The following is a 57671-nucleotide window of genomic DNA, read 5'->3' as shown; positions in this document are numbered from 1 at the left end:
CACCATCCGCGCCCGCTGGACATCGATCGCGGCAACGAAGCGGTCTTCTTCGGCTTCGGCGATCTGTTGCACCGCGGACTGAATCGCATCGTCAAACGATCCGGCGGGTCGACGGGTGACGAGTGTGGATTCAAAGACGATCAACTCCCCTGCGGCGACCGCCTTGCGAACTTCACAACAATCGCGTTCGATCAACCGGCCGAAGCAGGTTTCGACCAGCCAGACGCCGACGAAACAGTGCTCGTGTTTCATCACGATGACCGGATGAAGCCCGACGGCCTCGAGCGCCGACGCGAACAACAGCGAACTGTCCAAACAGGTTGCCAAACCGTCGCGCAGGATCGTCGCGGGCGGGCGCGTCTTTTGCCCGCGCGATTCAAAACTCTTGGGCGGGTTGGCGTAGGTCAGTTGTTTGGCCACGACGGCCGACCAGATCGCCGAGGCCAGCAGGTGCGCCCGTTTGGGATCGCGACTTTGGTAGCCATCCATCGAAGGCGAGAATCCGTTTCCGGCCAGAATTTCACCGGCCTGTTTCAACAACCCCGAAACCGCCGGATCGTTGGGCATCACGAACGCCGACAGCAGTTCTCCCATCGAAGACACACCGCCCCACTCGTCGCGCGAGAGCACGCGCAGGTCCGCATCGCGTTGACAGACAATCGCGTCGGAATCGCGCAAGACGAATCGGACGTCACCGCGCTGGGCTTCATTCAGCCGGTCCAGATAACCGGCATCCAGGTGAACGTCGTTGTCATCGATCGTGATCGTTGAATCGGGATCGATGCGGTCGATCACCCAGGTTTTCGATTTGAGGAAACCGGGCTCGGACGTCAGTTCCAACCGCAGGTCGATCAGTGGGTCCTGGGACCGGTTGCGCACGCAAAGTCGACGCAAAACTGGGATCGAGTTTTGGTAGCTGGCAAAATTGACGCTGCTGGACAGTTCGAATTCGATCGACGCTGCGCTGGCCGTGTGGGGTAAATCATCATCACTGACATCCAGCGAAGACGCTGGGTCGGTCGAAGAAGGAGTCATCGAAAACGCCCGTGCGAGGGTCCAGAATCAATTGATTCGCGGCAGAAAGTCGATTTACCGCAGCCGAATTCTACGCCCTTGCGCCGTGCGGACGAGGATCCGGCAACGAGGATCCAATGCGTTTTCTCCGCCGGTTCGGGTTTTGTGGATTAAGGAGACTACGCGGCTGGGCCGGGGCGCCGCCTGCTCGTACAGCAGTGACCGCCGGGGACCGTGTCCGGTTAGCGGCCTGTTGATTTAATCGCAACTGAACCAGTAGTGAGCCGATGGCGCTAGCCACGGGCCTCGAAGCGCGATGCTGGCACCGCTAGGCCCGCGGCTAGCGCCGTCGGCTCACTAAATCGACAGCCCGTTAGGAAGTGCTTTGACCCGCGGATGGCAAAGCGTACCCACGGATCCCCAATTGAATAACATCCGTGGGTTCGCGCTGCCATCCGTGGGCACAGACCGTCCTTGTCGTTCGGGCGACCGGGGAGGGTTCGCTGTGGCTCGATAGCACTCAGCGACAACGAATCGCCCCTCCCCTCGCTTCGCTCGACCCTCCCTTCCAGGGAGGGTTAGTCGGCGCTAATCCAGCGGTTCGGTTTCGAAATCGTCCGGATTGACCCAGCCGGCGGGCAGTTTTTCACCGGACATGTACCGTTCGTAGAAACCTGCGGTCGCCGGCGACGTGTACTCGTAGCGGTCAAAGATGTCCCCGTTGCCGAACATCCGCGGATCGCCTTGTGCCTTGAGTTCGTCTTCCATCTGCTGTCGAAGTTCGGCGAGTTGGTCTGCCAGTCCCGAATTATTCGCCAGGTTGTTGATGCAATCGGGATCGTCCGCGACGTTGTAAAGTTCTTCGGCCGGCCGTTTGCCGAAACACAGTTTCCAAAACGTGGTCGCAGCACCGCTGCGGCGCATTTGCAGCACTTCCGTTTTCGTGGCCCCGCCATCGCAATTCAAGTAGCCCGTTTCCGGGTTGCCGCCGGGCCAACGGTCGGTGGCATAGTTGTGCAGGTACAACAGGTCGCCTTTGCGGATGCCGCGGATCGGGTAACCGCCGCGGTTGGGGCGACCGATGTCGTGGCGTTCCTTTCCGACCAGCACATGATCGCGGTCGGCAATCGGACCGTCGGCTTGAAACACGTCAAACAGGTCACGCCCGCTGGTGGGTTGCATGATCGGACCGAGCTGTGTGATCCCGGCGGCCTTCAAAAACGTGGGTGCCAGTCCAGCGAAATCGACGAAGTCATCGACGACGCGTCCGGGTGATTCGATCCCGGCGGACCAACGAATCGCCATCGGGATATGGTTCGATTCGTCATACGCTTGGCCCTTGGCGCGGGGGAACGGCATGCCGTGATCACTGGTGGCGACGATCAAGGTATTGTCCAGTTGGTCGGCGGCTTGGAGCGCATCGAGGATGCGACCGAGATGGTGGTCGTAATGTTCGACTTCGACGGCGTAGTCCAGCATGTCGTTGCGGACGGTTTCATTATCGGGCCAGTATCCTGGGACGGCATCAATGTCGGACGTCTTCTTGCCCATCCGCACACCCGAACCGTATTCGTACGCGCGGTGCGGTTCGGTGGTCCCGTACCAAAACACCCAAGGCGCACCGTCGGGGACGTCGTTCAAGAAGTCTTCAAAGTTTGCGGCGTAGTCATTGTTTGAGATTTTGGAGGTCGGCGGCTTGGCTTTCTTTTTCGAATAGGCCTTTCCGGTGATCGCGCGTCGGTTTCCGTCGGCGTCATTGGCGATCCCCGGCCCCCAGCCTTTTCCGGTGAATCCGGCAAAGTAGCCATCGGCGGCCAAACGTTCGACATAGCCACCAAATTTGGCCGGGAAGTAACACATGTGGTTGCCGGCTTCTTCCAGCTGCCAGGAATAGCGGCCGGTCAAGATGATGGCCCGCGACGGGGCGCACTTGGCATTGGGCGTGTACGCGTTTTGGAACAACAGGCCTTCACGGGCGACGCGATCAAAACTGGGGGTCTGGACCCACGGGCATCCGTAGGCGCTGGCGTGCCCGTAGGACCAATCGTCCGCAATCGCGAGCAAGATGTTCGGACGGGTGGGGGATTCGCAGCGAGCGAAATCGACCGAACCGAGCCAGTAGACGAACAGGAGGAGGACAACGAGACGCATAGAGAATCCGAATTCAATTGGAGTTAGAGAGGGAACTGTTTGTCTGCCAATGCCAGATCAACAAACGAAAGGATCTCTTGGCCGCCGTTTTCCCAGACCATGTTTCCAAGCTGTTCGAGCACGTGGCGATCAATACCATCACCGCGATACTTGACCATTTTTCGAAAATCAGCTGAGTCTTGGGTTTTGCGTTCGAACTGACGATACGGAGCCACCATCGCTGCATACTTGCGCGCCAAGGCTGCTTCCAACGTTGGGATCCGGTGACCAGAACTCGGTTCGTCGAACAGATGCTGATCGAGAATCTGTTCGTGCAGTTTTCCCCAAGGCAGCATCAGGTCGATCACGACTTTGGGTTGTCCGGCATCGTCCAAATCGCCGGGATCTTTGAATCGGACCACGAACTCCAATTCGCTGACGACCAGGGTCGGCCAGCGCTGCTGCAGCGCTTTGACGGCTTTCTTTTTTTGGCTGTAGGGCACCAGCACGTCGACGTCCTGGGTCGCTCGCGGGTCGCTCATGTAGCCGACGTATCCGTGCAGCCCCATCAGCATCCAGTTCTTGACGCCGGACTGCTCGAGCGCCGCACAGACTTCGCTGGGTTTGACATCGACGGAACCGGGCCGATGAAGTTCGCGGTAATCGGACGTGATCTTCTCGCTGACCCGGAGCGCGTCGGCAAAGGACGGCGGCCGCCACGGCGGGGCGTCCGGCGGCGCCGGCGAGGCCCGCATCGCGGCTTCGCGGGCGGCCAGAAACGCCGGGTCGGTGAAGTCAGAGGGGGCCGGATCGGCCATGAATGCGACTCGTTTCGGGGCTTAAAAAGCGAGGTCTTATTCTACCAGATTGGCGGGGATTGAGCGTCGTGATTGGGCGGCGAAACGGTCGTGAAGTCCGGACGAAATTCGCGACAGGGGAAAAGGTTAACCACAGAGGACACGGAGGAACACAGAGAGGAATCACGGCGCGGATCTCTGTGTTCCTCCGTGTCCTCTGTGGTGAATCTTCCAATCGGTCCGCCGCAGATTGGGCCCGTCGGCTTGCGTCGAACTGCGGCTGTCCATTTGAGATCAGCAGGATCGCGATTGCGTCGGCGTCGGTGTCGCCGTCACTCGATCGTCGAATCCCCGTCGCCTTTGCTTTTTCGGTCGCGGCGTTTTTGCACGATCGTCTTGATCTTCGCTTCCCGCTCACGCAGTTTTTTGACGCGGGCTTCGTATTTTTCTTCGCGTTTTTTGAGCGCCCGATAGCGACGTTTGACGCGGGCGGCGGCGGCCCGGATCTTGTCCCGTTTTTCCTTCAGCCGCGCCCGTTCGCTGGCCGACAGATCGGGGTTTTGCAGCTGCTCGTTCAGCTCCCGCTCGGCCTCCTCCTGTTCGGCCGCTTCGGCTTCGGCCGCATCGACATCGGCGTCGTCGTGTTCGATCAGCGCCGCCGCCTCATCGTCCAGTTGGCGTTGCTCTTTGCTTTGGAACAACCGCGGCGACAAGAAGATCCCGTTGGCGATGATCATCATCGACCCGAACGTGATCATGCCCAGGAACGCCCCGATCGACGCGTGAACGCCCAGCGCGACCGCCAAGACGAACGGGCGTGTCACCCGCGGCCAGATCAACGCACAGTAAAAGACTTCCCAAAACAACGTCGCGTTGGAAAGCGCGGAGATGATCGCGGGGTAGCGAGCCATCCAGGTCATGTCCAACGACTGGTATTCATAGTTGGACACGGCGTACCAGACGGCCGTTCCGTTCCACCAGGTTTCGCCTCGGGCTTTGGACAAACCGCCGAACAGATAGATCACGCACAGATGCAATTGCAGCAAGCGTGTCCCCACGTTGGCCGCGACGCTGGGCGAATCATCGGGAAGCATGAATCGCCAAAACGCGGAGGATTCGCATTTACCGATCAGCCGTGGTCGGATCCAGGCATCGATCGAATACCGACTGCCACACGGGGTCAGCGCCAGGTACATCGTCGTGTAGGTGACGATCTGGTCGAGCCCGAACAGCGCGCCGGTCAAACGGTGCAAGTACATCAACTGCAGGAACAATGCCAGCGGGATGGTGATCCGAGTCCCAAGTCCGATCATGTACATCGCGGTCACCGCGATGGTGAAACCGTGATGCAGCCAAATCACCGTGGGACTTTCCAGGTACCAGAGGTAGCTGCGTGCCCAATCGCTGACGCCGAATGCCCCGTCGTGTAATTGACGCGCCATGTCGTTGCTCATCCACGCGTCGGGGCCGACGAAAGCGAGCAGATCGCTGGCCAACACGAGGTGACAGTACAGCAACATCGCTCCGGTCAGGATGCGAATCACGCACAGCGTGTGGGGGCGTGTGGGTGTGAACCAAAACCGGTCCCATGCCTCGGCCCATCGGGACAGTGCTTCGCCGAAAGATTCCCCGCTTGAACTTGCCGATGCCGACGTGCCGCTCATGACTGGGGCCCCACGTCGTCGGTTTCTTGATCGGACGGTCCAGACGGATCTGTCGACGGGGCTTCGTCACTGACCTCCGGTGCCGGGATGACTTCGGTGGTCACCGGGGCGGGCGCGATTTCGTCGCTGAAAATCGGTTGATCGAGCAACACGTTGTACAGCCGAGGGTCATCAAGCGCGATCGGCTGTTCCGTAAATTCTTGCAGCCCCGGCAATCCGTGTTCGATGCGACGGATCGCCACTTCACGGCCTTCGTTGACGCTCTTCAAATGATCGACCATCGATTGGCGGATGTATTCGTAGCGTCCACGTCGCTGTTGCCAAAGCTCGGCGGCCGGGCGATCCGACTGGAACATCTCATCGGGCGGCCCGGGCGGCCAATAGGATTCATTCAGAAACTCGGCCAGCATAAAATGTCGGTGGTACAACAACCGCGGCCATTGATCCTCGCGGTCGGGATACATCCGCTCGGCCAGCGTACCATCGGCATTGGTCGACGCCGCCTGGATCAGGTGACTCGGTCCCGGGTCGGGGGCAAAGAACGCGTAGCCGCGATCCATATGAAAGAATTGGCCGTATCCGGCGAAGGGCCGGATCAGCGTCCCGACCAGTGGCGAGGGGCCATCCAGGCTGAACGTTTGAAACGCCAGCGGCGGCAATGCGACGGCCAACAGATGAAAAAGCAGGAGTGCGCTGGCGATGATCTTCCATCGCCGCAACGAAGCACGGTCCGATAAAGAGTCGGTTGATGCCGCTGAATCGCCGTCATCGTCGGCCATCTCAAATCCCGGTGAATCGTCTCGTTGAGTGCGGCTGATCGCGCTGCGTCGCTCGGACGTTCGGATCAGGAAAACTGGGGAAAACAACTTACAGATTAACCGCGCGGCGGCCAATGTGTAGGGAGGCCAGCGGTGCCGGGGAGAGTAATCCAAATAAAAAACGCCTGACCGGAGCGATCCGATCAGGCGTCGTCAAAACGATTGGTCGGTGTTTACCGAAGCCGTCTAGCGGCTGGCCACCGTGTTGCTGTCGAAATCAAACGTCAGCTCGTTCGTGCTTCCGGCGACGACATCAATCGTCCGCTGGCGGGACAGCGATTGGCCGTTGACCTGGGCGGTCACACGCACGGTGTAGTTGTCCCAACGCTCACCCGATTTCAGCTGAGTCGTACGGAACGTGCGGACCATGCCTTTGCCGTTGGTGTCGTTGCCGGCCAAGTTGACTTTGGCGCCCGAGGGCACGTGCAGCTTGACAACGGTGACCATGGTTCGTTCGACCGGAGCGGTGCTTGCGCTCAAGTCGTCCGCGGCAGGTTGATCGACGGCCGGCGGCTCAAACACGACGCGTTCGTTGTCACCGGGGCGAAGTTTCACTTCGCGGCTTTCCGTTTTCGTCTCGCCATCGTGGTCATAGGTGACCTGGACGACGTAGGTGTAAAGGTAGCCTTCTTTCAGACCACGCGACATGAATTGTCGCACCATACCATCGCTGGTCGTCTTGTGTCCGTTGACCAAAACGCTCGCCGCATCGTTGGGCACGGCGACGGTCAGCAAGGCTGCGTCGTCATCCAGAGCCGGTTTGGCGGATGCGTATTGATCGCTCTCGGCAGCCGCCGCTTCGGCGGTGCTGTCAGAATTGCTGTCAGCGACCGAGCTTTTCAATGGGGTGTACTGCCGGTACGAGGATTCGATCGACGACGATTCGTAACCAGCCATGGCGACCGAGCTGGAGCGGAAGCGGGTCAGGGGAACGGAGTACCCGACTGCCGGAGACGCGTAGGCGACGCCACCGCTGCTGCCGCCGGAGGATCCACCGCTGCTGCCGCCGCTGCTGCCACCGGAGGATCCACCGCTGCTGCCACCGGACGAACCGCCGCTGCTGCCGCCGGAGGATCCACCGCTGCTGGCCGCTGCACGTCGTGCTTCACGGTTGGCGTGGATTTTGGCTGCCAATCGTCGCAGCGGTCCGACGTAGCCGCCGGACGATCCGCCACTGCTGGCATAGCCGCCGGACGAACCGTAACTGCCTCCGGAAGATGCAGCACCGTACAGGGCCACTTGCCCGCCGCTGCTGCCACCGGAGCTTGCGTAACCTCCCGAAGAACCTCCGGAAGATCCGCCCGCAGCGGCAAGTTCAGAAAAGCCCGCCGCAGCGATCAACACTGCCAAACAGACCGAAAATCGAAAACGCGTCATAGTTGTAAATACCCTCCGATCCCGCTGATATGAGTACGCCGGACACTCCGGACGACACGTCATAAAATAGCGGTACAAATGGGGCAATCAAGCAGCTAAGGCAAAATTTGACGTCTGCGGGGTTTTTGACGAATCCGCACACCTGGGGCACGCCAGACCACACCATGGAAGTCAACCGGAACGCGCGTCCACTAATGAATCCGACGGCGAAAAATTACAGGCCCTTCTTCAAAGGAATCACCCAATCGAACACAATCCTGCCGACGTAGCGCCCCCGTGCTTTGATAACCCACCGTATCTTTCTGGCGGATTCTTTTCGATGACCGAAGTTGTGACCACCAAACGCGTGCTCTCGGGCATTCAGCCCACCGGGCGTCCACACTGGGGCAACTATTTCGGTGCCATCCGTCAATACATCGCGTTGCAGGAACAGAACGACGGGTTTTATTTCATCGCCGACTTGCACGCGCTGACGTCGGTCCGCGACGCAGCCCAACTGCGACAAAATGTGCTGGACATCGCACTGGATCTGTTGGCATTGGGGCTGGATCCGAAGAAAGCGACGCTGTTCGTGCAGTCGCATGTGCCCGAAGTCAGCCAGTTGTGCTGGATCCTGCTGGCCGGCACCCCGATGGGTTTGCTGCAACGTTGTGTCGCGTACAAGGAGAAGGTCGACAAGGGGATCCCGGCCGACGCGGGATTGTTCACCTATCCGGTGCTGCAAGCGGCCGACATCCTGGCCTTTGACAGCCAGCTGGTTCCCGTCGGTGCCGACCAGGTGCAGCACATCGAGGTCTGTCGCGACATCGCCGGCCGGTTCAATCACCATTACGGCGAGACGTTTGTGATGCCCAAGGCCAACGTCTTGGACGACAGCGCCAAGGTGCCGGGAACCGACGGCGAAAAGATGAGCAAGAGCTACGACAACACGTTGCCGTTGTTCGGTGAAGTCAAACCGATCCGCAAGCAGATCATGCGGATCACGACCGACAGCCGTCCGATGGAAGATCCCAAGGAACCGGTCGGCGACCACCTGTTTGAACTGTACAGTTTGTTCGCCGACCAGCAACAACGGGACGAGATGGCAGCGATGTATCGCCGCGGCGGATTCGGATACGGCGAGGTCAAGAAGGCGATTGCCGAGGCGAGCGAAGTCTATTTTGCCGACGCGCGGGCGCGGCGGGCGGATCTGGAAAAGAACCTGGATTACGTCCACGAGGTGCTACAAGCCGGTGCGGCGCGGGCCCGAGCGGTGGCCGCGGAGGTCTTGTTGCGCGCCCAGCGGGCGTCCGGGCTGAAGTAAACTGAAGGGACGTCCACTCCGAGTCGGAGTTTTGTCGGGACGTCCCTTTGTCGCCTGGATAACCATCACTATGTCGATCGTCGCCACCGGCACCGAAATCGTTGAAACGGTTCGGATCGCAAAGATGATTGAAACACACGGTGAACAGTTTCTCGAACGCGTCTACACCGCCGATGAGATTGAATACTGTGTCCAAACCGCCGACGCACCGGGACACTTCGCAACACGCTGGGCAGCCAAAGAAGCAGTCATGAAGGCACTGCATTGCCGCCGCCGCGGTGTTCGCTGGAATGAGATCGAAGTCGTCGTGCGTCCCGGTGCCGGTCACGAGATCGTGCTGAGCGGAAACGCGCTGCAATGCGCCAGCGAAAATGACATCGCGCTGTTGCACCTGAGCGTGTCCGCCTGCCGCACCCACGCCGTCGCCCACGTCATCGCCGAATCGTGAGGTAGGATCACAGGACAGCGTCACGTCACTGCCGTAACAGTTGTTGATACTTTTCGATCTGCTGATGCAGGTGCCACTGGTCGGGTTCGTCCAACAGGCAGGCTGATTCGATCGCCAACGCCTCCTCAGTTCGGCCCAGCAGGTGCAAAACCTCGGCCAAGGTGTCGCGAAAAATCACGCTGTCGGGTTCCAGCATGACGGCGCGCTCGGATAACCGGAGGGCTTCGTCGAGTCTTCGCTGGTTCATCGCCGCGGTCCATGCCAGGTTGTTCAGCGCCGTGGCGTCGCCTGGGAAATGGCCGACATGCTCGAGCCCCCGATCGATCAGTCGGTCGAAGGCCGAATCGGCGAGCGCCGCCAGGCCGGCCTTCCTGAGTTCGGGCAGCATCCGCTCGCCGTAATCGATGTTCAACGGATCGAACGATTCGATTTCCGCGATCGCTTCGCGGGCCAGCGACTCGTCGCCGGTCTCGATGGCCCGTTGCAAGAACGTCTTCCGCACACTCAGCGGGACGCTGATGAATGCGGTGTCGTGGTACATCGTCGTCTTTAAGATTCCCAGCACCGCCAGATCACTCCATTTGACCGCTTCGTCGGCAGGAATCTGCAACGCGTCCAGGGCGTCCGGGTCGGTTTCTTTTAGGTCATCGATTACGCCGACATAGGTGACCGCGACGCGGAAGAAGTCTGGCGAATCGTCGCCGCCGAAACTGGCCAGCACGATCAGATCACGCAAGACTTCGGCGGCAAGTTCGTGTTGCCCGACTTCGCGCAAATGATCTGCCAGTTCTTTGCGAAACCCCATCGACGGGCTGGTCAGCATCAATCGCAGTCGGCTTTCGAGCCGGTCGGCGATCTGTCGATGCCCGGCACGTTTGGCCAGGATCCAGCTGCCGACGACGGACTTGGCATAGGACAAGCCATGATCGACGGTGATCAGCGCGTTGGCCGCGGTGTACTGTGCCGATCGATCGGCGACGCGTTGCCAAAGCCGCGTCGCCGCGTTGTGGTCCCCCTGCTGCGTTTTCGTATCCGCGGCGGTGATCAACGCGTCCAAGTCATCGGCGCGCGTCAACACCTCCAGCCCTTGCTCGGCAAGATCGACTTGTCCCTGACGGATCAGCATGTCGATGATGTCCAGATCCAGCGAGACCTGTTCGACCTGATAGGTCCGCCCGCCGCTGCGTTTGATTTGTTCATCATGCAGCAACGAATCCAGCAACGCTTGAAAGTCCTGGGCATCGGCGAACTGTTCGTGTTGTTTGCCGCGGAACAATTGAAAGGTGATGCGAAATCGTTCGCGGAAATCGCTGCCCGGGCGGACCAGTTTGATCCGATCGAGCACCTTGCGGAAGGCCTCGAATTCCGTGTTCAGCGCCCGCGCGATGATCGCTTGCGTTCGCTGGGTGACCGCGTTTTCGCCCGGCGCGGCGGCGGCGTCCAGCATCCAATCAAAGCGATTGATCAGATCCAGCTCGACGAGCGTTTGCTCGCGCAGCGACGCCCCGTAGGGAGACACAATGACCTGACGCGGCGTCAATCGTTGATAGATCTGCCAAGCATGTTGCGTGTCGCCGACGTTGACCAACAATCTTGCCAAGGCGTACAGGCGTTCCATCGACGGAGCGATCGAACCGGTCGGCAAGTTCGCTTGATCGGTGTAGGCGTCACTGATCCATTCGTCCAGATCGCTGTCGATCCGTTCGAGTGGAAACCCGCAAAGTTGTTCGGCGCGTCGAAACCTGGACGCGGCGCAGGCGACCTTCGCCGCGGCGGCTGGGTCGACGCCGGCCATCACGTCGATGGCCTGATCGATGCTGCCGTGCATGGCCAACGCCCGCCAGCGGATGTTCCAGACCATCTCCGACTCGCCGGGCTCGGGCGCCATCAATCGCGATTGCGCCGAATCGAAGCGGGCTTGATCACCGGTGCGCGACGTTGCGGCCAAGCCCCAGGCATCCGCTTCGATCCGTTCTTCGTGCGTGGCCGCGGTGTCCGCCAGCTCAAACGCCTCGTCGGCGATCTCTTGCCACCGATCGCCCAGCATTCGCGCGATCCGCAACAACACGGGATCGCCGGTTTGTCTCGCGTGTGCGATCGAGGCGTCGACGTCGCCACGCAGCATCGCAAACAGCGCCAAACAAATCTCGCGCTCCGAAGGGCTCCAAAGCGACGCCGCCGAGGGCAGCGGATCGGCACCGCGAGGTGCCCCAACCGATGTGTCGTCGGGGTCGATGCCCAGGTAGCGTTTCAAGTCACGACAGGCAGTCGCAACGTTGCGGTCGATGGCGACGGCGTCGAGTAACTTTAACAGGTCCGCTTCGGTTCCCTCGGCATGTGCCTTGTCACAGTAATATGGGTAGCGTTGCGAGAGCAGCGTGACGACGCGTTGCTTGATCTGATCAAACTCGATCGTCCCCGCAGATTCTTCCACGGCGACCAACACGGCATCAAACGCCCCCTGTTCGAGCACCGAGGCCAGGGCCGACGGGCTGCCGCGATCGAGCAGGAGTTCCGCGGGTCCCTTGGCGACACCGGGCAGCGAGGCGCTGCGCCACTGTTTGAGGATCCAGGCGGCGCGCTCGGCGACTTCGGGGTCGGCGTTGCGCGCCGCATCCTGCACGGCCTGGCGCGATTGTGTTCGCAACCGCCACATCTGCAGCGTCGCACGTTGACGATCGACGTAACGATCCCGCGCCAGGTTTGCCGGTTGGTCGAGATTCTGGATCGGATCTGACACCCCTGGTTGCATGCCGTCGGCGTCGGTGCGAGAGCGGGCCGGCGATTTATCGGCCAGTGGCGTTTCGGCCGGCAACGTTTGCCCTTGGACCGTCGCGAGCCCCAGGACGGTCACGGAGAGAACGGCGGCCGACAGGGTCCGCGTGCAGGTGGCGACGCGTCCCGGTCGGAGAAACCGATTCGAATTCCGCAAACGCTGGTGTTCCATGTCGACCATTGTTCTCAGTTGAAAGTGAATGAGCCGCGTCGTATGCAGGCCGTTCCGATCCACCGCGGGCGCGGGGTTGCTCTGGTATGATTTGTTCGCATCCATCATAACAGATGGACCCCCGATCTCTCAGGAGATCCTTCCCACCCCGTGTCCGCTTTCTATCGCTGCTAGAGGAATCCCACCATGCGGTCGTTTCGAATCGCGTTTGTTTTGTTTGCCACCGCGACCGTGTCGCTGGACGCCCCTTCCATCGCGACGGCCGACGATCCCGTTTCGTGGCCGCAATGGCGTGGGGGCATGCAAAATGGCGTCGCCGCCGGAGAATCGTATCCGACCAAGTGGGGTGAGAAGTCGGGGATCGCTTGGAAGGCTGATCTGTCGGGACTGGGCGGCAGCACCCCGGTCATCGCCGGTTCCAAGGCCTTTTTGACGGCAGGGACGGACGGCCAAAACACGCTGTTTGCGATCGATGTCCAAAGCGGCCAGACGCTCTGGGGCACGGCCTTGGGCACCGATCGTGGCAACAAGCACCGCAAGGGCGGCGGCAGCAATCCTTCGGCGGTCACCGACGGCAATGCCGTGTACGCCTATTTTCGCAGCGGCGATTTGGCCTGCGTCGACATGGACGGAAACGTGCGTTGGCAGGTCAATTTGCAGGACGAATTCGGCGAAGACACCCTGTGGTGGGACCTGGGTTCCAGCCCCACGTTGATCAACGATTTGGTCGTCGTCGCGGTCATGCAGACCGGCCCCAGTTATCTGGTCGCGTACGACCGCTCGACCGGCGACTTGGCCTGGAAGGTCGATCGCCAGCTTGGAGCCCCAGAGGAGGCGGCACAAAGTTACGCGACTCCGATCGCCATGGAAGACCGCAATCTGATCGCGGTGATGGGCGCCGACCATTTGACGATTCACTCGGCCAGCGACGGTCGCGAACTCGGGCGGGTCGGCGGATTTAATCCCGACCAAGAGAAATTCTTTCGATCGATCGCATCCCCCGCGGTCCAAGGGGACCTGATCGTTTGCCCCTACTCGCGCGGCGCGAGCGTGACGACCTGCCGGATCAGCGACGTGATTGACGGCAAGGGACGCGACAGCATCGTGTGGCACCGCGACGACCTCGGCAGCGACGTGCCGACGCCGGCGATCGATGGCGACCGCGTCTACTTTGCCGGCGACGGCAAGGCGTCCAAGGGCACCGTGTCAGCGGTCGAGCTGGAAACCGGAAAGACCTTGTGGACCGTGCAGCTGCCCAAATCTCGCATCGGGTTTAGCAGTTCACCCTTGGTCGCCGGAAATCACTTGTACGTCACCGGCGAAGATGCAACGACCTACGTGATCGGACCGCTGGATTCCGACACCCCCGACGTCGTCCAAACCAACCGGGTGGCAGACGAGGAGCCCTACACCGTTGCCAGCCCCGTGCCGGTCGACGGCGGGCTGCTGCAACGCACCCGCCACGCGCTGTACCGCATCGGCGAGTGATCGCGGCGCCGGAGTACGACGTCCTTTCGAGGTCGTCGCGCAGTGTCCCACGGGCGACGGCCCGGAAGGGCCATCGTACAAATAGCCCCATGAGCGACAGCCCGGAAGGGCTGTCGTACAAATCGAAGCCTATCCCACGGTCGCCTCGCGTTGGCGGGCGGCTTCATAGAGAAACACGGCGGCGGAGACCGAGGCGTTCAGGCTGTCGACGTCCCCCGCCATCGGGATCCGAATCGCATCGATGGCCGTCTGCGGGTCGCTCTGCCAGTGAGCCCCAAGCCCGAACGCTTCGCTGCCGATGACGATCGCCACGGGCCCGGTCAAATCCGCTTGCCACAACGGACGCGAGGATTCGACGCGGGCGGCACAGATCCCGTAGCCGTGCCGGACCAACCATGACCTGGCATCCGCTTCGTCGGCCGCAGCCGAAGGCACCGAAAAGACCGCGCCCAAACTGTTGCGAATCGCATTGGGATTGAAGCGGTCGGCCGCGGCCGGGCACAGGATCACGGCGTCGGCACCGGCGGCATCGGCACATCGAAACGCGGCACCGATGTTGCCCGGTTTTTCGATCTGGTCGAGCACCAGGATCAATCCGGATTCGGGCACGCGTAATTCCGACAGACCCCACGGCGGCGCCGCGAACTCGGCAACCACGCCACGCTCGGATTGGCCGTAAGCGATTTTCTGCATCACCGCAGCGCTGACGTCGACCAAGGACTGTCCCGCCGCGTCGATGACGAATCGCCGGGCGTCGGACTGCGGACCGATGGAGCGACCAGTATCCCCAGTGTCCTCGGCTGCGGTCGCATCACCGCTGTCGGCAACCGCGTAAATCCCCAGTGGATCCAGCCCCGCCTGGATCGCCCGCTGCGTCTCACGCCAACCATCGACCAGGATGTGGCCGGTTTTTCGCCGGGCGCGATTGTCACGCATTTTGACCAGACGTTTGACGGTCGGATTACGAAGGCTGGTCAGCAAGGGTCACGCTCGGGGGCGGTGGGGCAGAGGGGGAACAAAGAAACACGGCCTGTATCGGGCGAAACAGCCTGAATCGAACGAATTGACGCGGGCATCCGGGTGTGCCAACGCGCGCCGCGAAGATACTATCACGGATCCCCCGCGACGACAGGGCAAGCTGCCGGCGGCCCAAGATCGGCTACGACCAACCGGATGGATGATGAACGATTCAACAACGACCACGTCAACCGCGACCACCTCGGCCGCAATCCAATGCGCGCCGGTGCAGAGCTGGTCGGACCGCCGAGCGTTTTTGAAACTCGAGCGCGAGTTGTACAAGGGCGACCCCAACTGGGTCACGCCGCTGTGGAGCGAACGAAAACAGCTCTGCGGGTTCGGATCACATCCGTTCTACAACGATGCGGACAGCCGCGCCTTTCTGGCCCGAAAAAACGGCCGCGTCGTCGGACGGGTCGTCGCCATCGTCAACCACGCCCACAACCGGCATCACAACGAACAACGGGGGTTTTTTGGGTTCTTTGAGTGCATCGATGATGCGGATGTCAGCCGCGGCTTGTTTGATGCGGCCGCCGACTGGTTGCGCGAACAAGGCATGACCGACGTCCGCGGCCCGGTCAACCCGAGCCTGAATTACGAAGTCGGTTTGCTGGTCGACGGCTTCGACACGCCGCCCACGTTCTTGATCCCCTACAACCACGCCTACTACGGCGACTTGATCGAAGCTTGCGGTTTTGAAAAGTGCCAGGACGTGTTTTGCTATGACGCAACGATCGACCAGCTGGCGACCGTCGACCCCAAGTTGAAGTTTGTCATCGAAGAATCCACCCGACGATTCAAGGTCACCTGTCGCCCCATCGATCGCTCTCGATTCGACGAAGACGTCCAAGCCTTTCTGCGGATCTACAACGAATCGCTGCAGCGGACCTGGGGCTATGTGCCGATGAGTCACGAGGAGTTGGTGCACCAATCCAAGCAGTTGAAATTGCTGATCGTGCCGGAGCTGACGAGCATCGCAGAGATCGACGGCGAGCCCGTCGGGGCGGGGTTCGGATTGCTGGATTTCAACCAGCTGCTGATCAAGATGAACGGCCACTTGCTGCCCTTCGGATGGCTGAAACTGTGGCTGGGGAAACGCAAGATCGACCGTCTGAGACTGGTCAGCACAAACGTCCTGCCCAAATACCAGAGCTGGGGGCTGGGGCTGGTGACGCTGGCCCGGATCCTGCCCGATGCGATCGAATTTGGGATCCGGACCGGCGAATTCTCGTGGGTGCTGGAAAGCAACCGGCTCTCGCGAGGGACGATCGAACGTGGCGGGGCAAAAAAAATGAAGACCCAACGGATTTACGACCGCAAACTCTGACGCGTCACGGTCCGATCGTCCACGCGGGGGCGAGCGAATTCGCCCCACGTCTAGCCATCGCGTCGACGACAAATCATACTCGCGGCTCGATTTGTCCCTTCTGCCCACTTCTCCTCGATGCCACACCCGTCGTCTGCTATGCCACGCGAAACCGTCGTGATCACCGGGGTTGGAATCGTCAGCGCGATCGGGATCGGACAACAGGATTACTTCGACGCTCTGCTGGAAGGGCGAACCGCGGTCCGATCGCTGGCCGACCGAACCGACGGCGAAGCGAAGCCGGCCCCGGACGAAACGATCGACGGGGTCTGGATCGGCGCCCCGATCATCGATTTCCAAGCCAAGCAATACGTCAAGCCGCGCAAGGCACTCAAGGTGATGTGCCGCGAAATCCAAACCGCGTTCGCTTCGGCCCAATTGGCCATCGAGCACGCGGGGCTGGCCGATTCCATCCCGGCATCCGACTCCGGCGCCGTCCCCCCAGAGCGGCTCGGTGCGGTCTTCGGGAGCGAGATTTTCTTCAACCCGCCCGATGAACTGGCCGACGCGATGCGCGGCTGCATCGACGAATCGGGACAGTTTCATCCGGAACGCTTCGGAGTATCGGCCCAGCGCGAGGTGATGCCGCTGTGGATGTTGAAGTACCTGCCCAACATGCCGGCCTGCCAAGTCGGGATTTCGATCAATTCTCAAGGCCCCAACAATTCGCTGGTCTTGGGTGATGTTTCCGGCCCGGCGGCCCTGCTGGAGGCCGAATCGTATTTGAATCGTGGCATCGCCGACGTTGTCCTGGTCGGTGCCACGGGAACGCGGATCGGGTCCACACGGATGCTGTACCACCGCGATTTGCCGGTCCCCGAGCGAGGCGATCTGCCGATCGAAGACCTGTCGCGCCCGCACGATCCCGATGCCCCCGGCGTGGTCGGAGGCGAAGGTGCGGGATCGCTGGTCGTGGAAACCCGCCGGCACGCCGAGCAACGTGGGGCCAACATCTTGGCCACCGTGCTGGCGGCGGCGTCGCGGTTCAGCCCCACCGCTGCGATTCGCAGCGGCTACCGAGAACCGGAGCCGAACACACCCCATTCGCGACAGGCTTCCACCGCGATTCAAATGGCGATCCAGGCGGTACTGCAGCAGTCCGGATTGACATCTGACCAGATCGGTCTGGTCGTCAGCCATGCGATCGGTGACCGGCAAGTCGATGCCGGTGAGGCGACCGCGCTGGCCGAATCCGGAGTGACTTGCCCGGTGGTTGCGGTGTCCGCGGCACTGGGGCATACCGGTGCGGCATCGGGCGTGATCGAGCTGGCGACCGGAGCATTGTCGCTGGCCAAAAAGACGATCCCGCCAACACGTCACGGCGGCACGCATCCGGGGATCACATTCGCCGAAGCCCCCGAACCACTGAAATCGCCTTACGTGCTGTGCTTGTCGCACACCACCGACGGCAGCGCGATGGCGGTGCTGCTGGGCTGAGCCGCAGGGGCGACAAAGCCGTAGTGGAGGACGCGAGGAGTCCTCGCAGCTTGCGATCCGAATGGACTCGTCGCCTCGTCCACTACTCGAAAACCAAGCTGCAGTAGAAAATGAGTGAGAGTGCTGGGACTTGAACCCAGGACCATTCGATTAAAAGTCGAATGCTCTACCGACTGAGCTACACTCTCATCGCGACGTGGGGGTGTAGCCCGCGTCTTCCTCGTTGACCGCACAACCGCCAATGGATTTAACGGCCAACGAAACATTTTTTTGGAGCCTCATGAAGTGAGGCTCTCAAGCGGAGCGGACAGGATTTGAACCTGCGGAACGGTTTGACCCGTTCACCGATTTAGCAAACCGGCGCTTTCGACCACTCAGCCACCGCTCCGTACCCACCGTTTTTCGGTGACTCGGTGGGTCTTTCTTGAGGCGAGATTGTGTGGGATAGATCAAATCTTGGCAACCCATCGTTTTGCTTTCTCCGGCCGGAAATAATAGAGATTCAATCCGCAGCCGGGGTTCGGGTGTTTTGCCGCGGTGTTTTTCGATTCCGATCGGGTTGCGACGGCCCTATCCTGCTACCACTTTGGCGGCCAACCTCCGCCCCCCCAACTCAACGGGACACTGATGCAACGATGCTGACGACAATCTCTCACCATGCGATGGCGGCGGAATTCTCCGTGATTCTGGCGAAATCGGACGCGCACCTGGTCGAACCGGCGCTCGAAGCCCTGGAGTTGCTGGACGGAATCGAGGCCGATTTGACGGTTTACCAGGACGACAGCGAAATCTCGCGGATCAACGCCGCGGCGAGCGATCATCCGGTCCCGGTCTCCGAGCACACGTATCGCCTGTTGCGACGATCGATGGACTGGAGTGAAAAGACGGCCGGTGCGTTTGACGTGACCGCCGGGCCGCTGGTTCGCGTCTGGGGCTTCACCCAGCGCCGCGGGCGAAAACCGACGACCGCGGAAGTCCGCGACGCCGCCGCCAAGGTGGGCTACCGCCACGTCATACTCGACGACGATCGCCGCTCGGTCGCCTTCGAATTGCCGGGCATGGAGATCAACCTGGGGGCGATCGGCAAAGGGTTCGCGCTGGACGAGTTGGCCGACACCCTGACGGCGCGGGGGCTGAGCAATTTTCTGATTCACGGCGGCGGCAGCAGCGTGATCGCGCGCGGGGATCAGATCGCCGACGGCAGTCAGGACTCCGGCAGTCAGGACTCCGGCAGTCAGGGCTGGGCCGTGGGCATCTCGCACCCGACCAAACCCAAGCTGCGGTTGGCCGGCATCCGATTGCACAACGAGGCGCTTTCGACCAGCGGTTCAGGAAAACAGTTCTTTCACCATCGCGGCCGACGTTATGGCCACGTGATCGATCCCCGCAGCGGTTTCCCGGCCGGAGACTTGCTGTCATTGACGGCCATTGCCAGCAATGCCACCGATGCTGAAGCGTGCAGCACGGCGTTTTTTGTCTGCGGCATCGATGCGATCCGAGCCGCGGTGGCGACCGATGAAACGCTGCCACGGATGATCGGCGTCCGCGCGAAAATCCGCCAGGACAGCGTGGAAGTCTTGCCTTTCGCGGATTTCGAGTGGGTCGACCCGCCGCTCGATGAAGCATCGATCTAGAAATCAGTCTGGACGTCGAAAGTGTCGGAATCTTAGAAGGCAGACAAGAGAGTCAAGACGGGCGTGATGCGATGCCGATGTAGCGATCGTGTCGCCCCGGCAGCGTTCCCCCTTTTCCGATCAAGAACGGATTCGACAATATGAATATGAATTTCTTTCAGTGGCTTCGCGATGGCGTGCGTCAGTCGGTCGTGCTGGGCGTCAGCGACGCGGTCGAGCAAATCGGTCTGCCCGAGACGGACCAGGAAGTCCAACCGACCCTCGCGGCGTTGCTGGGCAATGAATCGGCGACGACGACCACCACGCCACGCCGCAAAACAACCGCCGCCTCGCGGAAACGCTTGGGCAAATCGCTCAAAGACATGAACCCGTCCAAATGATCGGGTGGGGTGTCATTTCACCGGAACGTACACCTCTGTCACCAACTCCTCTGGCGGAGTGTCTTCGGGGCTGTTGGTATAAATCTCCACGCCGGGCAAGGATGGATTGACCTTGTGCTTGCCGGCGCGCAGGTTCTGATACGCCGCCGCCCACGCGTTTCCGATGTGGTCGTAGCGACCGGTATGGGTGACGTGCATCGCACGAAATCGGGGAATGGATCGGGCGACCAGACCGGGCGGCACCGGCGTGCCTTCGGGAACGGCCATTCCGCTGAAATACGATAACGATTGTGTTTTGATGTTCATGTCGTCATAGACGGACATCCAGCGGCCATCGCTCGCAACACCGGCCTGGGACAGGCTGGATTGAACCTGCTGGATCGTTTCTTCCATCGATGGACCGATGTCCGCCAAGGTCGTGCCGGCCGACCGCCCCAGCAGGAAGCAGGGCTGCGATTCTTCGATCCCATTGACGGTCGTCGTTGACGCGACGCTGCCCGTTTCGACCATCTCCTTGAACATCCGCAAGCCGCGGTCGAAATCCATGTTCATCAGCGACACCATCATCGATTTCATCCAGAACAAGAAGAACGGCAGCTTGCCGGTCATGTCCCAGCGAACCAGCGTCACTTCCCGACCGTCTTCATCGCGGCTTTTTTTGACTTCGAAATCCACCTTGGATTCGGATTTCCAAGGGCGAGTGAAGCGCAAGTCGGCGTGCATCGTGCCGATCGATTGGACCGACGAGGGCGGGTTGAGCTCCCGATGCTGCATCTGGCCGGCTCCCACCACCGGACCGTCCCAGCTGTAACCGCCGCCGACCGCCGTCGGGTCGCCGTTGAGCGTGAACGTCGCGTTTTCGTCGGCCAGCAACCATGGGGACCACGTTTTCCAGGTCGCAAAATCGGTCAGCTTGGCAAACACGGTTTCGGGATCAGAGTGGACCGGGATGGTTCGTGAGACGGTGAACGCGGGCATGGCTGGAACTCTTGGGGCGCGCTGGGCGAATGGTCACGACGGACGTCAGTTTAACATGCCGGGTTCTGGGTGATTGGGGCGTGGCCGGCGGGAGGACAAACGGCCGAGGCAATAAGGCGGGGGCAAAACAATGGGAGGCAGAATGATTCGGGGCAGAATGATGGGGGAGCGGCGGGGACTGCGGCACGATGAGGGTAGCGACGCTCGCCAGAGCGTGGACGACACGACGGCACCACCTTCTGGCGAAGGTAGCTGCGGTTGACCGGAAACGCAGTGCAGTCAGGAGGCGGGGCGATTGCGGCGGTTCCTGAACCACTCGGCAAACCGCGTCCAGACCTTTTTGGGCATCCGGCCGGTGATCAGCGCTTCGGTCCAGGTTTCCCGGGTGGAATCGAAGTTGTGCCAGGCGGCTTCCAGGTAGGGTTCGGATGAAGCGGAAAGAGTTTCGTAGAATCCTTTTTCACTGATCGCGGTCAGCGCGTCGCCGTAGTGGGAAAAGAAATGCTCGTCGACCAAACTTCCGGCGACGCGAACGGTCGACAAAGCGCCGCGGGTGGAAAGCGAAAGCCGATCGATGGCGAACATCGTCATGGTCGTGCTGACGTCCCAGATGCCGACATGCGCTTTGCCGGCGGCGTCTTCCATTTCGTTCCAAATCCGTTTGATCTCGCTTTGCGGAATCAACTTTCGCGGGTCCACATTCTGAATCTCGCGGGTGAGCTGCGAGATCGTTTCTGTCATCGCCTCCACACTCATCGGCGGTGCGTTGGCTGCCGTCGAGGCTCTCGCGCCGGTTTTTTCGAGCGCATCGACCAGGTCGGAGACGTGATCGATGCTGGAGGTTTCATCAATGATCCCCTCTCGCTTGAGTTCTTCACTGAGCCGTTTCAGGTAGTGGCTCGATCCGTAGGCGACGTCGTTGAAGACGGCCAGGACCGTGATCGGGGACAGGTGCAGGGTCGCCGCGCCGGCCAGGTCCAGCAGCCCACCGACGGCTTTCTGCGCCAACTGGGCTTCCTCGGCATCCGCGGCGGCGGCGTTGGGGTTTTCGACGCCGCCGACGTCGTGAATCATCATGTCGAGTGCTTGCTGGACGAACGCCGAATAGGTCTTGGAGGAACGGAACGCGGCCGGGATCAACCAACCGGCCGTCTCGTTGACCAATCCGCCGACCACCGCCGACGCGCTCCGCGCCGTACGCTCGGGCAGCGACAGTCCGTATGTCAACGTCCCCAACAGCGATCCGGATTCGACGGCCACTGGCACCGTTGCGTTGCCGCCGTTTTCTGGGGCGACGTTATCCGCGGCAGCGTCATCCGCGACGGGGCTATCTGGGACAGAAAGATGCTTCGGGTGGGTCATCGGTCGGCGTGCGGTGAAGTGGTCTAAGGTACCACGACACCTGCGACAAGCCGGATCAGCGGTACATCTTCGGTTGAAATGATTTTACCGATCGCTGCACATCGCGATCCGATGGGCAGGTCGAGTTCGGTGGGCAATTGGACGTCCAATCGAGTCCCATCGCTGAGTTCAAAATACGTTGTCTTGTCCCCCGTTTTCAGCTTTCCGATCAATAACATCCCGTCGGTTTGCCGTCGCCCCCAGTCGATCCATTCACCGCACAACGGTTCGAGTTGTTCAAGCGCCGCTGACGAGGCCAACGAACCCAGCAACCGCGTCACACACGGGCTCTCCCCGGCGAGTTCCGAGCTGCCGATCTGGGCGACGGCTCGATAGGCACGCAATCGCGCCACAACGTCGTCACGCGTCGACTCGGCTGCCGATCGACCGGACTGCAAGCGCCCGATCAACGCGTCCGCCCGCTCACACCCGCTGATCAACTCGGGGGTGTCGCCTCGTGAGGCCGCGCGTTCGGCACGGTCGGGTTCATCGACAGTCGGTTGATGGGTCTCCGATTCCGCAACCGCAGACTCGGCAACCGCAGACTCGGCAACCTCAGACTCGGCAACCTCAGGCGCGGCGACTTCAGGCGCGGGCGTATCCACTTGGGGAACATCAGCATCGGGGGTATCCGTTTCAGGGACAACGGGTTCAGGGACAACGGGTTCAGGGACGCTGCGTTCAGGGGCTGAGAACGGCGGCGACTCGGGCGCATGATCTGCCGCTATTTCGGGCGTTGGAAGGTTGTTTTTTGGGCGCTCCGATTCGGCAGCATCGGGACCGGAAACACTCAACTCGGCAACACCGGACTCGGGTGGAACGAATGCGGGCTCGGAGTCCGTCGGCTGGATGACCGATTCGGCGCTCGTCTGCAAAATGGCATCCGCCGATGGCGGTTCCTGTGGGAAAGAGAGCGTTGCACTGTTGAGCAGCGCCGCTTCTCGCTCGCGCGAATCTTGTGGCGGTTGACGGTTGCGTTCCTCCCACTGTTGCTTCGCTCGCATCGCGATAGTCAATGCCGAGGGCTGATCGGACTCGGCGTCAGACTGTTCGGCGAGCGCCTCGCCGGTTTGCTTCAGGTCCTCAAGCATTTGATCGATGCCCATATCGCCGTGTTCCGACTGGTCGTCCACATCGCGGTCGGGATCAAACAGACCGGCGACGATGTCCTGGGGAGTCATCGGATCACTGTCCTGATCGCCCGTTTCGTCAGGCTCCCGCCGGCCGCCTGGCGCCGCGCTGGCCGGTTCGTCGTCGCCATTCGAACCGGAATCGACGAGCACGCGACCGACCGGAGGACGCACGGCAGGCGAGGTTTTTTCGGGCGATCGCTGATTCTTATTGACAGTCGATTGTGACGCCGAGGCGACTTTCTCGTCAGACCGGCCCAATATCCCCAGCCCGAAGTTGAACCCCGAAACGTACAGGATCGCAGCAATGATCGGCAACGCGATCAGCGTCGGCGAAGCAATCTTCAACAACCGGATCGAATCTCGCTGCCGACGCCCCCACTGGTGACGCTCGTAATACGATCGGTCGTCGTCGACCAGAGGAACCTTCCTAGCCGCCGCTTGATCGCCGAACTCATCGGTCGCATTGAACTCCTCTTCGTCATGATCACCAAAGACATCGGCGTCGGAGATCGGATCCTGCGGCTCCCAAGCTTCGGGCGACTCGCAGGGAAGCTCGGTCGGGTCCAACGAAGGTGACTTTCGCGTCTGTTCGACCGCGAACGCATCCTCGCCGATGCCGACCTGGGAGATCCCAGAATGCGACGGCGATTCGTCGAATTCGATTTCGGCATCCAAATCGATCTCGACGTCAGGATCCGCCTCAGCCTCCGGATCGACTTCCGCGGCTCCGATCGCTGGTTCGCCGTCCACCAACGGCGTCTGGGCCTCGGCAAGTGCTGGGTCACTGGCTGCGACTGGGTCACTGGCTGCGACAGGGTCACTGGCTGCGACAGGGTCACTGTGAACGGAATTCTCCAGCCCTGTCACATTGACGACAGTCCCGTCGGAGCGCAACACGGTCGCCAGCGGTGGAAGCTGCTCCAGCCAGCGTTCGGCAGCCACTGTCTGGCGACACGACGGACACTGAACCGAACTGTCAGCGGGCAGTACAGCGGCCGGCAAACGAGCGAGCTGGCCACAGCGGGGACAAGAAACGACGGTCATTGAGAGCTCGGGAGAAGATTGGCGACACCAGATTCTAACCCGATCGTCGACAATTCCCAGCGCCGAGCGACCCGAAGGAGTAGGCGTGCCCCCCAATGCGCACCACCAGTGCACCGCGACGGCTCCGAGAGTCGCCGTGTTCTCCGAACTCGGCGCACGCGAAAACGCGTAGCGTTGCCCCGCGCCGACCTCGGAGAGGACGGCGACTGTCCAACCCAACCGAAAACGAGTCGTGGTGGACCGCTAACTGCGGCCGATCCGTTTCACGATGGACCGCGTCGAAAATACCACGGCGGCAGCCCCCACCAAAGCGAACACGCCCCAGACGGCCCCACCGGACCGGGGCCGGTCCAGATCCCGCGCCGCCGGCTGCCCCGTTTGTTCGTCCACTTGATGGTGATCCGGGCGCCCCGGCGGAATGAGCAGCGGTTCTGCGGCCTCAGACGTGGCCGCGTCGGAAACCACGACCTGGGCACCGAGAATCTGCTGCCAATCGACGTCCAGCAGCAGGTCCATGCCGGGATTGAGCGCTTTAACGCTGCAGCTGCATTCACCGAACAGATAGTTGCACGCGGTGACGACGGAGTGTTCGCCGAACGACGGCGCCGAGAGTGGTTCGATCATTCGCCCTCGTCCGAACACGGGAATCATGCACGGCATCGCGACCGAATCGGCAATCCCGTTGACGATGGCACGGAAGGCCAATTCGTCATGGTCATCGGGCGACAAGACGGCGATGGTAAAGTTCACTTGAAGCGGGATGTCACAGCGCAGCACGTCGTCCATCGATGCGCTGGGATCATCCTTCAACACCGCGCCGGCATCCTTTCGTCGGATCACGCCTTCGGGCAACGCCACGGTCTTCTCCGCCAATTCCAGAGCGGCCGAAAGCTCGGCATAGAATTTGGCGTTCTGCTGGTCGTCTTCGCCTTCGACAAAAACCCAAACGGCCGAGACGCCACGGCACAGGTCTTCCGCGATTTGTTTCCGCAGCGGCGACTGCCTCCAACGGACCACGTTCTCGCTCGTCAACTCGCCCGACCAGCACAACTGTCGCGTCGGCGCACCACGCTCCGGATAGAACACCTGCAACAGCGGAACCTCTTCCGTGCTCTCCAAACCTTCGACCGACCACAACTCCGCTTCGGACAACGTTGACAGATCGACGACGTCGACCTCCACGTTGGCCGACGATTGATCGAGCGACTTCAATGCGTCCAGCGCTGCTTTCGTCTCGCTATCGTCGGGTTGACCATCGATGATCGCGACCATGGCGTAATTGTCGGCGGGCCAACGTTCCAGTGCATAGCGGAACACAGGCACCTTGCACGCATGCAACTCCGGTGACGAAACCAGACATCCGAGCAGCAAACCGACCGGGAGTAGAAAGACGCGTCTCATTCGGCCGACTCAAAAGCGTAGATGTGCCCCCGTCCCGTGCTGACGAACAATCGTCCCGCCGCAACGGCCAAACCATGTGCGACTCCCTCCACATCATGTTTCCAACGCAACTCGCCCGTCGCTGCGGAAAAGGCGCGGACTTCGTTGTCCAGTCCGACAATGACGGCGTCTGCTGTCTTGATCAACCCACTGGGCGCGGGACAGTCGACCTGCCATTTCCATGCCTGGTCTTGCTGTTTTTGGGCGGCGTCATACGCCACCTTGGCTTTCTGTTTGATCGCGGTGTCGGTGATCTTGTCGTCGCTGAAGATTGCGTAATGCTTTGCCGCTTCGATCTGTGCCTGGACATAGCTGGATCGGACCAGCATCCGGAGCGTGCCTCCGCTGGGGATCCAGGCATGGTCGCCGTCGACCAGGATGCGATTGGTGCCGCTGAACGTTGCCAAACGCTGGCGACTGCGGCCGTCGGCGATCCGCATCTGGCTGTCGGTTTCCTTTTGGTGTTGAGGCCCGGCCAAAAGCATTTCATCTTCGGTCAAGACACAGAACACGCCGCCTGCTTCACCGATCGCACCGAGATTTTTTCCGTCACCAAGATCAAACGACAGCGGTGCGGCGCGGCCTTGGGGGACATAAATCCTGTCGTGCGACGCCAGCAACGCCCCCTGCAGCGTGACACCTTCGGCCACCGTCTGGAAACAATCGTCGCGCTCGACGCTGCCGTCGCTGCAATCGACTTTCCACAGGTACGAATCATTCCAGGGGACCAGTGACGCCCCGAAGATCGCTTTGCCGTCTTGAACGAGGACTCCCGTGCGAACAGGCCACATCGAAATGATCTTTCGGTTGCTGGTCACCATGCGGTTGGCCGGCGACGCGCAACGTTTCCAAATCAATTCACCGGTCTGCCGGTCACAACAATACACAAACCCATCGTCCGATCCAAAATACGCCCTGCCGCGATCGATCGTCGGCGGAAAACGCACCGCGGAATTGGTGAAGTGCACCCAGCGTTCGGTTCCGCCGGACGCATCCAGGGCGTGCACCGCGTCATCGACCGACGAACCGAAGTACACCAGATCGTCCGCCGCAGTGACAAAAAAGCAGGGATCAAAATTCCGCATCGATTGCAAGCCGCTATTGCCGGAGTACGCGTCCCATTTGGCGGGACCAGTCCAAGCGGTTTGCGGAGCTTGCGGGGAACGTCGGACCCAGGATTGCCGCAGCGGAAACGCCAGCGACTCACTCGTGACACCGCTGCGCCGGACATCGTGTCGATAGGTCGGCCAATTTTCCGCCGACGCCGTTTCGGTGGACAAGGAAACCGCGGTGATCACCAGTGCGATCAGACAAATTCGAAAGCCGTTCATTTGAAGTCTCCGTGCTCAACCACCGGTGCGAATCCGATCGAGGTTTCCATCCAGCCGCCGCACGAGCAACCGCCGCCGCCTTCGGGCGAAAACAGCATCCCTTGGGCCGGGATCGTGCTCAGCCAGCAACTCGGCCGCAGCCGTGCGAACTCGCTGGTGCTATCGTTTTCGAGAGACCAAAGCGTCAAGGGGCCCGTCCCGCCACGGTAAATAACCGAGTTGCCGGCACCGATCGGCGTGGCACACCCGCGTCGCTTGCCGAGCGTCCCCGACTTAAAAATGCTGCCATCGGATGCGTCCAAGATGTGGGGCTGGACCATCAGTTTTCCATTCATCAAAACGGCATGCTGGACGTGTGCGCCGTGGTGGTCTTCGGGCCAGTCGACTGATTGATCCCAGCGCGTCCGGCCGCCGTTGGCGTCCAGTGACAAAAAGTGAAACTGTCTTTTGCCCGAGGTTTGCAAAACAAACTGCTGGTCGTCGGCGATCCCGAAGCTGATGATCGCCTCGTGATTTTGGGGCGGAACCTTGGATTTCCACAACTGTTTTCCGCTGTGCAAATCCAGGCAGACGACCGACGCGGCGTGCCAGATCTTGGAATTGACCAGCTTTCCCGTCTCGGAATCTTGTAGCGACGGGTCGTCGACTTGGACGAAGTAAACATGATCGCCCTGGATCGTGATCGTCGAATGAACGATCGCATCGGCGTGGTGTTCCCACTGGATGCTGCCATAGTCTTTGTCATAGGCGGCGATGGAGTTTCCACAGACCTTGGCGGTCGCGGCATCGTCTTTGCCGTCGTACCAAGCGGCCTTGTCCCAAAACGTGGAATACGCGCTGCCCTGTTTGACGGCCGTTCCGACGACAAGGTTCTCGGTGACAGCAACATACCCCCATTCGCAATCGTCTTGGTGTTCGCTTGGAAGCAGCATCGTGCGATTCATTTCACCGGTTGCCGCATCGATCACCCACAGCCGATCTTTGACTGCGGCATAGACGTTCGACTCATCGGCACACCAATTGGCAGAATCACGCGGGATGTTCACGCGACGCAGGTCGGGAATCTCCAGCGACCACAGGACAGCGCCGTTGAACGCATCGACGGCGATCATGCGGTTCATGCCTTGATGAAACAGCCGGCCGCCGACGGCCAGCGGAGCCGGCATGCGCGGGTTGCGGTCGATACCGAAATCCGCGCCGGGTTTGCCGATCCATTTCACTTCCAGGTCGGCGGTGTTGTCCACTCCGCCTAACCTCTCGCCAGAATAAGACGCGTTTGCCGCCGATCCGTACTGGTGTCCCCAGGCGGCCAGATCGGGCTGCTCGGCTCGGCGGCCGATCATCACATCGGGCCGAAGCCGCTGCCATGTGAATCCATCCGGCTGAGCGACCCCGCCGAGTTTGACGACTTGGCCGAGCGGTGCCAGACGCGCGATCGCAGCGTCAAAATCTTCTTCGCGGACGATCACCAAATTGGCGAACGTCGACGGCAGATCCGACGCTTGTTGGACGGTCAGCCGGGTTCCATACTTGCCCTCGGCGTACCAGCGGCGGCGAAGCGTTTCTTGAGTGTTCGGGTTCCGCGTCGACAGCACGACGGTCATCGAAGTCCCGGCGGCGACCGATTCGGCCCAACTCGGATCGACGCCCTCGACGACCACCGCATAACCTCCCAATTGCCGCAGGTGTGCAAGCACACTTTGACAACCATCGACCGATTCCGACGCCTGGATCGGCGACGGCGTGTAGTTCATGTGGCCTTCGAGCTGATAGATCTCGCTGAACAGCCGTTTGCCCTGCTGGCGAACTCCGAATCGATACCAGTAGTCCTGGCCGAATTGAAGGTTGTCGATGACGACTCGGTGGTACGTGCCGACCGATTCGGATTGGACCACGCTGCCAAGTTTTCTCGTTGGGCCGTAGGCGAGTGCCGCAGGTCCCGCGATGTTCGCCTGCCAGCAAAACTCCGCCGACGTCGGCGTAAGAAACCGAACGCTGGGGCTGACGTCAAGTGGCGTCGGCTTCGCCGGCGCTGTACCAACCGTCGTTTCAGCGTTAATCGATGGTGCCCCCAGCACCACGCCGATTGAAACGATAAAGACGACATCCAAGGAACGCCGAGCGATCCGATCAATGTAGGGTGTGCCCATCAAGTCCGTCCACAGTTTCTACTGACGATTGCAAACAACATAGGTGACGATAACCACAACGCTGTGTCTATCGTATCCGATTGGATTCTCGCCGGATGTGAATCTCACGCTATTGATCATCATTGATTCCGACAAGCCCCTCCAGTTCAAATCGAATCGTGGTTGTATCGATGATGATATGACATTCATCAATTCTTGATCTTCGCCGACGCACAACCTTCGTCCGCATCAAAACAATGTGCCCAACGGTCGGTCGGCATCCGGCACGCAGCGATTCCATCGTCACATTGGCGATACGGCGAAGCAATCGATCATTCAACGACGCAATCCGATTTGGGAATCCCCACCACGTCCAAGCCAATCCCATCTGCCCGCAAAATCATCTCGGGGCTCGTCAAGATTGCCGTTTTGATCCAGGCTTCGAACAATTTCAACCGCCGGATCATTCTGGGCGCGTCGGCCTACAGCCGGATGCACGGCGGTTGGGATTTCCTGTACCCGGCGACGTCGATCAACGGGTTGCAATTCCCCAAGGGCGAGGTTTCGCTGCCCGAGGGCTGGGACGGTGACGGAATCCTGTTCCGTGGCACCAGCGATGCGCTGTGGTCGAAGGTCCAAGACGCGGGCTGCCCTGCCGTCAATGTCTCTTGGCGGGGATTGAATTATGACCAGTCGGTCAGCGTCGTTGCAGACCCGGCAATGTGCGGCGAAATGGTCGCCAGCTACATCGCGTCGAAACAGTTCCAAGTCTTCGGTTACGTCGGGGTTCCGCATTGGCAGGGCTATCCGTCGGTGTTGTTCGATACGATCCAGAATATCCTGGGTCCCGATTTGCTGGTGTTTGAGTTTCCCGACAGGCAAACGTACCGGACCGGCTTGCGTCAAAAACTTTGCCAATGGGTCCAGGAGTTGCCTAAGCCGATCGGAATCGTGACCTGGTCGACCGATCAAGCCAGGATTCTGATTTCCATTTGTTTAAGCCGTGGCATCTCCATTCCCGACGAAGTCTCGATCGTCACCTGCGAGTATGACGAACTGTCCGCGGCACTGGCGCCGATTTCGATTTCCGGCGTGTTTCAAAATCCGAACCAGGTCGGCTTCGAGGCTGCCAAGACACTGCACGGCATCATGTCAGGCCGGTCACCTGCCCCTCCGATCGGTCTGGTTCCGCCGGTCGATGTGATCGAGCGAGAATCGTCCAAAGTGGTTGCGTTTTATGACGTTTTCACTCAAAACTGCATGCGGTTGATCGACCAAAATCTGGCTCAAGGAATCAATGCGACCAAGCTGGCCAGCGAGATGGATGTTTCCAGGCGGACGCTGGAAATCAAACTCGCTCGCACGCTCGACAAATCCCCCTCCGCAGTCATCAACGAATTCAAACTTCGGAAAGCCAAGCGTTTGCTGTCCGATACCAATCTGTTTCTCGACGACATCGCCAGACGAACAGGGTTCTCCTCGCCGTCCGCATTCACACGATTCTTTAAACGCAATTTAGGCTGTGCGCCCAGCAAGTATCGCGCCGTGCATGCCTCGGGAGATTTCGGAGTTGCCTAAAGGCGAGACACCAATGGCGCCTCCAAACCCCGAACTCCCCCTGCCGTTCCCCATTGATCGACAGGAGGGCGTTCAGGTGATTGGAGATAGACCGACGGGCCACAGATCAGCGGCGGCGGCGGCGAATCACAACGGCTGCGGCGCCCATCGCGATCAACGCGGCGGACGAAGGTTCGGGGATGGCGGTGATCACGCTCAGTGTGCGTCCGCCGACGGCGAAACCGCTGATCGCACCGGTTTGATCGTTGACGCCGTTGGAGCCCGCGCTGAAGCTGAGCAAAGACGATCCGGCCGAGTCGGCCGAAACGTCCAGCGTCCCCAAACGGATCGCCGGCTCGGTGGCGGTGAAGCTCACGCCGGTTCCGGCAAAGTTGCCGAACGTGGCGACCTGAGCGTCATCGATCAATAGCCCGGAAGCGGATTGGCCGAGCAAGTCGAACGTGGTGTTGTTCAGCGGCCAGCGACCTCCCAGGTCGTCGAACGCAAGCGCGGTCGAGTTGACAACGCCGGGCGTCGCGGCGGTCAGGTTGAACGACAGGGCACGGATGTTTTGATCTGTCGCACCGATCGCCCAAATCTCCAAGGTCTCGGTGGCACCCAGGTTCATGTTCAATGCGCTGCCGGATTGGGCGTCCGCCAGACTTCGGCCTAAAACGAGTTCAGCGCGACTGAACGCGGGGGTGATCACGAGCATCACCATGGCGAAGAAAACTTTTTTCATGTGATTCATTCCAGTTGAAGGATAACGGTAGTGGACGACGCGAGGAGTCCTTTCGGATTGGCCGCTGCGAGGACTCGTCGCCTCGTCCACTACTCGAGAAACAAGCGGCAGAGAATTAGTTGAAGAGTTCAGCGGCAAAACCGTCGATGTCATCAAAGTTAATGACGCCATCGGCCTTGAAGTCGAAACGCGGGTCGTATCCGGCCGCGCCGAACAGGGCGTTGGAGAAACCGTCGATGTCGGCAAAGTCGACTTTCCCGTCACCGGTTGAATCCCCCATCACGTAGCCCTGAGTTTCCGCTTTGATGCGAACATCATCGACGGCAAACCACCAGTCGTTGCCGGTGTCGATGCAGCCGAAACGGAGCGTCAGCACGTTGCTTTTGGCCGCCGGCAGACTGCTCAGTGCGTCACCGAACAGGTACTGATCGGGACCGGCGAAGGTATTGACCACGTCTTCACCATCGCTGTCGACGTACCCGTTGCTGTTGTTGTCGTTGAACAGATAGGGGAACAACGTGAATTCATAAGTTGGGTCTTCGGGGGCGCCTTCGGACAGATTTAAGCGATCAGAGTCGACATCCAAGATGGTCGTCCACGTCTGTCCGTAGTCGAACGAAACCTGAGCCAACGCGCGCTGCGATGCGAACAAACGTGTTTCCCACAGGAACTCGATTTCGAGCGTCGTGTTGTCATAGCCGCTCATGTCATAGGTTCGCTCGATGAACGAATTGAACTGTGACTCGCCTTCCGGCGTCCCGGGTTCACCCTCCTCTAAAGCGACCAAGTCGTCCTGGTGGGCATCCCCGTCGCACAACAGGATCGTGTTGCGAGCGGGGAAGTTAAAGAAGCCACGCTGCTGATCTCCCTGTTGTTCGAACCAGGACAGCGAGTCGACGGCATTCCAACCCTGAAACGCTCCTTCCTGGCTGGTGCGGTACATCTTCTTGGTCGGGAAGTCGGGGGTGCCGTCGTTGGAAACCGTCCAGTTCGGGATCGTATCGCTGTAATCGGTGCCGTCGGAAGGATCGAACGGTTCGGTGGGACCGTCGTTGGCCGCGTCAAAGGGCAACATCGCCGCCGCGAGTGCGGGGTCTTCAAAGTCGTCCAGCGCGATCACGCCGTCCTGGTCGGCGATGCCGATGTTGTCGACGCAAAACCACCAATCATTACTGGCTCGGATGCAGCCGAACCGCAGGACGACTTCCGTCGCAGTCAGGTCGGCGGTGAAGTCGACCCCGGCGATGAACGTCCCTTGGTTGCCGAGCTCGGTACTGAACGCGCCGCTGTCGACGGTCGAATCGATCGTCAGCAGGTTCTGCCAGGTGCTGCCGGCGTCAAAGGAGATGTCGACCACACCGGTTTGAGTGTCTTCGCAAACAAAGTCATAGTCAAAACTGACCATCAACGATGCCAGATGCTTTCCGGTGACGTCATAGGTCCGCGAGATGTAAGAGTTGTAAAGCGGGTTGTCGGGGCTGCCCAGGTCGGTGTTGCCGCCGTCGTCCGCTTCATCGGGGTCGGCCACCAGGGCAACGTTTCGCCCGGAGTTTCCGAAAAAACAGCGGTCACGTCCGGCCTGTTCGCCTGCGTGACCGATCCATGAGCCGACATCCATCAGCGACCAACCGTCAAACTCACCCGGCATCGTCGAGTTGTCATAGCCGTTGTTGGAATTGTCCAAGCCCCATCCCGAGGGAAAGTCCTTGGTCCAGTCGGTGCCATCAAGAAAGTAGGGAGAACTGTAGTCCAGCGTGAACGGAACCATGTTCAAGCCTTCGAAATCATCGAAAGCGACTTCCATGACTTGCCCGTTTGCAGGCGCGTGCAGAGAACACACACACACTAGCGCAAACAAGGTCGCGTAAATGCTTCGCCTCGGGAGGAAGCTTTTCATCAGTTGATACTCCAAAGTAAGTAAAACGGAAAACCTTCGAGACATTGAATGGTCGAAACGATGAACGGCCGGGATCGATTGCCTGGCGGGGGACTATTCGGGCATCGGGGCTTCATGTTCGGCCCCGTTACGTGTTCCCAAGGCACTGAACAGCTTGGCGTCGATGCTGTCGGAGATCAGCCGGACCGATCCGTCGCCGGCACAGAACTGGGCGCCGCCGGGATGATTGCTGCCGAAGCTCACTTCGTACGCGGCCCACTCGGGCGACGCGTCACTGAAGCGGACATCGTCGGGACGCTTGTAGTTGATCACGACGGCGGTCGAACCACCTTGTTCGGACCAGTCGGTGCCTTCCCAGTTGTCGAAATCATCACCGCCGATGGCCCAGTGGTCCTTGCGGCCGGTGTTCTGGTTCTCTTGTCGCGACGATTCGATGCTGTGGACAAAATCCGGTTCGACTTCGCCGAACATCAACGTGTTGGCCAGACCGTCGGTCACATCGCGGAACTTCGCACCGTCCATGCCGCCTTGGCTGATCCGAGCCTTTTCCGGCGGACGCGTGATGATCATGCCGTCCAGTTCGCTGTGATGCTTCGTCGGCGTCCGGTCAGGTCCCCAGAACGCTCGATTGGGACGTCCCCAGCCGAATGCCGGCTTCCAGTCGTTGGGCTGAATGCCGGTGACAACGCCCAGGTAGTTCGCCGGCTCTCGCTGTGACACGAACCACGGCGGCGAGTAGCAGGAGGCGTCAAAGACCGGACCGTTCATCACCGATGAAGGGCACTTGTAGGCGTCCACGGTGATCTGGCAGGCGGCGATCTGGCGCAGCTCGGGGCTGGATGAATCCAACGCCGCGTCTTCACGTGCGATCGAAGCGGCCCAGTTGACCGAACCGAACGAAAGACGCTCGAACGTCGAGGACTGTTCCAGGTACGGCAGGATGAACGCACTCCAGTGACCACCCTCCTGGGCCTCGCCCAGCATCGGAAGCCCCTTGTGGACCAATTCGAAATTGTGCGTCGCCAAACCGATCTGTTTCAGTTTGTTTGAACAGGTCATGCGGCGACTGGCTTCGCGAGCCGCCTGGACCGCTGGGAGCAACAGACCGACCAGCACGCCGATGATCGCAATCACGACAAGCAGTTCGACTAACGTGAATGCGGACCTGACATGCGCTCGATGGGTATTCATGATTCTTAGGGTCAAGATGACAATGAAATGGTTGAAGACTCAGGATTCCGGCATGGGCTCACTTGGCCGGAATGTCAAAGACAAATTCATTCCCGCCGCCGTCCCCGACCGTAAACTCGACGGGGCTTTCCGAGTCGCTTGAGTAAGGCTCGGGTACGATCTCTTCGGTGATCAGCTTGGGGTTGTCGTCGTGCTTTTCATTCGGATCGAGCGTCTCTTCGCTGCCGACCCCCTTTTGAACCATGCAGGAAAACGAGACGCGATAATTGCCCTCGGCCAGTCCGTCCCCCGCGCTACTTCGCAACGTCAACACGCCCTCGGCGTCGGTTTCACCGACCCCCATGCGGAACTTGTCGACGGGTTCATCCAGCGGACGCATGTAGACGAGCAGCCTTTCGTGGGACTTGCCTCCCAACGTGACTTTCCCGGTCACCTGATGCAGTGTGGGATCGCCACATCCGATCGAGCAGGCGACCGTCAACGAAGCGAACAGGAGAATGATTTTGTTCATGTCGATGGGCAATGATTCGATCCGGCCGTGGTGCGATTTCAGCGTCACCATCAGCGTCACCGTCACCGCGATTTGAAGTCGTTTAGTTGCACGTCGCCTGGGGCGTGGTGCCGGGCGGTGCGGCAGGAAGTAAAGCGACCGGCAGGCGAAAAAAAAAGCGGATTGCGCACTCGGTTGAAGGGATTGCGCAATTGGCAAAGAGACTTCTTAGAACGCACACAGTCGCGTTTGCGTTGTTTGGTTTTTCCGTGAGCGTTGCATGAAGCAAACCACCTAACATGCGGAGAGGCAGGACGAGAAGAGAGTCACGCGTTGAATCGGCGAACGCTAAAGCGTTCGCGATGACATGAGGCGAAAACCTTGGCGGTTTCCGCTACGGGGTGAACTCCAAGATCTTGGTGAAGACGGGATGCACCGCATTGACCGCGTGACGCGTTCTGTACAATCCCCGATCAGGCAGTGATGATGACAACGGATCGCGGTGATCCGAGTTTGATACTGATTGGCGTCTGACTGAGTGTTGGTGTGGATAGCGATAACAAGTACGACCTGATTGTGGTTGGCGCAGGTGTTTTAGGAACCTTCCACGCCTACGAGGCGTTGCGGCGAGGCAAACGCGTGCTGCTGGTCGACAAGAACTCACGGCCGGTTGGGGCAACGGTCCGCAACTTCGGACAGGTCGTCCCTTCCGGAATGGACACGGCGTGGCAACGCTTGGGACGCGACAGCTTGGACATTTACAAATCGATCCAAGCGGAGTTTGACCTGTCGGTCCGACATGAAGGAAGCATTTATTTGGCGTCCGACGCGGAGGAAACCGCGTTGATCGAAGAACTGCACGCGATCAACCGCTGTGACGGCTATCACTCTCAATTGTGGACCAAGCAGCAATGCAAATCGCGTTACCCGCTACTGTGCGACTCGTACTGCCGGGCCGGACTGTTCTTTCCCGACGAAGTTTCCGTCGACCCACGCAAGATGGTGCTTCGCCTGCACGACTACCTGCGTGAACAACTCGGATTGACGATCGCGATGTCGACCTGCGTTCAACGGCTTGATCGATCTTCGTCGGACTCCGTGACTGCACACTGCACCGATGGACGAACCTTTCAAAGCGAAAAGGCGATCGTCTGCTCGGGCGTCGAGTTCGGAATACTGTTCCCCGAATTGTTCCAATGCGATGAAATCGAAACGGTCAAATTGCAAATGGTCATGCTGGCCGCACAGTCACCGGGGGCGTTGCCTGGCAACGTGCTGACCGGGCATTCGATCCGCCGCTATGAAAGCTTCGCCGCTTGCCCTTCGTATCACTCCATCAAAGAACGCGAAGACCCCGATAGCTTGTGGAGAAAGTGGGGCGTTCATATCTTGTTCAAACAAGAAGTCGACGGGCACATCATCCTGGGCGATTCACACGAATATGCCCCGACATCGCGGGCCGACGAATTGAGTTTTGACTTGCAGATGCCGATCAACCGGTTTTTTGTTTCGCAAGCACAACAGATCATGGGGCTGGCCAACTGGGACATCCAGCGCACTTGGGCCGGCATGTACTGTCAATCCAAACATCCCTCGGGAATCTTCCAACGCACGTTGGACGATGACATCCACATTGCAACCGCGATCGGCGGCAAAGGGATGACCGGCAGCGCGGGATTCGCCAAACAACATTTAAAGGAAATCTACGGTGATTGAATTGGTCGTCTTTGACATGGCGGGCACAACGGTCGACGAGGACAACGTCGTCTACAAGACCGTTCGGGCCGCGATTAATGCCGCGGGATACGAGTTCACGCAAGCGCAAGTCCAAGCGACCGGCGCCGGCAAAGAAAAATCGCAAGCGATCCGCGACGTGCTGGCGCTCGATGGGGGGCCGCATGACGACGATGAAGTCGCAACGATCTTTGCGGATTTCAAGTCGCGTCTGAAAACCGCGTACGAAGATCTGAACGTCCAGGAACAACCGGGGGCAAGCGAACTGTTCCGGGCCTTGCGAGCACGTGGCATCCGCGTCGTACTGAACACCGGATACGACCGCCCCACCGCGTTGAAATTGATCGACAAAATCGGCTGGAACGTCGGTCGTGATGTCGACGCCCTGGTCACCGCGTCGGACGTCGACCGCGGACGGCCCTACGGCGACATGATCATCAAAGCCATGCAAGAACTGGGTATCAAGTCTGCCGAGCACGTCGCGAAAGTCGGCGATTCACAGATCGACATTCACGAAGGACAAGACGCCGGGTGTGCGCTTTGTGTCGGCATCACCACCGGAGCCCAGACCCGCGAGCAACTCGCCCAGGCCGCCCCGACCGAGATCATCGATCGCTTGATGGATCTGTTGCCGCTGGTTGCGAAGCGTGAACAGCGTCCCTGACGCGGTCGATTGGACCAAGAGGACAGAGAGGCCCCATGCGTCGGATACGCCCCATTGGTCCTATTTCACGATCGCTCCCCCGGCGAAGGCCTTGCCCACGGCCTGCCGCTTAGCGGCGGATCGCGCGGTCGACCAGGATGTGCGGCGTGCTCATGCCTTCGAGCAATTTTTCGTTGCCGCTGACCGCGACGCGGCTGTTCAGATGGGTGCGCAGGTTAACGCCCGGATAGGGCGTGACGTAGGCGATCGTCAGACCCGCATCATCGGTCAATGCATACGGCGGGCTGTTGGCGCGCGACGAATAGACTTGGACCAGATAACCGGTCGCGGTTCCGACGGCGGAATCCAGCGGGGCCGTTGGCGATGTCGATTGCGGCGTGACGTCCAGGGGCTGGCTGAAGTCCGTGGCGGTTTGCGCGCCGGCCTGTTGAATCGCGGTTGCGTTCGGATCGACGCCTGTCAGCGGCCGGGGACTGACCAGCGGTGCCGAGTTGACCAGCGGTTGTGTGTTGCTCGCCAACGAGGAGGACTGGATGGTCGTCACGCCGTCGCGGCGGGCGGCGACGTTGCGATAACGCTGTGCCAACGCCAGCAGCTCGCGGGTACGCGAGGCCTGGTTGACGTCGCCGGAACGCAACAACGATTCGGTCCGACGGATCAGGGGATCGAGTTCGTCCGCCGATGCGGCTTCGGCCATCAGCTTCGAAAGGATCTGGCCGATCGCATCCACGCCCGCTCCGGCGACCGCGTCTTCGACACGCGCGATCTGCTGGACGGTCACGATCCGTGAGGGGACGCTGGGTTTGGGCGGAATCGGGGACAGTGTGGTGGCCTGCAGTGCACCGGTTTGCATCACGCCCGATGCCGGCGCGAGCGGAGACGGGACCTGTGGCGAGGGGGGTTCGGGGTATTGGGCCTGGGGCAGATTGGCAAAGCTTCCCGGCTGGGGCGTCGCCAGTGAGGCGGGCGGGGCGAGCGAGGCAGCACCCGTCACGCTGTCGGAGCTGCGTCCCGAACCGACCGTCCAACGGCGGTCGGCGGTGGACGCGGTGCGGAACACGCCTGCGCCCGAGGGATCGATTTCGACCAACCGCGGCGGGCTGATGAAATTGGCAACGACGTCGGTCATGCGTTTCAGTGGTGTGGCGATCGCCGCAGCGGCCGCTGCGGCGCCGTTGGTCGGCACCTCGGTCAAACGGTCGGCGCTGAGGATAGAATTGGAGCCGGCTTCGGGAATCAGTCCTGACGTATCAGACTGGGCGGCATCGTCTTTCCACTCCGCTTTCAGCCCGCTGCCGATCACGGCGCCGCGGTCCTCAAAGTCCTCGGCCTCTGCGCCCCGATGAAACTGGATCGCACGATCGGCGAGTTCTCTGGGTTGCGGTCGCTTGCTCGCGATGTCGCTGCGCTCCGGTGCCGGCCGCAATTCAGGAATCGCATCGGTTTCACGCAACGATTCGGTCGCGGTGCCGCGACGGCTGGAACGCTGCTCCGGCGCTTGCGATGCGTCGGCCGGATTCAGCTGGGCAAGCTTGGGAGCCGGCCGACCCTGCTGGCCAGTCTGTCCGCCCGCGTCTTCCTGAGCAACTTCGGTCAAGGCGGCGGGGGCCACTTCACCGCGCCGCTGCAGTTCCGGTTCGCCGCTGGCCACGCGGTCGGCCAATTGTTCGGCGGTTTCAACGACGTCGTCACGGTGGATCCAACGAAATTCTCCCGAGGGCGGGACGATCCGAAGCCAGGTTTTGGTTCCGCCGGACCCTTCACGCTGGTTTTTCCCCAACACCGAAACGACTTCACCGGCATCCAATTGGACCTGCCATCGGTAGCGACGTGCTTTCCCCAACCGTGTTCCGATCCATGCGACGGTCTTGTCTTCACGGATCGTGGCGTTTTTTTCGTCAGCGGACAACTCGACCGCGTCGGCCGGCATCCAGCAAAAGCTGCCCTCCGGCGGACGCACGCCCAGCCAGCCGTCACCGGTTTCGACATAGACCTCCAGTTCTTGGCCACGGCGAAGCGGCTCGGTGCGGTAGTTGTCGGTGCCCGGGCCGCAGCGGGTGAACGCCGACGGCTGGGCGACAAAGACGATGTACGGCGAAAGGTCGTCCTCGGCTGCCGCCGGGATGTCGGGCTGTTGCGCCTGTGACACCGGGGACAGGACCGTCAGGGCGATCAAACCAAGCGCCAGGGCGAACAGCAAGGGCAGCGTGGAAAGTGTATGGTGGGCGCAGAATCGTTTCGGGAGTGACAAGACATCCATGTCGTTGTTCCGTCGCAAAAGATGGTGTTCCAGGCGACCCGGCGGCCGGCAAAGCTTTGATGTAAGCCTGGGACATAACCGACTTCGGCCGCTGGAATCAAGACAGAACTGCAGGGAACCACCTTCTGGCGAAGGTAGCGACGTGTTTTCGGCGAAACACGACGTCTGCCCCTCACACCGGCCTCAGGCGACCGCCCAGCTTAGGGCGATGCTTTTCTTGAGGTACGATGGCCCTTCCGGGCCGTCGCCCGTGGGGCTCAGCGCGACGACCTAGAAAGGACGTCGTACACCCATCCACCGACCATCGCTTACCCGATCGGCCAGACCATTTAGATTCGTCGCGTTTCGCCTCTGCCCTACGCTGGACGGTCCCCTCAGGCCGGGTGCCGCGGCAGGTAGAGGTCGACTTGGTCTTCCTGGAAAATCCGGAATTTGACCCCGTGCGTCCAGAGGGCGAAATAGCTGCCAAGCGGATCGGCGAGGCCCGTTTGCCGGGCATAGAACGGCCACATCAGGTAGTCGCGAAGCATGGCGTCACAGGCCACGAAGTAGTAAGCCGGGCGCAACAATTCGGCATGCGGGTCGACGCCGGCGGCTTTTTCGGGCAGGGTCGGTGCGTGGTCCAAGAAAACGTTCAGCAGCTCGCTGCGCTCGTGCGGATGCTTGGGGTGTTTCGGCGGGATGCCTTCCAGGACGCGAATTTTTGGAGGCGAGGCGAGCTTTTCGGCGACGCGATCGTCACCGACCGCTTCGGCGAACTGCCGCAGGCCGTCGATCCAGGTCACGCCGTGATGCTCGGCGGTTTCGGGTTCCAAAGGGCTCGGCGAGCGAACGATAAAGAACGCGTCGCGACCGCCTTGGGGGCGGCGGTCGTCACCCGCGGCGGCGTAGACGCGTTGCAGCCGATCGGAGAGCTGGTCTCCTTGTGGAAAGGCATCAAAAAGGCCGGAGAGCTGGCTGCCGTCGGGCCGAAAGAGCTGGAAGAATCCGATCAGCGATTCTGATTCGCTCAATTCCGGCCCCGGACCGCCCTCTGGAGTCTCGCCACCCCCGGCCCGGGAGGCGAGTTCACGGCAGCGTTGAACGAAAGGGGCAGTCGTCATATCGTGGCCAAAACTCGGGGGACAGAACTCAAAAACCAGATGACAAGTCATGAAGTTGTAGTCAACCGTCCAGCAACAACGAGCCCCCAGCACCAATACTGGCTGAATCCTGACCCAGAATGGCTACGGGCGCAAACGCTGGTGTACAGGCTTTACGGCCTTTTGATCTTTACGGCCTTTTGATTGAATCCGATCACACGTGGGATCAGCCGTTTCGCGCGAGCGTACGGGCTTCCAAGACCAAGAACGCGCCCTGGCGCCCGTAGGCTCGCGCCAAACGGCTGATTAAATCAACGGGCCGTTTCGCCGCCTGCTGTCGCTGCTCCGCAGCGACCGGGGAATCGCCTGAAGGCGGAACACCAACGGTTGCTGAAACCCAAAAACCCGACACTCTTGCCGCGGGGCGACGGTTCCGCTACCCTCTCCGCCCCGGCAGGAAACACGTCGTTTTTCTGCTCTGTTCTACCTTTTTGTCTGCGTGACTGGGATGAAGGGCCCCGCTTGTCGGGGGTGTGCACGAAGATCGCGTTGGTCTTTCCGGCACATCTGTCCCTGGGAACGGCATTCGGCCGTTTCGCGATGCCCCCGCTGACGCTCCACCTGGAGAAACTGTCTCGATGTCTAACCCGATCGTACAAGAGATGATTGAAGCCGGTGTCCATTTCGGTCACCGCACGAGTCTGTGGAACCCGAAGATGAAGCCCTACATCTTCGGCAGCAAGAACCAGATCCACATTTTGGATATCCGCGAGACCCTTCGCGGCATGCTTCGCGCCAAGAAATACCTGGGCCAAGTCGCCGCGGGCGGATCGTTGATTCTGTTCGTCGGGACCAAGCGTCAAGCCGGCGAAGCGATCGAGGAACAGGCCAGCCGCTGTGGCATGCCCTTCGTCAGCGAGCGATGGCTGGGAGGCACGTTGACCAATTTCCGCACCATTCGCAGCCGACTGGGCCGTTTGGAAGAGCTGGAAACGATTCGCGGCAGCGACGCGATCAACGGCTACAGCAAGAAAATGCAATCGGCGCTCAATCGCGAGTACCGCAAGATGTACCGCAACTTGAACGGGTTGCGGACGATGAACCGTTTGCCCGAGTGCTTGTTCATCGTCGACCCGGGCAAGGAACGCAATGCGGTTCGCGAAGCAAAGCGTTTGGGCATCACGACGGTGGGGCTGATCGATACCGACAGCGACCCATCACTGATCGACCTTCCGATCCCCGGCAACGACGACGGGATCCGAAGCATCGAATTGATCCTGAAACAACTGGCCGACGCGGTGAACGCCGGCAAGGGCCAAGCCGACATCGGTGCCCCGGCGGCGGAAACTGCCCCGGCCGAGCAAGCGACCGAAGCGGTTGCTGCCGAACCCCAGCCGGCCGAAGCGAGTCCGGAAGCCTAAGCACACGTCAACACAAAACACTTAGTCGAACAACGACTTTTCTGGAGGAAACAATGGCGATTTCAGCCAAAGATGTAAGCGAGCTGCGCAAGTCCACCGGCGCCGGCATGATGGACTGCAAAAAGGCGTTGATGGAATCCGGCGGCGACATCGACGGCGCCTTGGATTACCTGCGCAAGAAAGGCCAAAAGGTCGCCGCCAAGCGCGCCGATCGCGAAGCCAACGAGGGTGTCGTGGTGGCGGTCACCGAAGGCGGCAAGGGTGTCCTGCTGGCACTCAGCTGCGAAACCGATTTCGTTGCCAAGAACGAAGAATTCATCGCGTTTGCCGAAAAGCTGGCCAAACTTGCCTTGGACAGCGGTGTCGAAACCAAGGATGAAGTCACCAAGCTCGAACTGGACGGCGAAACGGTCGCGGAGAAACTGATCGAGCGAACCGGGACGATCGGCGAAAAGATCGAAATCGCCGACTACCAAACGATCCAAGGTGACAACCTGGCGTCCTACATCCACGCCGGCAGCAAGATCGGCGTGCTGTTGTCCTACAAGGACGGCGGCAAGGATGATGCCGGGGAATTCTTCCGCAAAGTCTCGATGCACGTGGCCGCGATGAAGCCTTCGATCCTGACCCCCGATGAGTTCGATGCCGAACTGGTCGCCAAGGAAACCGAAGCGCTGCAAGGACAGATCAAGGTCGAGAACGAAGACCGCGCACGATTGGGCAAAACGCTCAAGACGGTGCCCCAGTACGCCAGCCGCTCGCAACTGACACCGGAAGTCATGCAGAAGGTCGAAGACGACATCAAGGCAGAACTGAAGGCCGAAGGCAAGCCGGAGAAGATCTGGGACAAGATCATCCCCGGGAAACTGGACCGGTTCATCGCCGACAACACGCTGCTGGACCAGGAGCGCTGCTTGCTCAGCCAGTTCTACGCCCTGGACGACACCAAGACCGTCGAAGCGGCGGTGAAGGAATTCAGCCCCGAAGCCGAGGTCGTGGCGTTCAAACGCGTGGCCGTCGGTGCGGCATCCTGATTCGATTCACATCGAATACGACATTCGCGGAAACCTCGCCGTGTCCCCTCGGGAACGGCGAGGTTTTTTCGTATCATCTGGCGACCCGAGTGAGATCTCATACGCCAGGAAGGACCGAACATGTCTAACGCCTCTGCCACACCCCAGCTCCGTTACCAGCGTGTCGTCCTTAAGCTGAGCGGTGAGAGCTTGGCCGATTCCGGGGGCCGCGGCATCAGCAGCCAAGAGATGTCCGACATCGCCGAACAGATCCGCCAGGCGCACAGCAGTGGCTGCCAGATCGCGATCGTGATCGGCGGCGGGAACATCTTGCGCGGCGCCCAGTTCTCCGGCAGCAACGCGCTCGTCCAAGAAGCAACGGCGCATTACATGGGGATGCTGGCCACGGTGATCAACTCGCTTGCCATGCAGGACGCCCTGGAAACACTCGGGCTGTCGACGCGCGTGATGTCCGCCGTGCCGATGGACAAGATCGCCGAAACCTTCATTCGCCGGCGTGCGATCCGACATCTGACCAAAGGCCGGGTGATCATCCTTGCCGCCGGGATCGGTAACCCGTTCGTGACCACCGACACCGCCGCGGCCCAACGGGCGCTGGAGATCGACGCGGACGTGGTCCTGAAAGCGACGCGTGTCGATGGCGTCTATAGCGATGACCCCGAAAAGAACCCCCACGCGGTGCTATACGACCGACTGACCTACCAGCAGGTCAACGAAAAGCAACTCCGCGTCATGGACGCCACCGCGATCGCACTGTGCCAGGAACACGCCAAACCGATTTTGGTGTTCAACTTCAAAAAATCGGGAAGCATCGTCCGGGCGATCAACGGCGAAACCGTCGGCACCTGGATCGGGTCGGAGAAGTGATTCCCACCCACACACCGAACTAGAAAAAAGCTAGACTCTTAACCTACCGACCACACTCTAACCCAAGGATGCTCAACATGTCCGCCGAAGAAACCTTGATGGACGCCGAAGAACGTATGGAAAAGGCGATCAGCGTACTGGGCACACAACTTTCCGGGATCCGCACCGGCCGCGCCACCCCCGGTCTGGTCGATTCGCTCAAGGTCGAAGCCTACGGGTCGACCTCGCCGCTCAAGCAACTCGCCTCGATCGGGACACCCGAGCCGCAGCAAATCTTGATTCGACCGTACGATGCCGGCACCATCAAAGACATCGAAAAGGCGATCGTGGGCAGCGACCTGGGACTGAACCCGCAAAACGACGGACGCGTGATTCGGTTGAACATCCCCGCACTTTCGACCGACGTGCGAAAGAAGATGGTTTCGCGGATCAAGGAACTGGCCGAAGACGCCAAGATCTCGATCCGCAACATCCGCCGCGATGCCAACAAGACCGCCGATCAGCTGGAAAAAGACAAGGAGCTGACCGAAGACGATCGCGACAAGCTAAAGAATGACGTCCAGGAATTGCTCAAGAAGTTCGAAGACCAGATCAACGAGATGGCCAAGACGCGCGAAGCCGAAGTGCTGGAAGCGTAACGACGCAAACGTCACCTTGAACGCAGCCACGCTCGCCAGAGCGTGGAAGACAACCTCGTTCCAAGGCTCCCGCCTTGGAACGCACTACAGGCGTGGCTCCCATCCCTCGTTCCAAGGCTCCCGCCTTGGAACGCACTGCAGGTGTGGCTCTTGCCACACACCCCACGTAATCGACAGCGGAGCCCGGGCTGCGCCAAATCTGAGATCTGCGTTGGTTAAGAATTCAAGCGAACTCCTTCCGCGGTGGATGGTCGACCCACAGCAGACATCGGGCGACGAAAATCGAGTGACATCAGCCGGTTCGCGCAAGCGTTCGGGCCCCAGCGCCTAGTGGCGGCCCGTAGGCTGGCGCACAATGGCACCTACTTGATGAACCGACGGCGCTAGCCGCGGGCCTTGGATTGCCCTTCGACACTTGCAAGGCCCGAGGCTAGCGCCGACGACACTTGTAAGGCCCAGGGCTAGCGCCTTCGGCTCAGTTTGTGATCGAAAGCCAACCGAAGCTGAGCAGTCCCCGCACTCCCTCTCCCACCGCCTACAGCGCCCCGGATTTCTTCGGGGCCAGATCTTTGACCAGCCGACGAATCAGATCGTCGACGGTGATCCCGTCGGCCTCTGCGGTGAACGTCGGCACGATGCGGTGCCGCAACACCGGGAAGGCCAGCTTCTGAACATCGTCGATCGTGACGTGCGGCCGGCCGTGCATCAACGCGCGTGCCTTCGACGCCAACACCAACTGCTGGCTCGCCCGCGGCCCGGGCCCCCACTCGATCAGCTCCTTGGCCCAGGGTGCACAGTTCGGGTCGCTCGGCCGCACCGCGCGGACGGCGTCCAGCACCCATTCCTTGACATGCGGCGGCAACGGGACGCGGCGGACCGTCTTTTGAAACGCAATGATCTGCTCTCCCGTGACCACGGGCTGAACCGTGGTATCAAACGTCGACGTGGTTCGGTCGACGATCTCCGATTCCTCCTCGCGACTCGGATAATCAACCACCACGTGGAACAGAAACCGGTCGCGTTGGGCTTCGGGCAACGGATACGTCCCCTCCTGTTCGATCGGGTTCTGAGTCGCCAGGACGAAGAATGGTTCGTCCAACTTGTAAGTTTTCCCGCCGGCGGTGACTTCGTGTTCCTGCATCGCTTCCAGCAGGGCCGCTTGGGTTTTCGGCGGCGTCCGATTGATCTCGTCGGCCAGCAACATCTGGGTGAAAACGGGGCCGCGCTCGAACAACAACTCACGTCGGCCCGTTTCGGGGTCCTCTTGAATGATGTCCGTTCCCGTGATGTCCCCGGGCATCAGGTCGGGCGTGAACTGGATGCGGTGAAACTTCAGGTGCATCGATTCGGCGAGCGTGCGAATCATCAGCGTCTTGGCCAGCCCCGGCACGCCTTCGAGCAGGCAATGGCCGCGAGATAGGATCGCGATCAACAACTGCTCGATCACATCCTCCTGGCCGACGACGATGCGCGCGACCTGCTGCCGGACGGCCTGGCAGGCTTTGACCAATTCGGCAGCTTTTGCAGCGTCATTTTCGCCGTCGGATGCGACGCCGGATTCGATCGGTGGCGGTTGAACCATAAATCTCCCTTTTTGCGAATAGGAATAACTCCCAGAAGGACGACACTATCTTAACCGCTGGGTCGATCGTGTGGATCGATGGTGACCCTCCCTAGCTGGACAGCGCCACTTTGGCGTAGCAACGTTCGATGCGAGCGTGGAAAACCCCGTGGATCCACCTTCTGGCGAAGGTAGCTACGTTCGACCGGCGATTCACGGTGTTTCTGGAGCAAAGGGGCGTTGTCCAGCTAGAAACCTCGACCGGCGGCCGGGAAATGGCGGCCGCGGGGTTAAACCGCCATCCGAACACGTTATCTTTGGGATATGGCATCGCTCTACGTTGTTCGCGGACGGGATCAAGGAAAGCACTTTGTGCTCGACGGGGACGTCGTGCGCATCGGACGCGACACCCAAAACGATGTCCAACTGCTCGACAGCGAAGCATCCCGCAACCACGCCGAAATCCGGATCGATGCATCCAGCGACTGCCATCTGGTCGATCTGAACAGCAGCAACGGGACCCAGGTCAACGGCAAACGGATCGGCAACCAAAAGCTGCTCAGCGGGGATCGAATCGAGATCGGCGGCACGCTGTTGATCTTTACCGGAACCGGACAGCCGACGGCGATCGAAGCCGCCCACGGCGTGGACATCGTACGGCAAAGCAGCGGTGCCGATGCCAGCCGAATCATCTCGTCACTGGTCCGCCCGACCTCGCGGACCGGCGGCATTCGCCGCGAACCGGTTCGATTGACCGATCAGGTCGCCGAGGCGGTGGCGCCGTTCGAAACCGAGTTGTCCGAGTCCTCCGATTCGTCATCGCCACCCTCCGCGGTCGACGCGGTCGATCCGGTGATGAACACGATCACCGATAGCGACCGCTCGCTGGAAGTAATGTACCTGACGGCCCTGGCGGTCGGCCGGACCGATGACCTGGACGAATTGCTGGACCGGATCTTGCGGTTGGTGTTCGATTGGGTCGATGCCGATCGCGGCTGCATCATGTTGCGTGACAACGAAACGAATCAATTGCGTCCGGCGGCGCGCTGCGACCGCCAGTCGACCGACGGAAAGTCACGCGATGAAGCACCGATCAGCATCAGCAGCACCATCTTGGATTACGTCTTGGACCGCGCCGAAGGGGTTCGGACCAGTGATGCCACCGACGATGCACGCTTCGATGCCGCCGCATCGATCGTCCAAGGCGGCGTCCGCGAGGCGCTTTGCGTTCCGCTGCAAGGACGCTACGACATCGTCGGCGCACTCTACATCGACACCTACACCTCGCCCGGACAAATCGTCCGACGTGGAAAAACGCACCGCTTTACCGACGAACACTTGCGACTGATCACCGCGATCGGACACCAAGCGGCGCTGGCGATCGAGGACACGTTCTACTATTCGGCGCTGCTGCAAAGTGAACGCCTGGCCGCGATGGGGCAAACCATCGCGACCCTTTCCCACCACGTCAAAAACATCCTGCAAGGCATCCGCGGCGGCAGCTACCTGATCGAAGCCGGGCTGAAACGCGATGACACCGATGCCGTGCGACGCGGCTGGGGAATGGTCGACCGGAACCAAGAACGGATTTCCAATCTCGTGATGGACATGCTGACGTTCTCCAAGGAACGCCAGCCACAGAAAGTCGAAGCGGACTTGAACGAGACGACTGCCGACGTCGTCGAACTGATGTCCTCACGCGCCGATGAAGCCGGCGTCGAATTGTCGCTCCAGACCGATCACGACTTGCCCCAGGCGTGGTTCGATCCCGACGCCATGCATCAAGCGATTTTGAATTTGGTCACCAACGCGATCGATGCCGTCAAAGGCGATCAGGTGGACGTCGTGCACGAGGATCCCGAAGCGGCGAAGGAACCGGCCAAGGGAATCGTCAAAGTCGAAACCGGTTTTGATCCCTCGCAAGGTTGGTTCGTCGATGTGATTGACAACGGCCCGGGCGTCTCCGCCGAAGACCGCCAGAAGATTTTCTCACTGTTCGAATCGAAAAAGGGTGCCCGCGGGACCGGGCTGGGACTGCCCGTCAGCGCGAAAATCTTGAAGGAACACGGCGGATCGATCGAGATCCTCGATCCGCCCAGCGGCACGGGGTGCTGCTTCCGATTGCTACTGCCCCCAAGAGCGGAGCCCTAGACGACCAGCTCTCCCGGTACGGTGGCCCTTCCGGGCCGTCGCGCGACACGGCGACGACGAAAGACCGACCCGAGTAGTCCGACCGCGACGATGGACAGCATCCCAGGTTCGGGTGCCGCCCCGGCATGACTGGCCGGTGTTGGCGGTGGCAACGGCGGCGGAACGTTGACGTACAACGACACAATCGTCTCGGTCGTCGTCATCAAACCGTTCCAATCCAGATAGATGTTGTCGCTGTCGAATTGAATTCTTGAAACGTCCAAGCCGGCCATGTTGGAACCCGGCCCCAACGCGACGGAGGTGAAATCCGGCAGCGTGTCATTGATGTCATAGACGCGAAATCCGTTGAAGCCCGCTGTCCACCAGGGACCAGAGGTATAGAAGTCGATGCGGATTTCGGTGTCCGAAAAATCCACAGTCGCGTCGGAGTTGTGACCAGCGGTGTACAGTCCTGGAAGCTCGACGCCAGGCCCCACCAAAATCGGACCGGGATCAAAGTAGACCGAAGACTGGTTCGGCCAAAGGTACTGGTAACCCAGCTGCTGGTTTTCGAACAAGAGGCCCGCATGTGAACGCTCGGGCATCGCGACCAGGAGAGTCAGGATCGCAACGGAGGCAACAATCCCACGAATCATACTATGCATCAATCAGAATCACAGAAGCTTGAGTGCCGACAACGCCGACAAAACGGAAATGTTCCGGCGGTTCGGTTTAGATCCCGAGCGTAGTTCGAGGCCGCGGCGATGCAGTGCAAATGGGCTCGCGGTTTGCTGGAACTTTGCTTCGGCGCCCCAACAACCCGCACGACCTGACGCCCCTACTGCTGATGCAAGAACATCGCCAGTGGCCGGTAGGGCGTCTGGACCTTCGCCGGAGGGCGGATCCCCGACGCCAGCCACGCCTCGACGCGGGGCACGGCTTCCATGCATGCGTTGAACGGCTAACCGTCGAATCGTTGGCGGCGGCTCTGCTTCTTTTGGCTCAGCTGGGTCTTGGCTTCTTTCCGCCGGCGTTTGCTGCCCAGGGTCGGCCGCGTCTTCTTTCGCTTCTTCGGCGGCTCCCGGCATTCCAACAACATTTCCACCAACCGCAACCGGGCGTCGGCCAAGTTGCGCGGCTGATCGCGGTAGCGTTCGCTGTGCAACACCAGCTCGCCATCCTTGGTGATGCGGTTGGCATGTCGCGCGATGAAACGGTCACGCCAATGCGGATCGATCGCCGTGCAATTCCCCGGCGACCAACGGAGCGTGATCTTGGAATTGACCTTGTTCACATTCTGGCCGCCCGGCCCGCTGCTGCGCGCCGCAGTGACGTCGATTTCCGAGGACGGGATCGTCAGTCGCGCGTTGACATACAAATCGCTCATCGAGCACTCGCTATCCGGACGGTGAGAGTCAAAGTCGGTGGAATCAGTGGGGACACGGCAACGCCCATCGAGGATCGCCGACTTGATCGCCCCTGTCAAAATAAAAAAGCCCGCGGAATCATCCACTGATTCGCGGGCTGGCAATAAAAAAAACCCGCAAGTCACAAGGAATTGCGGGTTTTGGTCGGTTGCCGAGCAATCGGCAAGGTGACCCCTACGGGACTCGAACCCGTGTCGCCGCCGTGAAAGGGCGGTGTCCTAGACCGCTAGACGAAGGGGCCATGGCGATCAATCATCGGGGGTGACCGATCACTGGTCGGAGTTTTAGCGAAGACCCCAACGAACCGTCAAGGGTTCGTGGTGCTCAGTGCCAAAATCGGCGCATTTTTTGCTTCAGCGGGGAAGCATGCTGCATTGAGCACACCGTAACGGGGGTTGGGGGAGGGCCGAATCAGACGACGGATTCGAATTCACCCAAGATTTTGGCCGGAAAGTTTCTCCGGCCACGCTCTCCGTGCTAGACACTATGCATCGACGGCCGCGTCACCCGACTCCAGACTTTTTTGGATTGCCTCGTAGACTTCGCGGCGGTGCACCGGGACTTCGCGCGGCGCCTCCACGCCGAGTCGAACCTTGTCGCCACGGATCTCGACAACAACGATCTTGATGTCGTTGTTGATGACAATACTCTCGTTCTTTTTTCTTGATAAAACCAACATTGTTTCAGTCCTTTCGTTGACCGGCCTGATGAATCGGGTTGATGCCTACGGGGCGAACCAGCGTCCGACGGGAGGTCATTCGGCAAGATCGCTGTAGGCCGGTTCAATGCGGCGTCACTATTGGGAGGTAGGGACGGCCACTCCTGACAGTCAACTCTAGAACAAAATAAGTAACGGTCAAGGAATTCTGGCTTGACAAACCCTGATTTCTGACCTTTCAACCCCGGCCGCGACTCGCCTAACCGTCAAACTCCGCCGCCGAGGGGGTGTTTCACGCCCCGGAACCTGAAACTCATGACAGGCGTAAACGCCTGTCCCCCTTGCCCCGCAGAGCGGGATTTCGGTTTCAGGTTTGAGGGTCCGCGACCTGCTGAAACCCGAAACCTACAACTTCACCGTCACCGTCTTGCACTCGGTGTACGGCTTCAGCCCTTCCTCGCCGAGTTCGCGGCCGTAACCGCTCATCTTGAATCCTCCGAAGGGGGCCGCGGCATCGAACACGTCATAGCAGTTGACCCAGATCGTCCCGGCACGCACGCGGGCGGCAAAGTCGTGGGCGGATGCGATGTCGCGGGTCCAGACGGCGGCGGCCAGACCATAGAAGGTGTTGTTCGCGCGGCGGATCATGTCGTCTCTGTCCTCGAACGTTAACACGCTCATCACCGGCCCGAAGATCTCATCGGTCGCGATCGACATCTGATCCTCGACGTTGTCAAAGATCGTCGGCTGGATGAAGTAGCCGGTGTCACCGACCCGCTCGCCGCCGGCGACACACTGGGCTCCTTCGCTTTTCCCTTTGTCGATGTACGACATGATCTTGTCGAACTGCGCCTTGTCGACCTGCGGCCCTTGCTGGGTGTCCTCGGCAAACGGATCACCGACCTTGCGCTTCATCGTCAGCGCGGTCAGTTTTTCGACGAACTCATCGTGACACGACTGCTCAACAAAGACGCGACTGCCCGCACAACAACATTGACCTTGATTGAGGAACAGTCCGATGTAGGCGCCTTCGACGGCGGCGTCCATGTCGGCATCGGCAAAGACCACGTTGGGGCTTTTGCCGCCGAGTTCAAAGGTCAGCCGCTTCAGCGTGTCGGCGGAATCGCGGGTGATGATCTGTGCGGTGCGGTGTTCACCGGTGAACGCGATCTTGTCGATCAGCGGGTGCTTCACACAAGCCGCTCCGGCGGTCGGACCGAACCCCGGCACGATGTTGATCACGCCATCCGGGAATCCGACTTCTTTGGCCAACTGGGCCATTCGCAAACATGTCAGCGGCGTCTGTTCGGCCGGCTTCATCACCACCGTGCATCCGGCGGCCAGGGCGGGTCCCCATTTCCAAGCCAACATCAACAGCGGAAAATTCCAAGGGATGATCTGACCGGCCACGCCGATCGGTTCGCGCCGCGTGTAACACAGGTAGTTGCCGCGAATCGGGATCGTGCTGCCGTGCAGTTTATCGGCATAGCCGGCGTAGTAGCGGATCGCGTCGATGGCCAGCGGCAGATCGGCGGCCAAGCTGTCGCCCAGCGGTTTGCCGTTGTCGAGTGTTTCCAGCGCCGCCAACGCATGGATCTCTTGCTCCATCCGGTCGGCCAGCTTGTACAACAAACGGCCTCGGTCACGGGCGTCCATCTTTGGCCAATCGCCCGACTCGAACGCCCGCCGCGCGGCCTTGGCCGCTGCGTCGACATCCGCCGCGTCGCCCTCGGCGACTTGGACGATTTCCTGTTCCGTCGCGGGGTTCAACGTGGCGAAGGTCTTTCCACTGACGGCGGGAACCCATTTGCCATCAATAAAGCACTCGGTGTGTTTCACGTCGACTTCGGCAGCCGATTTCGGTGCGGGAGAAAGGGTGGTGCTCATCGTGACCTCGTGCGGAAAGGGGGAATCGCGCAGACGCGGGAATCATTCGGAAGGGCGAAATCGATAACAAGAGAAGCAGCGTGTTTTACCGGATCGAAACTCGTCGATGGGGCGGGAACTGCTCTTGACCTCGTTTCTCCACCCATTTTAGGGTGTTGATTGCGAGAGGGAAAACCGATTGTCGATGAAGGAATGTCGACATGCGCTAACCAACACGCCCGAAAGTAAGGCTGCAAGGATGCAGAAACGAACCGAATTAAAACGACAGTTGTTGATCGCCGGTTGCGCCGGGGTGATGATCACCTTCACGGGCTGCCGCAGCGCGATGCCCAAGTGGAACATGTTCAGTTGGCGCAGCGCACCATCGGCAGAAACACTCGCCGGCAACGGTCCCACGATCACCTATCCCGCCCCTCCCGGTGAAGCGGCCACTCCCGAGGCGATCGCATCGGTCGCGGCCGGAACCAGCGGATCGCCAACTCCTGATGCCGTCGTCGCCGCGCGGCAATCTCCCAATGCTCCGGTGACCGGTTTCGATGCGACCGTCGCCGCTGCCAATCGATCCACCCCGTCGACCAATCTGGCAGCCGCCCAGGCCAACGGGTTCAACGTCACGTCAGCCGCTCCGGCCTCAGCCACCCCGGGCAAAACGGTTGCCGCCAACAATTCATCGGTCCCCTCCATTCCGGCCGGATACCAGTTCGGAAGCAAGCCGTCCGGGCAAACGTCCGCGGCACCATCCCAGGGCGGTCTGGCCAGTCGCTACGCGATGCCGTCGTCCTACCCGGCCCCCGGAGCGTCCACCAGCATGCCGACCAGTGCGCCGACCGGCGCCGGACCATCGGTGCCGAGCACCGCGACCGCAGGCCTGGGAACCTCTTCGGGCTACACCTTTCCCAGCGGCGCGACGCCGACCGGAACTCAGACAGCCGCCGCCTCGGCAGCCAGCGGCTTTGGTCTTCCGTCGACCGGGGCTCCCGAGTCAACGCCGACGGCAAGTGGGAACGCGGCGAGTGGATTCGCGCTGCCCGATTCGATGCTGAAGACAGCCCAAACAGCTTCCGGCACGAGCTCGGCCGGCTCTGCACCGACCAACCCCCAGCCCTTCATGCCCAAAACGACGCCGGCGGCCAGCCCGGCCGCCTCGTCGATCGCAGGCCCCGCCGCATCGCCCGGGTTCAAGCTGCCGGGCGACGCCGCTGCAGCGACCTCCGCGTCGACCGTCTCCACGGGCGCTTCGACACCTTCATTCTCCACCGCCAGCGCGTCGTTGACGCCGCGTTCCGGCGAGACACCCACGACGAACTTTGGCAGCGGATACACCCCCGGCAGCACCGCCGGATCCGGCTCTTACCCGACGACCAGCGGCTATCCCAGCACGGGAACCGAGGGCAGCTTTTACCGGTAGAACAGACCGATGCATTTGATGATCTACATCGCCGCTCTATCGGCAGCCTCGCTGTCGGCGGCCAATTTCTCGGCGACGGGAATCCTGCCACCCACTCGGCACGATTCCAACACGACCGAAGCCGAAGTAGATCTCGTCGAACTGAACCACTTTCTAGACGACCATGGCCGAGAAGTTTTTCGCCAGGTCGTCTTTTTTGATTGGTCCCGAAAGAACCGCCAGTTCGAAGTCCGGGCGTGGCGGTTGGTCAAACACCCGTCGCAATTGCCACGCCAGGTCGATCAGTCGGCGACCTATCTGATCCGCTGGCAGGACAAATCGATCACGCGCCAAGTGCGCGCCAAATCAATGCGTGAGACGTGGAGTCAAGAAGACCCCGAGCGCGTCAACCGCGCCCTCTTGCCGGAAAACCAGCGCCGCCCGCTTTGGCCGACGAAATAAGTCCGGTCTGTTGATTTAATCAGCCGTATGACGCGAGCCCAATGCCACCTCCTTGATGAGCCGACGGCGCCAGCCGCGGGCCTTGGATTGCCCTTCGAGACTTGTAAGGCCCGAGGCTAGCGTCTGCGGCTCCGTCAATGATCGAATGTAAGGCCCGAGGCTAGCGTCTGCGGCTCAGTCTATGATCGAACGTAAAGCCCGAGGCTAGCGCCGACGGCTCAGTCGATGATCGAGAGGGTGCCGGTGCATTTTCTTGGTATCGGAGGCCCGTACGCTCGCGCGAAACGGCTGATCCCACGTTGGAATCGGAATAAATCAACAGGCCGTCAAGAGTTTCGTTCGGTAGCGGTAGCGTGCGGAGCCGAAAGTCTTGGCGACTTCCGCTACTGCACGTCCGCGGTCGTCCATGCGCCGTCGATCCGCCGCGGGGTTTGACCGGTCGGGTTCTTGTCGGCCAACAAGGCCGGCAAACGCTGGGCGCGGACGTTGTCATAACTGGTCAACTTTGCAAATCGCATCAGCGCCCCGGGGACACCGACGGCGGTGAAACCGGGGTGTCCGGTCGCCGGGTACGGTCCGCCGTGGTTCATCGCCGCAGAAACCGCGACCCCGGTCGGCATCTTGTCGTTGAGCACCCGTCCCACTTTCGGCGTCAACTCGAACGCCACTTGCTCGTACGCCGCATCGTCGCTGCCGGCCGGATCGCTGTAGATGCAACCGGTCAAGTTGCCTTCCAGGCTGGCGATCACGTTTGATAGCTGCTGCAAATCTTCGACGACGACCACCAGCGAGGCGTTACCGAACGCTTCGGTTTGGAAACCTTCGGGGTCGGCCAGGAACTGTTTGCCCGTTGCCGTCATCAAGGTGTTGGCCAACGCACAGCGGCCCGCTTCGACGTCACCGCCGCCGACCAGCAACTCGGCACCGAAACCACACAACGTCTCGATACTCTCTTTCAAGCTTCCGGCAACGGCGGGCGACAGCAGGGTCCCGGCGGGGGAACCGGCAAAACGTTCCTTGACGGCGGCGATAAATTTATCGGTGTCAGCGCCGGCGACCGCCAGGACGACACCGGGGTTGGTGCAAAACTGGCCGCTGCCCATCAAGGCACTGCCGCAGAACTCGTCGACGATCTCGTCCCCTCGCGCGGCCAACGCTCCCGGCAACAGCACGACCGGGTTGACGCTGGAAAGTTCCAGATAGATCGGCTTGCCGGCGGCGTCGGCGGCGGCCTTGAGTTTCAATCCGGCCGATCGGCTGCCGGTGTACCCGGTCGCGCCGACCCGTGGATCGGCGACCAAACGCTCGCCGTCGGCATGTCCGGTTCGATAGATCAATTGAACGATCCCGCTGGGCATCCCGGACTCCTTGGCGGCTTCCAAGGCGAGTTCGGCAAACAACCGCGTCGTCTCGGGATGGGAGCTGTTGGCTTTGCCGATCACGGGGTTGCCGGCTGCGATCGCGGCGGCAAAGTCGCCGCCGGAGACCGAACCGAAGGCGAAGGGAAAGTTGTTGGGTCCGAACACGCAAACCGGGCCGAGCGGTTCGTAGCAAGAACGGATTCCGGCGGCAGTGTCGATCGTAGCGAGCGCCCAATCACCGCTGCGGCAGGATTCGGCCGCGGCGCGGAGCTGGCCGCTGGTCCGCGGCAACTCTCCATCGGCAAGCCGCGGCGATTTGGCTAGCCCGGTTTCCGCGTGGGCCGCTTCGACCAATGCGTCTTTGGCCGCGTCGATCTTGTCGGCATACAAGTCCAAGAACGCCGCAATGTCCGACGCGGGAAGCTTTCGCATCTCGCGCGCCGCCCCGGCGGCGGCCTCGAGTGCGGCGTCGCAGTCGGCCCAGGAGCTGATCGGAAACTCGGCGGGCAGTTTTTCGTTGGTGTTCGGGTTGGTGGCTTGGAACGTGCTAACCGAATCGGCGTCACGCCACGATCCGGCGATCAAGACTTTTACGACCATGATGTTGTTGTTGTTAGCTGGGTTGATGTTGAGAGTTGGAAAGTGTGTCTGGACGTCAGTGGCTCTCGCGCTTGCGCTTCGAGCATTCAATGATTGAGAAGTGGCCAGTGGCTCCTTGTACGACGTTCTTTTTAGGTCGTCGCACCGAGTCGCACCGACGACGGCCCGGAAGGGCCATCGTACCCCGAAGAAGCCTGTCCCACCGTTCTTTACCCTTGGATGATCGGATTGCTGAGCGTACCGACGCCGTCGATGGTGATGTTGACGATGTCGCCGGGAAGCAAGGTGAAATCACTGGTCGGGACGATGCCGGTGCCGGTCATCAGAAACGCACCGCCAGGAAACGAATTGTCTTTGGCCAACCAGCCGACCAGGTTTTCAAAGCTCCGTGCCATCTGGCCGCCGTCGGTCTGTTGATCAAAGACCGTCTGGCCGTCGCGAACAATTTTCAGATCCACTCCGATCGAAGCGGCAGCGGGCAAGCTATCGAACAAGCTGACCCACGGCCCCAAACCCGCACACTGGTCGTAGCACTTCGCCTGGGGCAGGTAGAGCGGATTTTCGCCTTCGATGTCGCGCGAGCTCATGTCATTGCCGACGGTCAAACCGACGATCCGCATTTGGGGGCTGAGCACCAGCGTGATTTCCGGTTCGGGCACGTTCCAGGTGGCATCGGTTCGAATCCGCAGCGGTTGTCCCTGGCCGGCGACGCGATGCGGCGTCGCTTTGAAAAACAACTCGGGGCGATCGGCGTTGTAGACTCGGTCGTAGCACGATGCGGCGGCTTCGGACTCCTCCATCCGCGCCGTCTGAGAGCGTTTGTAGGTGACGCCCGCCGCCCAGACCTCTTGATCGTCGATCGGCGGCAACCAGCGGACCGAATCGTCGATGGTGATTGCCGGTTCGGTTTGCAGCGACTGGGCCGCGACGATCGGCGTTGCGTGAGCGATCAGATCGGCCAGCGTGGCCAATTCATCGGTCATCACCAGCGGAAATAATTCGTTTTCGCGGACCACTCCGACGCGGATCCTGTCGGACGCATCAAGGAATTTTGCTACTTTCATATGTCAAACCTTTTTTAATGAATGGTCCCAACGGATGGTAGACACCGTGAACGCCCCCCCAACTAACCGTCCGACCAACCGCACGACGATCCAGGCGAGTTTGCGTCGGCAATTGGCCGTTGTCTTCGCAGCGGTTGCAACGTCGATCTCGCTGACGTTTTCCGGTTGCAGTTGCAGCCGCGACGCTGCCGACAACGGAAACGGTACCACGCCGCCGCTCCGCAGTGAATCGGAGGCGAACCTGGTAAAGATCACCCAGGCGCTCGCGGCGACCGAGAACA

At 60.7% G+C, this 57671-nt stretch carries 45 protein-coding genes and 3 tRNA genes (2 of these 48 only partly in view); 18 read left to right on the top strand and 30 right to left on the bottom strand.

Annotation, left to right across the window (positions count from 1 at the left end; translation table 11 throughout):
- The 6 genes from Mal15_RS05550 to Mal15_RS05525 form a co-directional block, all read right to left on the bottom strand.
- Positions 1 to 1035 carry the 5' portion of a DUF4011 domain-containing protein gene (locus tag Mal15_RS05550; protein ID WP_147866851.1) on the bottom strand. The gene continues 4287 nt to the left of window position 1, outside the view, so the window shows 1035 of its 5322 coding nt (coding positions 1–1035); it begins with the start codon at positions 1033 to 1035; the stop codon falls past the left edge of the window.
- Positions 1036 to 1602: 567 nt separating this feature from the next.
- A complete protein-coding gene (locus Mal15_RS05545) occupies positions 1603 to 3165 on the bottom strand; it encodes a sulfatase family protein (RefSeq protein ID WP_147866850.1) in 1563 nt (520 codons plus the stop codon).
- 23 nt (positions 3166 to 3188) lie between these two features.
- Positions 3189 to 3962 (bottom strand): hypothetical protein, encoded by a 774-nt coding sequence (locus Mal15_RS05540; RefSeq protein WP_147866849.1) that lies wholly within the window; start codon positions 3960 to 3962, stop codon positions 3189 to 3191.
- A 311-nt stretch (positions 3963 to 4273) separates the two neighbouring features.
- The gene (locus Mal15_RS05535; protein ID WP_147866848.1) at positions 4274 to 5605 is read right to left on the bottom strand and encodes an HTTM domain-containing protein; all 1332 of its coding nucleotides are present in this window, start codon (positions 5603 to 5605) and stop codon (positions 4274 to 4276) included.
- Positions 5602 to 6471 carry a hypothetical protein gene (locus tag Mal15_RS05530; RefSeq protein ID WP_147866847.1) on the bottom strand — a complete coding sequence of 290 codons (870 nt, stop codon included), beginning with the start codon at positions 6469 to 6471 and terminating at the stop codon, positions 5602 to 5604. Before Mal15_RS05530 ends, Mal15_RS05535 begins: the two co-directional genes overlap by 4 nt.
- Before the next feature lie 138 nt (positions 6472 to 6609).
- Positions 6610 to 7800, bottom strand: coding sequence for a TIGR03000 domain-containing protein (locus Mal15_RS05525; RefSeq protein ID WP_147866846.1), 1191 nt, complete (start codon positions 7798 to 7800; stop codon positions 6610 to 6612).
- 319 nt (positions 7801 to 8119) lie between these two features.
- On the opposite strand from Mal15_RS05525, the gene trpS reads away from it, so the two are divergent.
- On the top strand, positions 8120 to 9103 hold the full coding sequence (trpS, locus tag Mal15_RS05520; protein WP_147866845.1) for a tryptophan--tRNA ligase: 984 nt from the start codon (positions 8120 to 8122) through the stop codon (positions 9101 to 9103).
- Positions 9104 to 9173: 70 nt separating this feature from the next.
- Positions 9174 to 9551 carry a holo-ACP synthase gene (gene acpS, locus Mal15_RS05515; RefSeq protein WP_145389560.1) on the top strand — a complete coding sequence of 126 codons (378 nt, stop codon included), beginning with the start codon at positions 9174 to 9176 and terminating at the stop codon, positions 9549 to 9551.
- 25 nt (positions 9552 to 9576) lie between these two features.
- Here the strand turns inward: acpS and Mal15_RS05510 are convergent, their stop codons facing one another.
- Complete coding sequence (locus Mal15_RS05510) at positions 9577 to 12498, bottom strand: tetratricopeptide repeat protein (RefSeq protein ID WP_147866844.1); 2922 nt, start codon at positions 12496 to 12498, stop codon at positions 9577 to 9579.
- A gap of 186 nt (positions 12499 to 12684) precedes the next feature.
- On the opposite strand from Mal15_RS05510, the gene Mal15_RS05505 reads away from it, so the two are divergent.
- The gene (locus Mal15_RS05505) at positions 12685 to 13986 is read left to right on the top strand and encodes an outer membrane protein assembly factor BamB family protein (protein ID WP_147866843.1); all 1302 of its coding nucleotides are present in this window, start codon (positions 12685 to 12687) and stop codon (positions 13984 to 13986) included.
- Between the two features lie 129 nt (positions 13987 to 14115).
- Here the strand turns inward: Mal15_RS05505 and Mal15_RS05500 are convergent, their stop codons facing one another.
- Positions 14116 to 14967, bottom strand: a complete 852-nt coding sequence (locus Mal15_RS05500) for a TrmH family RNA methyltransferase (protein WP_233903293.1) — start codon at positions 14965 to 14967, stop codon at positions 14116 to 14118.
- A 199-nt stretch (positions 14968 to 15166) separates the two neighbouring features.
- On the opposite strand from Mal15_RS05500, the gene Mal15_RS05495 reads away from it, so the two are divergent.
- On the top strand, positions 15167 to 16330 hold the full coding sequence (locus tag Mal15_RS05495; RefSeq protein ID WP_233903292.1) for a GNAT family N-acetyltransferase: 1164 nt from the start codon (positions 15167 to 15169) through the stop codon (positions 16328 to 16330).
- A gap of 138 nt (positions 16331 to 16468) precedes the next feature.
- On the top strand, positions 16469 to 17806 hold the full coding sequence (locus Mal15_RS05490; protein WP_167546647.1) for a beta-ketoacyl-[acyl-carrier-protein] synthase family protein: 1338 nt from the start codon (positions 16469 to 16471) through the stop codon (positions 17804 to 17806).
- A 115-nt stretch (positions 17807 to 17921) separates the two neighbouring features.
- Here Mal15_RS05490 and Mal15_RS05485 read toward each other — a convergent pair.
- A tRNA-Lys gene (locus Mal15_RS05485) sits at positions 17922 to 17994 on the bottom strand.
- A 111-nt stretch (positions 17995 to 18105) separates the two neighbouring features.
- A tRNA-Ser gene (locus tag Mal15_RS05480) sits at positions 18106 to 18194 on the bottom strand.
- Positions 18195 to 18441: 247 nt separating this feature from the next.
- Between Mal15_RS05480 and Mal15_RS05475 the strand changes: the two genes are divergently transcribed.
- Together Mal15_RS05475 and Mal15_RS05470 are read left to right on the top strand one after the other, a co-directional pair.
- Positions 18442 to 19440, top strand: a complete 999-nt coding sequence (locus tag Mal15_RS05475; RefSeq protein WP_147866841.1) for an FAD:protein FMN transferase — start codon at positions 18442 to 18444, stop codon at positions 19438 to 19440.
- Between the two features lie 140 nt (positions 19441 to 19580).
- Complete coding sequence (locus Mal15_RS05470) at positions 19581 to 19820, top strand: hypothetical protein (RefSeq protein ID WP_147866840.1); 240 nt, start codon at positions 19581 to 19583, stop codon at positions 19818 to 19820.
- Between the two features lie 12 nt (positions 19821 to 19832).
- Here the strand turns inward: Mal15_RS05470 and Mal15_RS05465 are convergent, their stop codons facing one another.
- The 6 genes from Mal15_RS05465 to Mal15_RS05440 form a co-directional block, all read right to left on the bottom strand.
- Entirely contained in the window at positions 19833 to 20798 is a 966-nt protein-coding gene (locus tag Mal15_RS05465; protein ID WP_147866839.1) for an SRPBCC family protein, read from the bottom strand.
- Positions 20799 to 21077: 279 nt separating this feature from the next.
- The gene (locus Mal15_RS05460; protein WP_147866838.1) at positions 21078 to 22160 is read right to left on the bottom strand and encodes a hypothetical protein; all 1083 of its coding nucleotides are present in this window, start codon (positions 22158 to 22160) and stop codon (positions 21078 to 21080) included.
- 23 nt (positions 22161 to 22183) lie between these two features.
- Complete coding sequence (locus Mal15_RS05455; protein WP_147866837.1) at positions 22184 to 24376, bottom strand: hypothetical protein; 2193 nt, start codon at positions 24374 to 24376, stop codon at positions 22184 to 22186.
- A gap of 243 nt (positions 24377 to 24619) precedes the next feature.
- The gene (locus tag Mal15_RS05450) at positions 24620 to 25777 is read right to left on the bottom strand and encodes a hypothetical protein (RefSeq protein WP_147866836.1); all 1158 of its coding nucleotides are present in this window, start codon (positions 25775 to 25777) and stop codon (positions 24620 to 24622) included.
- On the bottom strand, positions 25774 to 27147 hold the full coding sequence (locus Mal15_RS05445) for an outer membrane protein assembly factor BamB family protein (protein ID WP_147866835.1): 1374 nt from the start codon (positions 27145 to 27147) through the stop codon (positions 25774 to 25776). Before Mal15_RS05445 ends, Mal15_RS05450 begins: the two co-directional genes overlap by 4 nt.
- Positions 27144 to 29297 (bottom strand): outer membrane protein assembly factor BamB family protein, encoded by a 2154-nt coding sequence (locus Mal15_RS05440; RefSeq protein ID WP_147866834.1) that lies wholly within the window; start codon positions 29295 to 29297, stop codon positions 27144 to 27146. The genes Mal15_RS05445 and Mal15_RS05440 overlap by 4 nt, the downstream gene beginning before the upstream one ends.
- A gap of 408 nt (positions 29298 to 29705) precedes the next feature.
- Here Mal15_RS05440 and Mal15_RS05435 point away from each other — a divergent pair, with 408 nt between their 5' ends.
- Positions 29706 to 30854 carry a helix-turn-helix domain-containing protein gene (locus tag Mal15_RS05435; protein WP_147866833.1) on the top strand — a complete coding sequence of 383 codons (1149 nt, stop codon included), beginning with the start codon at positions 29706 to 29708 and terminating at the stop codon, positions 30852 to 30854.
- A 106-nt stretch (positions 30855 to 30960) separates the two neighbouring features.
- Here Mal15_RS05435 and Mal15_RS05430 read toward each other — a convergent pair whose 3' ends face one another.
- The 4 genes from Mal15_RS05430 to Mal15_RS05415 all read right to left on the bottom strand — a co-directional run bounded on the left by Mal15_RS05430 (position 30961) and on the right by Mal15_RS05415 (position 35174).
- On the bottom strand, positions 30961 to 31575 hold the full coding sequence (locus Mal15_RS05430) for a PEP-CTERM sorting domain-containing protein (protein WP_167546646.1): 615 nt from the start codon (positions 31573 to 31575) through the stop codon (positions 30961 to 30963).
- Positions 31576 to 31690: 115 nt separating this feature from the next.
- The gene (locus tag Mal15_RS05425) at positions 31691 to 33379 is read right to left on the bottom strand and encodes a hypothetical protein (RefSeq protein ID WP_147866831.1); all 1689 of its coding nucleotides are present in this window, start codon (positions 33377 to 33379) and stop codon (positions 31691 to 31693) included.
- 186 nt (positions 33380 to 33565) lie between these two features.
- Positions 33566 to 34663 (bottom strand): DUF1559 domain-containing protein, encoded by a 1098-nt coding sequence (locus Mal15_RS05420; RefSeq protein WP_147866830.1) that lies wholly within the window; start codon positions 34661 to 34663, stop codon positions 33566 to 33568.
- A 58-nt stretch (positions 34664 to 34721) separates the two neighbouring features.
- The gene (locus Mal15_RS05415; protein ID WP_147866829.1) at positions 34722 to 35174 is read right to left on the bottom strand and encodes a hypothetical protein; all 453 of its coding nucleotides are present in this window, start codon (positions 35172 to 35174) and stop codon (positions 34722 to 34724) included.
- A gap of 525 nt (positions 35175 to 35699) precedes the next feature.
- Between Mal15_RS05415 and Mal15_RS05410 the strand changes: the two genes are divergently transcribed.
- Positions 35700 to 36869, top strand: a complete 1170-nt coding sequence (locus Mal15_RS05410; RefSeq protein WP_167546645.1) for a TIGR03364 family FAD-dependent oxidoreductase — start codon at positions 35700 to 35702, stop codon at positions 36867 to 36869.
- Complete coding sequence (locus Mal15_RS05405; protein ID WP_147866827.1) at positions 36862 to 37551, top strand: phosphonatase-like hydrolase; 690 nt, start codon at positions 36862 to 36864, stop codon at positions 37549 to 37551. The genes Mal15_RS05410 and Mal15_RS05405 overlap by 8 nt, the downstream gene beginning before the upstream one ends.
- A gap of 109 nt (positions 37552 to 37660) precedes the next feature.
- On the opposite strand, the gene Mal15_RS05400 is transcribed toward Mal15_RS05405, so the two are convergent.
- Together Mal15_RS05400 and Mal15_RS05395 are read right to left on the bottom strand one after the other, a co-directional pair.
- On the bottom strand, positions 37661 to 39811 hold the full coding sequence (locus tag Mal15_RS05400; RefSeq protein ID WP_147866826.1) for a hypothetical protein: 2151 nt from the start codon (positions 39809 to 39811) through the stop codon (positions 37661 to 37663).
- A gap of 374 nt (positions 39812 to 40185) precedes the next feature.
- Entirely contained in the window at positions 40186 to 40914 is a 729-nt protein-coding gene (locus Mal15_RS05395; RefSeq protein WP_233903291.1) for an apolipoprotein acyltransferase, read from the bottom strand.
- A gap of 617 nt (positions 40915 to 41531) precedes the next feature.
- Between Mal15_RS05395 and rpsB the strand changes: the two genes are divergently transcribed.
- The 4 genes from rpsB to frr all read left to right on the top strand — a co-directional run bounded on the left by rpsB (position 41532) and on the right by frr (position 44853).
- Positions 41532 to 42314, top strand: a complete 783-nt coding sequence (rpsB, locus tag Mal15_RS05390) for a 30S ribosomal protein S2 (protein ID WP_147866825.1) — start codon at positions 41532 to 41534, stop codon at positions 42312 to 42314.
- A gap of 53 nt (positions 42315 to 42367) precedes the next feature.
- Positions 42368 to 43348 (top strand): translation elongation factor Ts, encoded by a 981-nt coding sequence (tsf, locus tag Mal15_RS05385; RefSeq protein ID WP_147866824.1) that lies wholly within the window; start codon positions 42368 to 42370, stop codon positions 43346 to 43348.
- 120 nt (positions 43349 to 43468) lie between these two features.
- Entirely contained in the window at positions 43469 to 44215 is a 747-nt protein-coding gene (gene pyrH / locus Mal15_RS05380) for a UMP kinase (RefSeq protein ID WP_147866823.1), read from the top strand.
- Between the two features lie 77 nt (positions 44216 to 44292).
- Positions 44293 to 44853, top strand: a complete 561-nt coding sequence (gene frr, locus Mal15_RS05375; protein WP_147866822.1) for a ribosome recycling factor — start codon at positions 44293 to 44295, stop codon at positions 44851 to 44853.
- 535 nt (positions 44854 to 45388) lie between these two features.
- On the opposite strand, the gene Mal15_RS05370 is transcribed toward frr, so the two are convergent.
- Positions 45389 to 46435, bottom strand: coding sequence for an AAA family ATPase (locus Mal15_RS05370; RefSeq protein WP_147866821.1), 1047 nt, complete (start codon positions 46433 to 46435; stop codon positions 45389 to 45391).
- Between the two features lie 303 nt (positions 46436 to 46738).
- On the opposite strand from Mal15_RS05370, the gene Mal15_RS05365 reads away from it, so the two are divergent.
- A complete protein-coding gene (locus tag Mal15_RS05365; protein WP_147866820.1) occupies positions 46739 to 48565 on the top strand; it encodes an ATP-binding protein in 1827 nt (608 codons plus the stop codon).
- On the opposite strand, the gene Mal15_RS05360 is transcribed toward Mal15_RS05365, so the two are convergent.
- The 5 genes from Mal15_RS05360 to Mal15_RS05340 form a co-directional block, all read right to left on the bottom strand.
- Positions 48562 to 49209: a PEP-CTERM sorting domain-containing protein gene (locus tag Mal15_RS05360; protein WP_233903290.1), complete on the bottom strand. Its 648-nt coding sequence runs from the start codon at positions 49207 to 49209 to the stop codon at positions 48562 to 48564. The genes Mal15_RS05365 and Mal15_RS05360 overlap by 4 nt on opposite strands.
- A 296-nt stretch (positions 49210 to 49505) precedes the next feature.
- A complete protein-coding gene (gene arfB, locus Mal15_RS05355) occupies positions 49506 to 49931 on the bottom strand; it encodes an alternative ribosome rescue aminoacyl-tRNA hydrolase ArfB (RefSeq protein ID WP_147866818.1) in 426 nt (141 codons plus the stop codon).
- Between the two features lie 208 nt (positions 49932 to 50139).
- Positions 50140 to 50212, bottom strand: a tRNA-Glu gene (locus Mal15_RS05350).
- A gap of 243 nt (positions 50213 to 50455) precedes the next feature.
- Entirely contained in the window at positions 50456 to 50650 is a 195-nt protein-coding gene (gene csrA, locus Mal15_RS05345; RefSeq protein ID WP_095742250.1) for a carbon storage regulator CsrA, read from the bottom strand.
- Positions 50651 to 51034: 384 nt separating this feature from the next.
- Positions 51035 to 52516 carry an aldehyde dehydrogenase family protein gene (locus Mal15_RS05340; RefSeq protein ID WP_147866817.1) on the bottom strand — a complete coding sequence of 494 codons (1482 nt, stop codon included), beginning with the start codon at positions 52514 to 52516 and terminating at the stop codon, positions 51035 to 51037.
- A 238-nt stretch (positions 52517 to 52754) separates the two neighbouring features.
- Here Mal15_RS05340 and Mal15_RS05335 point away from each other — a divergent pair, with 238 nt between their 5' ends.
- A complete protein-coding gene (locus tag Mal15_RS05335; RefSeq protein ID WP_147866816.1) occupies positions 52755 to 53924 on the top strand; it encodes a hypothetical protein in 1170 nt (389 codons plus the stop codon).
- Positions 53925 to 53933: 9 nt separating this feature from the next.
- A complete protein-coding gene (locus tag Mal15_RS05330) occupies positions 53934 to 54365 on the top strand; it encodes a hypothetical protein (RefSeq protein WP_147866815.1) in 432 nt (143 codons plus the stop codon).
- Between the two features lie 383 nt (positions 54366 to 54748).
- On the opposite strand, the gene Mal15_RS05325 is transcribed toward Mal15_RS05330, so the two are convergent.
- Together Mal15_RS05325 and Mal15_RS05320 are read right to left on the bottom strand one after the other, a co-directional pair.
- On the bottom strand, positions 54749 to 56326 hold the full coding sequence (locus tag Mal15_RS05325; RefSeq protein ID WP_147866814.1) for an aldehyde dehydrogenase (NADP(+)): 1578 nt from the start codon (positions 56324 to 56326) through the stop codon (positions 54749 to 54751).
- A gap of 209 nt (positions 56327 to 56535) precedes the next feature.
- The gene (locus Mal15_RS05320) at positions 56536 to 57390 is read right to left on the bottom strand and encodes a fumarylacetoacetate hydrolase family protein (protein ID WP_147866813.1); all 855 of its coding nucleotides are present in this window, start codon (positions 57388 to 57390) and stop codon (positions 56536 to 56538) included.
- 46 nt (positions 57391 to 57436) lie between these two features.
- Here Mal15_RS05320 and Mal15_RS05315 point away from each other — a divergent pair, with 46 nt between their 5' ends.
- Positions 57437 to 57671, top strand: partial view of a CRTAC1 family protein gene (locus tag Mal15_RS05315; protein WP_167546644.1) — the 5' portion only. 3659 nt of this gene lie beyond the right edge of the window; only the first 235 of its 3894 coding nucleotides appear in the window; it begins with the start codon at positions 57437 to 57439; the stop codon falls past the right edge of the window.

Origin of the sequence: Stieleria maiorica (assembly GCF_008035925.1) — a bacterium.
Lineage (GTDB): Bacteria > Planctomycetota > Planctomycetia > Pirellulales > Pirellulaceae > Stieleria > Stieleria maiorica.
Note: the sequence above shows the minus strand (reverse complement) of the source record. Positions and strands in the feature narration are given on the sequence as shown.

Coding starts and splice junctions, on each gene's coding strand:
- Mal15_RS05545 (WP_147866850.1), bottom strand. CDS start 3,165: ATGCGTCTCGTTGTCCTCCTCCTGTTCGTCTACTGGCTCGGTTCGGTC.
- Mal15_RS05540 (WP_147866849.1), bottom strand. CDS start 3,962: ATGGCCGATCCGGCCCCCTCTGACTTCACCGACCCGGCGTTTCTGGCC.
- Mal15_RS05535 (WP_147866848.1), bottom strand. CDS start 5,605: ATGAGCGGCACGTCGGCATCGGCAAGTTCAAGCGGGGAATCTTTCGGC.
- Mal15_RS05525 (WP_147866846.1), bottom strand. CDS start 7,800: ATGACGCGTTTTCGATTTTCGGTCTGTTTGGCAGTGTTGATCGCTGCG.
- trpS (WP_147866845.1), top strand. CDS start 8,120: ATGACCGAAGTTGTGACCACCAAACGCGTGCTCTCGGGCATTCAGCCC.
- acpS (WP_145389560.1), top strand. CDS start 9,174: ATGTCGATCGTCGCCACCGGCACCGAAATCGTTGAAACGGTTCGGATC.
- Mal15_RS05510 (WP_147866844.1), bottom strand. CDS start 12,498: ATGGAACACCAGCGTTTGCGGAATTCGAATCGGTTTCTCCGACCGGGA.
- Mal15_RS05505 (WP_147866843.1), top strand. CDS start 12,685: ATGCGGTCGTTTCGAATCGCGTTTGTTTTGTTTGCCACCGCGACCGTG.
- Mal15_RS05495 (WP_233903292.1), top strand. CDS start 15,167: ATGAACGATTCAACAACGACCACGTCAACCGCGACCACCTCGGCCGCA.
- Mal15_RS05490 (WP_167546647.1), top strand. CDS start 16,469: ATGCCACGCGAAACCGTCGTGATCACCGGGGTTGGAATCGTCAGCGCG.
- Mal15_RS05475 (WP_147866841.1), top strand. CDS start 18,442: ATGCTGACGACAATCTCTCACCATGCGATGGCGGCGGAATTCTCCGTG.
- Mal15_RS05470 (WP_147866840.1), top strand. CDS start 19,581: ATGAATATGAATTTCTTTCAGTGGCTTCGCGATGGCGTGCGTCAGTCG.
- Mal15_RS05465 (WP_147866839.1), bottom strand. CDS start 20,798: ATGCCCGCGTTCACCGTCTCACGAACCATCCCGGTCCACTCTGATCCC.
- Mal15_RS05460 (WP_147866838.1), bottom strand. CDS start 22,160: ATGACCCACCCGAAGCATCTTTCTGTCCCAGATAGCCCCGTCGCGGAT.
- Mal15_RS05455 (WP_147866837.1), bottom strand. CDS start 24,376: ATGACCGTCGTTTCTTGTCCCCGCTGTGGCCAGCTCGCTCGTTTGCCG.
- Mal15_RS05450 (WP_147866836.1), bottom strand. CDS start 25,777: ATGAGACGCGTCTTTCTACTCCCGGTCGGTTTGCTGCTCGGATGTCTG.
- Mal15_RS05445 (WP_147866835.1), bottom strand. CDS start 27,147: ATGAACGGCTTTCGAATTTGTCTGATCGCACTGGTGATCACCGCGGTT.
- Mal15_RS05440 (WP_147866834.1), bottom strand. CDS start 29,297: ATGGGCACACCCTACATTGATCGGATCGCTCGGCGTTCCTTGGATGTC.
- Mal15_RS05430 (WP_167546646.1), bottom strand. CDS start 31,575: ATGAAAAAAGTTTTCTTCGCCATGGTGATGCTCGTGATCACCCCCGCG.
- Mal15_RS05425 (WP_147866831.1), bottom strand. CDS start 33,379: ATGGAAGTCGCTTTCGATGATTTCGAAGGCTTGAACATGGTTCCGTTC.
- Mal15_RS05420 (WP_147866830.1), bottom strand. CDS start 34,663: ATGAATACCCATCGAGCGCATGTCAGGTCCGCATTCACGTTAGTCGAA.
- Mal15_RS05415 (WP_147866829.1), bottom strand. CDS start 35,174: ATGAACAAAATCATTCTCCTGTTCGCTTCGTTGACGGTCGCCTGCTCG.
- Mal15_RS05400 (WP_147866826.1), bottom strand. CDS start 39,811: ATGGATGTCTTGTCACTCCCGAAACGATTCTGCGCCCACCATACACTT.
- Mal15_RS05395 (WP_233903291.1), bottom strand. CDS start 40,914: ATGACGACTGCCCCTTTCGTTCAACGCTGCCGTGAACTCGCCTCCCGG.
- rpsB (WP_147866825.1), top strand. CDS start 41,532: ATGTCTAACCCGATCGTACAAGAGATGATTGAAGCCGGTGTCCATTTC.
- tsf (WP_147866824.1), top strand. CDS start 42,368: ATGGCGATTTCAGCCAAAGATGTAAGCGAGCTGCGCAAGTCCACCGGC.
- pyrH (WP_147866823.1), top strand. CDS start 43,469: ATGTCTAACGCCTCTGCCACACCCCAGCTCCGTTACCAGCGTGTCGTC.
- frr (WP_147866822.1), top strand. CDS start 44,293: ATGTCCGCCGAAGAAACCTTGATGGACGCCGAAGAACGTATGGAAAAG.
- Mal15_RS05370 (WP_147866821.1), bottom strand. CDS start 46,435: ATGGTTCAACCGCCACCGATCGAATCCGGCGTCGCATCCGACGGCGAA.
- Mal15_RS05365 (WP_147866820.1), top strand. CDS start 46,739: ATGGCATCGCTCTACGTTGTTCGCGGACGGGATCAAGGAAAGCACTTT.
- Mal15_RS05360 (WP_233903290.1), bottom strand. CDS start 49,209: ATGCATAGTATGATTCGTGGGATTGTTGCCTCCGTTGCGATCCTGACT.
- arfB (WP_147866818.1), bottom strand. CDS start 49,931: ATGAGCGATTTGTATGTCAACGCGCGACTGACGATCCCGTCCTCGGAA.
- csrA (WP_095742250.1), bottom strand. CDS start 50,650: ATGTTGGTTTTATCAAGAAAAAAGAACGAGAGTATTGTCATCAACAAC.
- Mal15_RS05340 (WP_147866817.1), bottom strand. CDS start 52,516: ATGAGCACCACCCTTTCTCCCGCACCGAAATCGGCTGCCGAAGTCGAC.
- Mal15_RS05335 (WP_147866816.1), top strand. CDS start 52,755: ATGCAGAAACGAACCGAATTAAAACGACAGTTGTTGATCGCCGGTTGC.
- Mal15_RS05330 (WP_147866815.1), top strand. CDS start 53,934: ATGCATTTGATGATCTACATCGCCGCTCTATCGGCAGCCTCGCTGTCG.
- Mal15_RS05325 (WP_147866814.1), bottom strand. CDS start 56,326: ATGGTCGTAAAAGTCTTGATCGCCGGATCGTGGCGTGACGCCGATTCG.
- Mal15_RS05320 (WP_147866813.1), bottom strand. CDS start 57,390: ATGAAAGTAGCAAAATTCCTTGATGCGTCCGACAGGATCCGCGTCGGA.